The 56,869-nt window shown below is 64.0% G+C and carries 52 protein-coding genes, 1 tRNA gene, 2 pseudogenes and 1 riboswitch (1 of these 56 cut by a window edge); of the genes and pseudogenes, 11 read left to right on the top strand and 44 right to left on the bottom strand.

Annotation, left to right across the window (positions count from 1 at the left end; all coding sequences use genetic code 11):
* The 3 genes from CFR72_RS05055 to CFR72_RS05045 all read right to left on the bottom strand — a co-directional run.
* Nucleotides 1-1,171: the 5' portion of an outer membrane beta-barrel protein gene (locus tag CFR72_RS05055; protein ID WP_390669794.1), read on the bottom strand. The gene continues 89 nt to the left of window position 1, outside the view; only the first 1,171 of its 1,260 coding nucleotides appear in the window; it begins with the start codon at nt 1,169-1,171; the stop codon falls past the left edge of the window.
* Between the two features lie 321 nt (nt 1,172-1,492).
* Nucleotides 1,493-2,812: an ammonium transporter gene (locus CFR72_RS05050; RefSeq protein WP_279629153.1), complete on the bottom strand. Its 1,320-nt coding sequence runs from the start codon at nt 2,810-2,812 to the stop codon at nt 1,493-1,495.
* A 59-nt stretch (nt 2,813-2,871) separates the two neighbouring features.
* A complete protein-coding gene (locus CFR72_RS05045) occupies nt 2,872-3,210 on the bottom strand; it encodes a P-II family nitrogen regulator (RefSeq protein WP_110912936.1) in 339 nt (112 codons plus the stop codon).
* A 343-nt stretch (nt 3,211-3,553) separates the two neighbouring features.
* On the opposite strand from CFR72_RS05045, the gene CFR72_RS05040 reads away from it, so the two are divergent.
* A complete protein-coding gene (locus CFR72_RS05040) occupies nt 3,554-4,921 on the top strand; it encodes a chloride channel protein (RefSeq protein WP_244182180.1) in 1,368 nt (455 codons plus the stop codon).
* Between the two features lie 122 nt (nt 4,922-5,043).
* Here CFR72_RS05040 and CFR72_RS05035 read toward each other — a convergent pair whose 3' ends face one another.
* The 4 genes from CFR72_RS05035 to CFR72_RS05020 form a co-directional block, all read right to left on the bottom strand.
* Nucleotides 5,044-5,508, bottom strand: a complete 465-nt coding sequence (locus CFR72_RS05035; protein ID WP_110912935.1) for a hypothetical protein — start codon at nt 5,506-5,508, stop codon at nt 5,044-5,046.
* A gap of 3 nt (nt 5,509-5,511) precedes the next feature.
* Complete coding sequence (locus CFR72_RS05030) at nt 5,512-7,230, bottom strand: putative bifunctional diguanylate cyclase/phosphodiesterase (protein ID WP_110912934.1); 1,719 nt, start codon at nt 7,228-7,230, stop codon at nt 5,512-5,514.
* A gap of 108 nt (nt 7,231-7,338) precedes the next feature.
* Entirely contained in the window at nt 7,339-9,639 is a 2,301-nt protein-coding gene (locus CFR72_RS05025; RefSeq protein ID WP_110912973.1) for an EAL domain-containing protein, read from the bottom strand.
* Between the two features lie 274 nt (nt 9,640-9,913).
* Nucleotides 9,914-11,023 (bottom strand): lysophospholipid acyltransferase family protein, encoded by a 1,110-nt coding sequence (locus CFR72_RS05020; protein WP_110912933.1) that lies wholly within the window; start codon nt 11,021-11,023, stop codon nt 9,914-9,916.
* Nucleotides 11,024-11,450: 427 nt separating this feature from the next.
* On the opposite strand from CFR72_RS05020, the gene CFR72_RS05015 reads away from it, so the two are divergent.
* Nucleotides 11,451-12,713, top strand: coding sequence for an ABC transporter substrate-binding protein (locus CFR72_RS05015; RefSeq protein WP_110912932.1), 1,263 nt, complete (start codon nt 11,451-11,453; stop codon nt 12,711-12,713).
* Nucleotides 12,714-12,846: 133 nt separating this feature from the next.
* Here CFR72_RS05015 and CFR72_RS05010 read toward each other — a convergent pair whose 3' ends face one another.
* The 7 genes from CFR72_RS05010 to CFR72_RS04980 all read right to left on the bottom strand — a co-directional run bounded on the left by CFR72_RS05010 (nt 12,847) and on the right by CFR72_RS04980 (nt 20,023).
* Nucleotides 12,847-13,566: a CbtA family protein gene (locus CFR72_RS05010; protein ID WP_110912931.1), complete on the bottom strand. Its 720-nt coding sequence runs from the start codon at nt 13,564-13,566 to the stop codon at nt 12,847-12,849.
* Nucleotides 13,567-13,610: 44 nt separating this feature from the next.
* A riboswitch (adenosylcobalamin (AdoCbl) riboswitch) is annotated at nt 13,611-13,764 on the bottom strand.
* Nucleotides 13,765-13,922: 158 nt separating this feature from the next.
* Nucleotides 13,923-14,516: a peroxiredoxin gene (locus tag CFR72_RS05005; protein ID WP_110912930.1), complete on the bottom strand. Its 594-nt coding sequence runs from the start codon at nt 14,514-14,516 to the stop codon at nt 13,923-13,925.
* A 56-nt stretch (nt 14,517-14,572) separates the two neighbouring features.
* Nucleotides 14,573-15,679, bottom strand: a complete 1,107-nt coding sequence (locus CFR72_RS05000; protein ID WP_110912929.1) for a lytic transglycosylase domain-containing protein — start codon at nt 15,677-15,679, stop codon at nt 14,573-14,575.
* 145 nt (nt 15,680-15,824) lie between these two features.
* Complete coding sequence (locus tag CFR72_RS04995; RefSeq protein WP_227744270.1) at nt 15,825-16,871, bottom strand: CorA family divalent cation transporter; 1,047 nt, start codon at nt 16,869-16,871, stop codon at nt 15,825-15,827.
* A gap of 175 nt (nt 16,872-17,046) precedes the next feature.
* The gene (locus CFR72_RS04990) at nt 17,047-17,460 is read right to left on the bottom strand and encodes a DUF3597 domain-containing protein (RefSeq protein WP_110912927.1); all 414 of its coding nucleotides are present in this window, start codon (nt 17,458-17,460) and stop codon (nt 17,047-17,049) included.
* Between the two features lie 79 nt (nt 17,461-17,539).
* Nucleotides 17,540-18,832: an adenosylhomocysteinase gene (gene ahcY, locus CFR72_RS04985; protein WP_110912926.1), complete on the bottom strand. Its 1,293-nt coding sequence runs from the start codon at nt 18,830-18,832 to the stop codon at nt 17,540-17,542.
* 138 nt (nt 18,833-18,970) lie between these two features.
* Nucleotides 18,971-20,023, bottom strand: a complete 1,053-nt coding sequence (locus tag CFR72_RS04980) for a dipeptidase (protein ID WP_110912925.1) — start codon at nt 20,021-20,023, stop codon at nt 18,971-18,973.
* Nucleotides 20,024-20,213: 190 nt separating this feature from the next.
* Between CFR72_RS04980 and CFR72_RS04975 the strand changes: the two genes are divergently transcribed.
* Nucleotides 20,214-21,044: an aldo/keto reductase gene (locus CFR72_RS04975; protein WP_110912924.1), complete on the top strand. Its 831-nt coding sequence runs from the start codon at nt 20,214-20,216 to the stop codon at nt 21,042-21,044.
* Nucleotides 21,045-21,468: 424 nt separating this feature from the next.
* On the opposite strand, the gene CFR72_RS04970 is transcribed toward CFR72_RS04975, so the two are convergent.
* The 5 genes from CFR72_RS04970 to CFR72_RS17485 form a co-directional block, all read right to left on the bottom strand.
* Nucleotides 21,469-22,278, bottom strand: a complete 810-nt coding sequence (locus CFR72_RS04970; protein WP_110912923.1) for an NUDIX hydrolase — start codon at nt 22,276-22,278, stop codon at nt 21,469-21,471.
* A gap of 4 nt (nt 22,279-22,282) precedes the next feature.
* Nucleotides 22,283-24,658 carry a TonB-dependent receptor gene (locus tag CFR72_RS04965; protein ID WP_167400304.1) on the bottom strand — a complete coding sequence of 792 codons (2,376 nt, stop codon included), beginning with the start codon at nt 24,656-24,658 and terminating at the stop codon, nt 22,283-22,285.
* A 324-nt stretch (nt 24,659-24,982) separates the two neighbouring features.
* Nucleotides 24,983-25,513, bottom strand: coding sequence for a hypothetical protein (locus tag CFR72_RS04960; protein ID WP_146220651.1), 531 nt, complete (start codon nt 25,511-25,513; stop codon nt 24,983-24,985).
* Between the two features lie 297 nt (nt 25,514-25,810).
* Nucleotides 25,811-27,220, bottom strand: coding sequence for a siroheme synthase CysG (gene cysG, locus CFR72_RS04950; RefSeq protein WP_110912919.1), 1,410 nt, complete (start codon nt 27,218-27,220; stop codon nt 25,811-25,813).
* Nucleotides 27,221-27,391: 171 nt separating this feature from the next.
* Complete coding sequence (locus CFR72_RS17485; protein ID WP_167400303.1) at nt 27,392-27,541, bottom strand: hypothetical protein; 150 nt, start codon at nt 27,539-27,541, stop codon at nt 27,392-27,394.
* Nucleotides 27,542-27,718: 177 nt separating this feature from the next.
* Between CFR72_RS17485 and panC the strand changes: the two genes are divergently transcribed.
* Nucleotides 27,719-28,579, top strand: coding sequence for a pantoate--beta-alanine ligase (gene panC / locus CFR72_RS04940; RefSeq protein ID WP_244182179.1), 861 nt, complete (start codon nt 27,719-27,721; stop codon nt 28,577-28,579).
* A 301-nt stretch (nt 28,580-28,880) separates the two neighbouring features.
* On the opposite strand, the gene CFR72_RS04935 is transcribed toward panC, so the two are convergent.
* From CFR72_RS04935 to CFR72_RS04925, 3 genes and pseudogenes are all read right to left on the bottom strand, one after another.
* Nucleotides 28,881-29,075 carry a Trm112 family protein gene (locus CFR72_RS04935; RefSeq protein WP_110912917.1) on the bottom strand — a complete coding sequence of 65 codons (195 nt, stop codon included), beginning with the start codon at nt 29,073-29,075 and terminating at the stop codon, nt 28,881-28,883.
* Nucleotides 29,076-29,108: 33 nt separating this feature from the next.
* Nucleotides 29,109-29,876 (bottom strand): LON peptidase substrate-binding domain-containing protein, encoded by a 768-nt coding sequence (locus tag CFR72_RS04930; protein WP_110912916.1) that lies wholly within the window; start codon nt 29,874-29,876, stop codon nt 29,109-29,111.
* Nucleotides 29,873-30,875, bottom strand: a pseudogene (locus CFR72_RS04925) (tetratricopeptide repeat protein). Before CFR72_RS04925 ends, CFR72_RS04930 begins: the two are co-directional and overlap by 4 nt.
* Before the next feature lie 209 nt (nt 30,876-31,084).
* On the opposite strand from CFR72_RS04925, the gene CFR72_RS04920 reads away from it, so the two are divergent.
* Nucleotides 31,085-31,159: transfer RNA gene (locus CFR72_RS04920), tRNA-Gly, on the top strand.
* Between the two features lie 241 nt (nt 31,160-31,400).
* Here the strand turns inward: CFR72_RS04920 and CFR72_RS04915 are convergent.
* Together CFR72_RS04915 and CFR72_RS04910 are read right to left on the bottom strand one after the other, a co-directional pair.
* On the bottom strand, nt 31,401-32,033 hold the full coding sequence (locus tag CFR72_RS04915; protein WP_010516374.1) for a glutathione S-transferase family protein: 633 nt from the start codon (nt 32,031-32,033) through the stop codon (nt 31,401-31,403).
* Complete coding sequence (locus CFR72_RS04910) at nt 32,030-32,599, bottom strand: hypothetical protein (protein ID WP_010516376.1); 570 nt, start codon at nt 32,597-32,599, stop codon at nt 32,030-32,032. The genes CFR72_RS04915 and CFR72_RS04910 overlap by 4 nt, the downstream gene beginning before the upstream one ends.
* 214 nt (nt 32,600-32,813) lie before the next feature.
* Between CFR72_RS04910 and CFR72_RS04905 the strand changes: the two genes are divergently transcribed.
* A complete protein-coding gene (locus CFR72_RS04905) occupies nt 32,814-33,740 on the top strand; it encodes a LysR family transcriptional regulator (protein ID WP_110912915.1) in 927 nt (308 codons plus the stop codon).
* Here CFR72_RS04905 and CFR72_RS04900 read toward each other — a convergent pair.
* From CFR72_RS04900 to CFR72_RS04845, 12 genes are all read right to left on the bottom strand, one after another.
* Nucleotides 33,703-33,963, bottom strand: coding sequence for a DUF2274 domain-containing protein (locus CFR72_RS04900; protein WP_010516380.1), 261 nt, complete (start codon nt 33,961-33,963; stop codon nt 33,703-33,705). The genes CFR72_RS04905 and CFR72_RS04900 overlap by 38 nt on opposite strands.
* Nucleotides 33,960-35,162 carry a TrbI/VirB10 family protein gene (locus CFR72_RS04895; protein WP_010516382.1) on the bottom strand — a complete coding sequence of 401 codons (1,203 nt, stop codon included), beginning with the start codon at nt 35,160-35,162 and terminating at the stop codon, nt 33,960-33,962. Before CFR72_RS04895 ends, CFR72_RS04900 begins: the two co-directional genes overlap by 4 nt.
* Entirely contained in the window at nt 35,159-36,160 is a 1,002-nt protein-coding gene (gene trbG / locus CFR72_RS04890; RefSeq protein WP_029329730.1) for a P-type conjugative transfer protein TrbG, read from the bottom strand. The genes CFR72_RS04895 and trbG overlap by 4 nt, the downstream gene beginning before the upstream one ends.
* Nucleotides 36,157-36,840 carry a conjugal transfer protein TrbF gene (trbF, locus tag CFR72_RS04885; protein WP_010516386.1) on the bottom strand — a complete coding sequence of 228 codons (684 nt, stop codon included), beginning with the start codon at nt 36,838-36,840 and terminating at the stop codon, nt 36,157-36,159. Before trbF ends, trbG begins: the two co-directional genes overlap by 4 nt.
* Nucleotides 36,840-38,264, bottom strand: coding sequence for a P-type conjugative transfer protein TrbL (gene trbL, locus CFR72_RS04880; RefSeq protein ID WP_110912914.1), 1,425 nt, complete (start codon nt 38,262-38,264; stop codon nt 36,840-36,842). The genes trbF and trbL overlap by 1 nt, the downstream gene beginning before the upstream one ends.
* A 3-nt stretch (nt 38,265-38,267) precedes the next feature.
* Nucleotides 38,268-38,975 (bottom strand): P-type conjugative transfer protein TrbJ, encoded by a 708-nt coding sequence (gene trbJ / locus CFR72_RS04875; protein WP_077814490.1) that lies wholly within the window; start codon nt 38,973-38,975, stop codon nt 38,268-38,270.
* A gap of 23 nt (nt 38,976-38,998) precedes the next feature.
* Nucleotides 38,999-41,431: a conjugal transfer protein TrbE gene (gene trbE / locus CFR72_RS04870; protein ID WP_110912913.1), complete on the bottom strand. Its 2,433-nt coding sequence runs from the start codon at nt 41,429-41,431 to the stop codon at nt 38,999-39,001.
* A gap of 12 nt (nt 41,432-41,443) precedes the next feature.
* Nucleotides 41,444-41,719 carry a VirB3 family type IV secretion system protein gene (locus tag CFR72_RS04865; RefSeq protein ID WP_110912912.1) on the bottom strand — a complete coding sequence of 92 codons (276 nt, stop codon included), beginning with the start codon at nt 41,717-41,719 and terminating at the stop codon, nt 41,444-41,446.
* On the bottom strand, nt 41,719-42,051 hold the full coding sequence (locus tag CFR72_RS04860) for a TrbC/VirB2 family protein (RefSeq protein ID WP_035444205.1): 333 nt from the start codon (nt 42,049-42,051) through the stop codon (nt 41,719-41,721). Before CFR72_RS04860 ends, CFR72_RS04865 begins: the two co-directional genes overlap by 1 nt.
* Nucleotides 42,048-42,977 carry a P-type conjugative transfer ATPase TrbB gene (gene trbB / locus CFR72_RS04855; RefSeq protein WP_031241578.1) on the bottom strand — a complete coding sequence of 310 codons (930 nt, stop codon included), beginning with the start codon at nt 42,975-42,977 and terminating at the stop codon, nt 42,048-42,050. The genes CFR72_RS04860 and trbB overlap by 4 nt, the downstream gene beginning before the upstream one ends.
* A gap of 194 nt (nt 42,978-43,171) precedes the next feature.
* Nucleotides 43,172-43,618: a CopG family transcriptional regulator gene (locus CFR72_RS04850; RefSeq protein ID WP_110912911.1), complete on the bottom strand. Its 447-nt coding sequence runs from the start codon at nt 43,616-43,618 to the stop codon at nt 43,172-43,174.
* 7 nt (nt 43,619-43,625) lie between these two features.
* Entirely contained in the window at nt 43,626-45,617 is a 1,992-nt protein-coding gene (locus tag CFR72_RS04845; RefSeq protein ID WP_110912910.1) for a conjugal transfer protein TraG, read from the bottom strand.
* Nucleotides 45,618-46,926: 1,309 nt separating this feature from the next.
* Between CFR72_RS04845 and CFR72_RS04835 the strand changes: the two genes are divergently transcribed.
* Nucleotides 46,927-47,343 (top strand): hypothetical protein, encoded by a 417-nt coding sequence (locus tag CFR72_RS04835; protein WP_062497118.1) that lies wholly within the window; start codon nt 46,927-46,929, stop codon nt 47,341-47,343.
* Between the two features lie 132 nt (nt 47,344-47,475).
* On the opposite strand, the gene CFR72_RS04830 is transcribed toward CFR72_RS04835, so the two are convergent.
* The 6 genes and pseudogenes from CFR72_RS04830 to CFR72_RS04810 form a co-directional block, all read right to left on the bottom strand.
* Nucleotides 47,476-48,555, bottom strand: coding sequence for an ArsO family NAD(P)H-dependent flavin-containing monooxygenase (locus tag CFR72_RS04830; RefSeq protein WP_062497120.1), 1,080 nt, complete (start codon nt 48,553-48,555; stop codon nt 47,476-47,478).
* An 8-nt stretch (nt 48,556-48,563) separates the two neighbouring features.
* Nucleotides 48,564-49,262 (bottom strand): arsenical resistance protein ArsH, encoded by a 699-nt coding sequence (gene arsH, locus CFR72_RS04825; protein WP_110912971.1) that lies wholly within the window; start codon nt 49,260-49,262, stop codon nt 48,564-48,566.
* Between the two features lie 23 nt (nt 49,263-49,285).
* Nucleotides 49,286-50,581 carry an arsenic transporter gene (locus tag CFR72_RS04820; RefSeq protein ID WP_062497122.1) on the bottom strand — a complete coding sequence of 432 codons (1,296 nt, stop codon included), beginning with the start codon at nt 50,579-50,581 and terminating at the stop codon, nt 49,286-49,288.
* Entirely contained in the window at nt 50,581-51,018 is a 438-nt protein-coding gene (arsC, locus tag CFR72_RS17985; protein ID WP_231100611.1) for an arsenate reductase (glutaredoxin), read from the bottom strand. The genes CFR72_RS04820 and arsC overlap by 1 nt, the downstream gene beginning before the upstream one ends.
* A gap of 141 nt (nt 51,019-51,159) precedes the next feature.
* A pseudogene (locus CFR72_RS17980) lies at nt 51,160-51,498 on the bottom strand (arsenate reductase ArsC); the annotation flags it as partial.
* An 8-nt stretch (nt 51,499-51,506) separates the two neighbouring features.
* A complete protein-coding gene (locus CFR72_RS04810) occupies nt 51,507-51,848 on the bottom strand; it encodes an ArsR/SmtB family transcription factor (RefSeq protein WP_062497124.1) in 342 nt (113 codons plus the stop codon).
* Nucleotides 51,849-52,104: 256 nt separating this feature from the next.
* Here CFR72_RS04810 and CFR72_RS04805 point away from each other — a divergent pair, with 256 nt between their 5' ends.
* Nucleotides 52,105-52,287, top strand: a complete 183-nt coding sequence (locus CFR72_RS04805; protein ID WP_062497126.1) for a hypothetical protein — start codon at nt 52,105-52,107, stop codon at nt 52,285-52,287.
* On the opposite strand, the gene CFR72_RS04800 is transcribed toward CFR72_RS04805, so the two are convergent.
* Complete coding sequence (locus CFR72_RS04800) at nt 52,276-52,707, bottom strand: MerR family transcriptional regulator (protein WP_062497128.1); 432 nt, start codon at nt 52,705-52,707, stop codon at nt 52,276-52,278. The two genes, CFR72_RS04805 and CFR72_RS04800, sit on opposite strands and share 12 nt — an antisense overlap.
* 69 nt (nt 52,708-52,776) lie before the next feature.
* On the opposite strand from CFR72_RS04800, the gene CFR72_RS04795 reads away from it, so the two are divergent.
* Together CFR72_RS04795 and CFR72_RS04790 are read left to right on the top strand one after the other, a co-directional pair.
* Nucleotides 52,777-53,139: a mercuric reductase gene (locus CFR72_RS04795; protein ID WP_062497130.1), complete on the top strand. Its 363-nt coding sequence runs from the start codon at nt 52,777-52,779 to the stop codon at nt 53,137-53,139.
* Nucleotides 53,132-53,356 carry a GDCCVxC domain-containing (seleno)protein gene (locus CFR72_RS04790; RefSeq protein ID WP_081107315.1) on the top strand — a complete coding sequence of 75 codons (225 nt, stop codon included), beginning with the start codon at nt 53,132-53,134 and terminating at the stop codon, nt 53,354-53,356. Before CFR72_RS04795 ends, CFR72_RS04790 begins: the two co-directional genes overlap by 8 nt.
* A 465-nt stretch (nt 53,357-53,821) precedes the next feature.
* Here CFR72_RS04790 and CFR72_RS04785 read toward each other — a convergent pair whose 3' ends face one another.
* Nucleotides 53,822-55,561, bottom strand: coding sequence for a relaxase/mobilization nuclease domain-containing protein (locus CFR72_RS04785; protein WP_110912908.1), 1,740 nt, complete (start codon nt 55,559-55,561; stop codon nt 53,822-53,824).
* A gap of 676 nt (nt 55,562-56,237) precedes the next feature.
* Between CFR72_RS04785 and CFR72_RS04775 the strand changes: the two genes are divergently transcribed.
* The coding region (locus CFR72_RS04775) for an IS110 family RNA-guided transposase (RefSeq protein ID WP_208629968.1) at nt 56,238-56,869 on the top strand (632 nt) is incomplete at its 3' end.

Below are 56,869 nucleotides of genomic sequence, written 5' to 3'. Positions count from 1 at the left end.
CAAAGCGGATTTCGGGGCGCAGCATGAACACGCGCACATGGTGGCCGATATCAGGCTTGTACGTCACACCCAGCGTCATTTCGCCATAGGTCGTGCCATGCCCGCTCGGGCCGGGCATCAGCGCGTCGGCCGGGGTGGTGCGGCCGGAGATGCCATCCATGTAGGAATTGTTGCCGATGAAGGTCGCGACCATCAGGTTGTTGTTGTCGCGATAGATTTCCCCGCGATAGTTGAAGGTCAGGACCTTGTTGACCTTGTAGCTGAGGAAACTGACGAAGCTTTCGGCATCGGCGGCCTTGAAATTGCCGTTCGCGCGGATGCCGTTCAGCCCCTGGTCATGGATGTAGTTGAACTCCGCCGTCAGGGTCAGGCGGTCATTGACGGCATAGACGGCGTTGATGTCGTTCCAGAACCGTTCGGCATTATCCGCCTCATGCCGTCCCCCGGCGGAGGAATAGCGCGAGTTTTCCGGCCCCACGCGGCTGAGTTCGACGATATTGAGCTTCCCGTGCGCAAGGTTGTTCAGGTTGAACCCGAAATACCCGGCAGGGGCGTTGTTATTGTCCGACCGGCCAAAGGAGGTCTGGTTGCCGGTATCAATCCCGAACGTCACGTCCAGCATATCGGTGACATGCCAGTTGAACATCGCACCGATATGCTGGAAGGGGACGGAATATTCAGAGGTATAGGCCAGCGTATAGAACGGCCGCGTCGTGGGGTCGAGCGTCTCCACCCCCATCGGGGCCTGCAGGATGCCGGCATGCATGTCCAGCCCCCCCTTCGTCGCCCATGGCAGGTGGACATCGGCATGGGCCTGCGCGGGGATCAACTGGTAGCGCGCATTCCATTCATGCGCGCTGACGCCAAGGATCTGGTAATAGCGCGCATCGGACCCGTACATGCCCTCCAGCGTGAATCCGACCTGGTAGCCGCCACGCGACGGGTCGATGGCCTTCTGCAGGGTGAACTCCGCCTGGTTGAGCTGCACCTGGTTGGCATGGTCGGCAAAGAAGTCGCCAAAGTTGTAGCCGGGCTGTGGCCGCGCGGGGTTGGCCATGATGCCGCCCTCGACCTGCCCGGTCAGGGTGATGCCCGACAGCCAGCGCGCAAAGGCGGAATCGCTTTTTTCCATGCTTTTGAACACGGACACCTGCGCATGGGCCGGGCGCATGTCCACCAGCAGGCCCGCCCCCACCGCGATGATACAGCCAATGCCTGCACGCAACGCCCGCGTGCCCGTCCCGGCCTTTCCCATGAAGCTGCCCCCGCTGCCGACTTAATTATAGATTCCGTATGGATGTTTAGGATTTATCCACATTTCAGAACACTCTTTCATCCGTAACATTCGGCAGGGTATGTGTCAAAATCATCACATACCATATTGCGAATACGCAACATTCCGCGGGCGCAATATGGCCGGGCGCGGGACATGAAAAAAGGCGGGGACATGCCCCGCCTTCCTTCACCCACATCCCACCGGACAGGCCGGGGATCAGGAATTGATGCGCTCCCCATGCAGCGCCATGTCGAGACCTTCCATCTCCTCGTCCGGGGTGACACGCAGGCCGATCGTCAGGTCCACCGCCTTGAGGATCACGAACGTCAGCACCGCGCACCAGACGATGGTGACACCCACCGATTCCGCCTGCGCCAGGAACTGCGCGAATGAACCGCTGACGCCCTCGGGGCTGGCGTCGGTGGCCGACAGCGGGCCATAGGCGAACACCCCCGTCAGCAGCGCGCCGACGATCCCGCCGATGCCATGCACGCCAAACGCGTCGAGGCTGTCGTCATATCCCATCATGTGCTTCAGGCCGGTGGCCCCCCAGAAACACACGACACCGGCCACAAGCCCGATCGCCAGCGCACCGCCCGGCAGGACGAAGCCCGCCGCCGTCGTGATCGCCACCAGGCCACCGACCGCGCCGGAAATGATGCCCAGCACCGTCGGCTTGCCGGTCTTGACCCATTCGGCGCACATCCATGCGACACCGGCGGCAGCGGCGGCGATCTGGGTCGTGGCCATCGCCATGCCCGCGCGCCCGTTCGCCCCGCCGGCGGAACCGGCATTGAACCCGAACCAGCCAACCCACAGCAGGGACGCGCCAATGATGGCGTAGGTCAGGTTGTACGGCGACATGTCATCATGCCCGTACCCCTTGCGCCGCCCGATCACCAGGGCGGCGACCAGGCCCGCAATACCGGCATTGATATGCACGACCGTGCCCCCGGCAAAGTCGATGGCCCCGATCCTTGCCGCGACCCATCCGTCCGGCCCCCAGACCCAGTGCGCGACCGGCACGTACACCAGCAGCGACCACACGATGGTAAAGACACACAGCGCGCTGAACTTCATGCGTTCGGCGAATGCACCGGCAATCAGGGCGGGCGTGATGATGGCGAACGTCATCTGGAACGTCATCCACACGCTTTCGGGGATGGTCATGGTCGTGGCCGCAGGCGTGCCCGCCGCCATGGTGAACGCGACGTCGGACCCCTTGGAAATCCCGGCCCCCATGCCATTGAGCATCACGCGCGACAGGCCGCCGATGAACGCATTGCCCGACGTGAAGGTCAGGCTGTAGCCCACGACCATCCACACCACCGTCATGATGCAGCAGATCGCGAACGACTGCATCAGCGTCGCCAGCACGTTCTTCTTGCGCACCATGCCGGCATAGAACAGGCCAAGACCCGGGATCGTCATCATCAGCACCAGCGCGGTGCTGACCAGCATCCATGCCGTGTCACCGGTATCGATGGCGGGCGGGGTGGACGCGGCATCGGCGGCAAGGGCGGACGCACCCCCCATCGCCACGGCAAAGGCCGCCACCGGGGCACACCCGCGCAGCAGCGCGGCGGTCATCTTGTTCACAGCGCGTTTTCTCCCGTTTCCTGGGTCCTGATCCGCATGGCCTTTTCCAGATCGAGGACAAAAACCTTTCCATCGCCAATCTTGCCGGTATTGGCCGCGGCCTGGATCACTTCCATCACGCGGTCGGCCACGGCGTCGGGAACGGCGATCTCCAGCTTGATCTTCGGCAGGAACTGGATGTTGTATTCCGCCCCGCGATAGATCTCGGTCTGGCCCTTCTGCCGACCATATCCCTTGACCTCGGTCGCGGTCAGGGCATCGACGCCGATCAAGGAAAGCGCCTCCCTGACCTCATCAAGCTTGAACGGCTTGATGACCGCAATGACGAACTTCATGTCTTTTTCCTTCCCCGACCTGCGTACGCAATGGGCCCGTGGCGCTGCTGGCGATACCCGCGCGCGCGCCCCGAAAACCGGATCACCCGTGTCCTGTCCCCGTGTCATGTCCGCGGACCAACACGAACGCCCCATGGTGCCATATTCCCGACATGATGAATCCATGCAAGCAATCATTGCGATTCCGCAAGGCGTGGAGTGTCTTTTCAATCACGCCCCGCAACACGATTGCCACAGTCGGGCGCACTCCTGCCTAAGCCCCGGTAACGCAGGGGTTTTTGCACATGTTTTTTGCATCGGCTTTTGCATCGCGCACGCACATCCTGCATAGAATTGGGCCGCCATGACCCAGCCCCCCGCCCCCACCCGCGCCTCCTCCACCGCCGCATCGCCCGTCCCGCCCGCGGCATCCACCGCGATGCCCGGCGCGCGCATGGTCCTTGCGGTCATTGCAACCGGGATCATGTCCGGACTGGGCGGGATGGCGCTGGCGCTGGCGCTGCATGCGGTCCAGCATGTCGCCTATGGCTATGGGCAGGCGGGCGGGCCGCACAACTTCCTTGCCGGCGTCAGCGCCGCGCCACCATGGCGGCGGGTGGCGGCCCTGTTCACCTGCGGCGTGGTCGCGGGGTTTGGCTGGTGGGGACTGCAACGCGCGGGACGGCCACTGGTCAGCGTCACGGCCGCCGTGGGGCGTGGCGATGCGCCGGGCAAGGCCATGCCCGCGATGTCCACGACCATCCATGTGCTGCTGCAGATCGTGACCGTCGCCCTTGGCTCCCCCCTGGGGCGGGAGGCCGCGCCGCGTGAATTCGGGGCGCTGCTCGCCTCCCGCGGGGGGCGCCTGCTGGGCCTTGCGCCGGGGGATGCGCGCATCATCATCGCCTGTGGCGCGGGGGCGGGACTGGCTGCGGTCTATAACGTGCCGCTGGCGGGCACGCTGTTCATCCTCGAAGTTCTGCTCAAGGCATTTTCGCCCCGTGCGGCGATGGCGGCGCTTGGTGCGTGCGGCATTGCCGCCGTGGTGCCGTGGATCGCCCTTGGCAACGTGCAGCAGTACGACATCGGCCCCATGCCGCTGACGCCCGCCATCATGATGTGGGCCATCTGCGCCGCACCGGTCATCGGCGTGTGCGCCCATGCGATCAAGACCCTCGGCACACTGGCGCAGAACCGCGCGGCGTCGGGGACGGCGCGTATCGCATGGTGCCTTGCGGTCTTTACGGCCATCGGCCTGCTGGCGTGCCTGTTCCCGCAGCTTCCGGGCAACGGGCGCGGTCCGACGCAACTGGCGGTGGCGGGCCGCATCGGCGCGACGCTGGGCGCGGAACTGCTGGTGCTGAAAATCGTCGTCGTCATGGGCGCGCTGCGGGCGGGGGCAGCCGGCGGCCTGCTGACGCCAAGCCTGACGATGGGTGCGCTGCTCTCAAGCGTGCTGGTCGCGGGATGGAACCTCGCCGCCCCTGCCGTGCCCGCCGATGCCGCCGCCCTGATCGGTGGGGTCGCCTTCCTCGGCACGTTCATGGCCATGCCCATGACGGCGCTGGCGCTGGGGATCGAATTCACCCGCGTCGGGCATGACATGTGGTTCCCGATGTGCCTCGCCATGGCGCTGTGCGTGGCCGTGGCACGCGGGTGCGCACGCCTGACCCACCTGCCGGGGCCGCTGACACGGCCTGCCGCGCCGGGGAGTGTGTCGGCGCGGTCATGAGGGCTTTTTTTCCGGGAAGGCGGCATCTTTTGAAGCTTTTTGGAAAAAGCTTCACCAAAAACTTTTAATTGTTGAAGTATTAAAGTCTTTTTGCTTCTTTTTCTCCAGAAAAAGAAGGGACTTCAGGCCAGCGGCGGCAGGTCCAGCGGCGCCAGGTCCTCCGGCATGCCAGCGATCACGCAGGCCACCCCGGTATCGCGATCCACCACAAGGCGCAGGAGAACCTCCCCGCCCGCCGGGTCGAACAGGTCGGAATGCACCGCATATCCCGCCCGAAGCGCCCGGCCCGCACGCGCATCCTCGCCCGCGGCGGCATCCATCAGGCGGCCGATCGCACGATCCAGACCCAGCATCACCCGCGTGGGCGACAGGCGGCCACCCGGCCCGTCCACCGGCCCCTCCCCCGTACAGTACCGCTCCAGCAGGCGCGCCCACCCCGCCGTGGTCACAAAGGCAGGCAGCACCGCGTCATCGCCCTCGTGACGGACATGCATGATGCGCCGCGTATTGGCCCATCCCGCAACGTCCGCGCGCGGGACGGATGCGTCAAGCTGCACCGCGCCCGTGGGGGCATCACCCTGCGTCATCGCTTACGCCGCGATTTCAAAGCGCGACGGCAGCTTCAGCAGCGCCTGCGACGACAGCGCGGGCGAGATGAAGAAGCCCTGCACCCGGTCCGGCTTCATCGCGTGGACGATATCGAACTGCGCGCGCGTCTCCACGCCCTCCACCGTGACTTCCAGCCCGTAAACCTGCCCCAGGCCGATCAGGCTGGCGAGCACATCGCGATCGCCCGGATTGTCCACGATGCCGGTCACAAGCGACTGGTCGATCTTGAGCTGCGTGAACGGCAGGTCCCGCAGGTGACGCAGCATCGTCTCGCCCTTGCCGAAATTGTCCATCGCGATCTGGAAACCCGCGGCGCCAAGTTCGCGGATGTTGTGCATGCTCTGCTCCGCCCGGCGGCCCTGCAGCATCGGTTCCGTCACCTCCAGCACGAAATTGGCGGGCGACAGGCCGAATTCACGCAGCGACTGTTCCAGTTCCTCGCGGTATTCCGCACGGCCAAGGTCCATGCGTGACATGTTGATCGCAAGCTGGCGCGGGGGCTGCCCGGTGCTGTTCCACAATGCGACGTCGCGCTGGAACGACGCGATCATCGACGGCACCATCGCCTGCGTCAGGGTGGAGTCAGTGAAGACGTCGGCGAAATCCTCCGCCGCCAGCAGGCCGCGTTCGGGATGGTGCCAGCGCAGCAGCGCCTCGATCTGGTCAAGCTGGCAGGTGTGGCAGTTCAGGATCGGCTGGTAATAGACCTCGAACTGGCCATTCTTCACGCCGCTGCGCGCCTCGATCAGGATCTGGCTGCGGACCTGCGCGCGATGGTGCAGGGCGGCGGTGAACATCTGCTCCTGCTTGCCGCCCGCGCGCTTGGCCGCATACAGCGCCATGTCGGCGTTCTTCTGCATGTCCTCGACACTTTCGCGCGCATCGAGGAAGACGGCGCCGATGCTGCCCGAAATGCTGACGGTCACGGTCTCGATGTCGATCGGGCGTTCAAGGGCCGCCTGCAGCCGGTCCATGTATTTTTCCAGCGGCACGCTGCGCAGGGTCTTGTTCAGGACGATGGCGAATTCGTCCCCGCCAAGGCGGCTGATGGGATCATCGGGGTCCGTCAGTTCCACAAGGCGCGAGGCGACGACACGCAGGACGATATCGCCCGCATGGTGACCGTGGATGTCATTGATCTGCTTGAACCCGTCAAGGTCGAACATCACCAGCGCGCGCGATTCCGGCGGCTCCTTGCTCGACAGGCCAAGGGCTGCGGACAGGGCAGTGTTGAACCCCCCACGGTTGAGCAGCGCCGTCAGCGTATCGGTTTCCGCCAGTTCCGACAGCCGCTCCTTCGTCTTCATCAGTTCGGTGATCTCGAAGCGGCTGGCGACATAGCCCTCCACCTCCCCCGTCGGCCCGCATTTGGGAATGATGGTCGTCGCAACCCAGTAGATCGTCCCGTCCTTCGCCCGGTTGCAGATATTGCCCCGCCATGGCTGCCCCGACTGGATGGTGCGGTACATGTCCTGGAAAAATGCCGCATCGTGATAGCCGGAGTTGAGGATGCGATGGGTCGATCCCAGCAGTTCCGCCGCGGAGTATTTGCTGACCTTGCAGAACTTGTCGTTGACATAGGTAATCACGCCATCACGGTCCGTAATGGCGACAATCAGGACATCATCAACCAGATCGGCCCAGAAATCCGCATCCTGGTGAGTAAGGGCGCGTAGCCGATCATCGTGTTGCAATGACATTTTTCCCTCAGACCTGAAAACGGGGGATCAAAAAATTCAGACAGTAATCTTCAGTCATAAAGTGTGGGGACCGCCGCGATGGCCGCGCCGGCACGGCGGTCCGTGACATCATTTCGCAGCCTTGCCCCCGACCGGCGCCCCGGCCGTGGCGGCCGGCGCCGCCTTGGCCCTGGCCTCTGCGGCGTCCTTTTCGGCCTTCTGCATCTCCAGCGCGCCCGGACGGTCCGCGACCGGCGGGACGAACGTGCCCCGCGCCTTGCCCGCGCGATACCATTTTTCCAGTTCATGCGCGGGCAGCGGCTTGGCGAACAGGTAGCCCTGCATCACGTCGCACTTCAGCTCCTCCAGCAGGAGGCGCTGCTGCTCGGTCTCCACGCCTTCGGTCACGACGGTCATGCCCAGGCGCGACCCGATGCCGATGACCGCCATGGTCACGGCCTGCGCGTTGGTGTCGTGTTCGAAATCGTTGATGAAGCTGCGGTCGATCTTGATCTCGCTCAGCGGCAGGCGCGTCAGGCGCGACAGGGAGGAATAGCCCGTGCCGAAATCATCCATCGACAGGCCACAGCCCATGTCGCGGATGGCGTGCAGCACGTCGATCGTGTCGCTACTGCTGTCCATCATGACGCTTTCGGTGATTTCCACCGTCAGGCGGTCGGGCGTCAGATTGAACTGCCGCAGCAGGTTGGAGATGTATTCCGGCAGCGCGCGGTTGCGGAAATGCACCGCCGACAGGTTCACGGCCACGGTGGGGACATGCACGTCCGCATCGTCCCAGTGGCGCATCTGGCGGCAGGCCTCATGCAGGGACCAGCGGCCAATGGCCTCGATCTGTCCGGTTTCCTCCGCCACCGCGATGAAGCGCGAGGGGAAGATGTTGCCAAGGTGCGGGTGGTGCCAGCGCGACAGCGCCTCCACCCCGTACAGGCCGCCGCTCGCCGCCTCGACCTGCGGCTGGTAATGCAGGTTGAGCATCCCCTTCGCCAGCGAATCCCGCAGCGCGGAGCCGAGCACAAGCCGGTCCTGCGCCACCTGGTTCTTTTCCTGCCCGGCAAAGCGGTAGACGCCGCGCCCGTCGGCCTTGGCCTGGCGCATGGCGGAATCCGCGTTGCTGAGCAGGGATTCGCTGTCGGGGCCGTTGTCGGGGAAGCTGCTGATGCCGATGCTGCACGAGATGCTGAGCGTGTTTTCACCCACCTGCATCGGCTTGGCGATGGTGGTGAACAGCAGTTCGGCGAACTTGACCGCCTTTTCCTGCGTGCAGTCGGGCACGATGACGATGTATTCATCCCCGCCGGAGCGGCTGATGATATAATCCCCCTGCACCAGGTCACGGATGCGCTGCCCGATTTCCACCAGGAACTGGTCGGCATAGACATGGCCCAGCGCATCGTTGATGTCGCGGAAGCGGTCGATGTCGATCATGAACAGGTAGAAGCGGCTGTCGCCCTCGCGCATGATCAGTTCGTCGATGATCTTGTGCAGCGAGGAGCGGTTGAGCAGCCCCGTCAGGGAATCGAAGTTCGACAGTTGCGAGATGTGCTGGCGCGTCGCGTTCTGTTCCACCGCAAGGGCGCAGAACGGGATGCAGGCATCGACGATCCGCTCCGGCCAGCTTTGCGGCGCATGGGGGTCGCGCGAATACAGCGCGAACAGGCCCGACACCTGATTGTTGTGCGTGCGGATCGGCGCGGAGCGGCAGTGTTCCAGCCCCAGCGACTTCGCGATCGACTGGTAATTGTGCCACAGGATATGGTTGCTGTACGACGGCTCACGCTGCAGGCGGGCGATGTCGGCGGGCTCCAGCTTCAGCCCCTCCAGCGCGTTGAAATAGCGCTTGGGCAGGCCGGGGGCCGAGAGGATCTGCAGCCGGTTGTCGGAATCGATCAGGATCAGGCACGCGACCGAATTGGGCACGAAGCTGTCCACGCGGCGGCACAGCAGGTCGGCCACGTCCTGGATCAGCAGGTCGGCCGCCAGCGCCTGGAGCACGTCGTTCTGGAGGATGAGGATCTTGCGCCTCTGGCTTTCCTCCGTCGCGTCCTTCATCACCGCGATGTAGTAGGTCTTGTCCGTGCCCGGCAACTGCACCTTGGAGATCGAAAGCTCGCCGCACACATATTCGCCGTCCGCGCGGGTGAACTCCACCTCCCGCGAGGTGCCGACGATCTTGTTGATCCCGGTCCTGCGGTTATGGGCGATGAAGCTGTCATGGTCCTTGCGGTAGTCGAGCGGCACGAGGCAACTGACATTGCGGCCCAGCACGTCCTTGCGTGGCAGGCCCCACATGCGCTCCGCCGCGGGATTGAAGAAAATGACGCTGTTGTGCTCATCGATGATGACGATGGGGTCGATCGCCTGTTCCATGGCAGGCAACAGGATCTCGGCGTTAATCTTGGGCTGACTCACCACGCTCTCCAGCTCGCCCGTGTGGGTGCCCCCACACGTTTCAGGTTTCACATCATCTCGCACGGCCGGGCGGGATGTACCCCTGCCCGCACAGCCCTTATGGCTGTTTTTTCCAGACCGACATTTCCGTCATGCAGCAGGCATGAGCGGACCCACATCATGGCACACCATATCCGCTGCGCGGATGACGGCACATGATATGCCTCAATGTTTACGATGTTTACAATATTTAAGGGGTATTATTTTACACTACGGCGACATGCGTCCGCTGCATTCAGGGCCTGCGGAAGTCCTGCGGCAGCAGCCCGCCCAGCGGCCGGCAGGCATATTCGCACGCCTGCGCATCCTGTTCCGCGTTCTGGCGCAGTTCCGCCGCCCCCTGCGACACGGCGCGCCACGCGGCCTGCGCCAGCGCCTTGCGGCTGGGGAAATCATCGGGGTCGAGTGCCGGGTGCAGCATCACGGTCGCGCGCATGGACCGCCATTTCACCAGTTGCCACACATGGGGGCCAAGCTCCATGTCGCCATACCAGGCAAAGACCGGGCGGCGGGCGCGGTTGACCGGCAGCCCCTCCAGCCGGTCATACACGACGGAAACCGGCTGGATCAGCGGCGTCATCCACGGCGGGTGCTGGCGCATGGCCTGGGCCTCCGGCGTGTCCTCCCGCCCGCGCGGGACGCGGGGCAGCTTTGCAATGGCGAAGAAGGCCGACATGAACGGCAGCACGCGCGACCCGTCCGACGACGTGCCCTCGGGGAACAGCACGAGGTTGTCGCCCCCGATCAGGCGGTCCATCATCTCGTCACGTTCGCGCCCGGTGGTGCTGCGCTGGCGGCTGACGAAGATGGTCCGGCCAATGCGTGAGACGAGGCCCATGATGGGCCATTTCTCGATATCGCCCTTGGCGACGAAATTCGATGGCAGCACGGTGCCTAGCACCGGCACGTCCAGCCACGAGGAATGGTTGGAGACATAGATTACCGGCCGTTCGCCGCGTGCGCGCGCCCGCGCGCCGCCAACCGACCCCGCCCTGCGCCCGATGACGCGGATCTTCAGCGACAGCAGGAAGCACAAGCCCCCCCAGACGAAGCGCGTCCAGCGGATCTTCGCCGTGCCGGGCACCAGCAGCAGCACCGCCTCGAACCCGACCGACAGCGGCACCAAGACCGTGATGGCGGCCAGGCGGCCGATCCCCCGCAGGGTACGCGCGCGTTCGCGCCACGGCCCGGACGGATGGATGCGCAGCGCCGCGATATCCGCGATGTCGCGCGATGTCACGGGGGCGATGGCGCGACGTTCGCGCGTGGCGCGCGGCTGTGGCGTGGGTGTGGCGGAAGTATCGCGACGTCGCAGGATGCGGCGCTGAATGAAATCGGCAATCATGCCCTATCCATAGACAGGTGGGACAGACCGCGCCGACAGGCGTCGCGATCGGGGTGGAGCGCTACTGTGGCGGGACCGACCCGCTTGCGGCCTGCACCGCATGCGGGTGCGCGCCGGCCCTGTGTCCGGACGTAGCCGCCACCTTCGGGCGCGTCAAGTACGCCCCGCCCCGCCGGGGGCCGGCAGGGACGGGACGATACTTTGCGTAACGATAAAGGTGGCCATGACACGGTTCCATAAAATATTTTTTTGTCGCATCCTCCCCGCACGGCATTATCAGGTATGAAGGACACGGTTTCGCGATTGCGCATCGCGGCCCCTTACCATCCGTCGGCACGCCCCGACCCTGTCCACGGGACCTCTGTAACGGGGGGCCTGCGTGCTCCCCCTCTTGCCCTGAATCCCCAAGCCCAAGGAGTGCCCCCTGATGTCCGGATGGTCCGGTTACGGCCTGTTATCCGCCGCCACGGCTGTTCTGCTTGCCACGACACCACTTGCCTGCCCCACGGCCCATGCGCGCGACGATGTGCTCAACATCCTGACAAGCTGCGACCACGAGGACCCCGAACTGCTGCGCCCGTTCGAGCAGGAAAACGCCGTGCAGGTGCATTTCCGCGACATCGACACGGTGGATTCCGTCATGTCCATCATCCGGCAGGCCCAGCCTGGTGACTGGGACCTTGTCGCAACCGACGAGACGGAACTGATGCCCATGGCGCGCAACGGCATGCTGATGCCGCTGGACCCGGCGGATTTCCCCACCACCGGCATCCCCGCCGCCGTGGCCGACCCGCAGGCGGGATCGTTCGACGGCCACCTGTATGCCGTGCCGGAGAAGTTCGGGTATTTCGCCCTCGCCTTCGACCAGGCGAAGGTGTCGGCGCAGGCGCTGTCGGACATCAACGAGATCTGGAAGCCGCAGTACCAGGGCCATATCGCGATCTATGATTCATGGCTGCCGGTGCTGTCCTACATCGCTCTGGCGCTGGGCAGGGATCCCGCCAGCCTGTCGGACGAAGACCTGCCGGCGCTGCAGGCGAAGCTTGTGGCGCTGAAGGCGAACGCCGCCATCGTGGGCGACATGGCCACGGTGCAGCAGGCGCTGGCCGACGGGCAGGTGGACATCGTGGTCGGCGGCGGCGCATGGACCACGGCGGGCATCGGCCATGACGGCGCGGTGCAGAAGGGGGAACCCGCCCCGGCCGCAACGCGGGGCACCCCCACGCAGGACGACGCGGATGACAGTGATGGCGACGATGACGACGCCCCGCCCCTGCCGCCCGGCGCGCACCCGGCCGCCGCCCCGGCCCCGGTGGCGGTCGCCACGCCGCCTGCGCCCCCGCCGGTCCTGTCCGCGCATCCGACCCTGACCTACCTGATCCCGCAACAGGGCGCGCTGCGCTGGCAGCAGGCGGTGGCGATCCTCTCCTCCTCGCAGCGCAGGGACATGGCGCTGCGCTTTGCGAAATACCTGCGCACGCCGCAGGCGCAGGCGCACCTGGCGACGTCCTCGTGCTACTGGGTGATGCCGGCCGACATGCGCACGCCGCTGGATCCGCCGATCAAGGCCGCCCTGCACTGGGACGAGCAGCCAGCGCAGATCGCGGCCACCCGCATGCTGCCGCAGCTTTCGCCAGACATGAACCAGAAGCTGCAGGCCATGTGGACCAGCGTGATGCAGGCCCCGTAAGACAACCGATTGAAAAGTAAAAGAAGTTTTTGGTGAAGCTTTTTCCAAAAAGCTTCAAAAGATGTCGCCTTTAAAAAAAGGCGACACCCAGAAACTTTTATTCTTCACCTACCTGTTTCGCGAAAAAACAGACTTACGCCCGCCCCCGCAGTTCGGGCATGCGGTTCACCAGCGCACCGAACACAAGGCCAAGCGCCCCCCACAGCACGACCTGCATGCCCAGCGCCCCCTCGCGGAAGCGCCACAGCAAGGCCGCGGGGAAATCGGCCGGGACCTCGCTGATATCGGGCAGCGTCAGTTGCAGCACCGTCACCAGCACGATGAACAGCGCACCGCCACACAGCCACGCCGACCAGACATCCATGCGCGCCAGCAGCGAACGCCCCGCCAGCACCGACAGGATCATCGCGCACAGCGAGAAGACCACCATCTCGAAATAGGCCGCCGTGCGCATGCCGATCGTCTCCGCATGGCCGACGGCGGGCGGGTTGGCGGGATATTTCAGGTCCGGCACCAGCACGACGGCCACGAACCCCGCCCCCGCCAGCAGCAGGGCCAGCATGCGCGGCGACACCCGCCCCACCCGGCCATGGGCCACGGCAAAGGCCAGCGCGAACACCCCGCCATAGGCCGCGCCATACATCACCGCCGCCGTCAGCAGGCCAAGGGTGGACTGCACCCTGCGGCTGACCAGTTCCTCCTCCGGTGGTTCGCCTGCCGCCGCGTCGTGCGCGGCCTCGATGGCGATGGCGCGATCGACCTGCGGCTCACCCACCACGCGGGCAAAACCGAAGGCAAGGAACGCCGCGAGAATCCCCGCCAGCATCCCGCGCAGCAGCACGCGCCCGGCCATCAGGCCCGCACCCGGGAGGGGGAAAGGAAGACAATGGACATATTATGACTCCTGCGGGGAAATCGCGTCCCCGGTGGATGGACAGAAGGACATCATGCAAAGGGTCTGGCTTGGCGCTGGCATCCAGCGCTTACAGTGGCGCGACCGCACCGGATTTCCACCGGCTTCCTTCGCATGCAACGCCCGGCTTCATCGCAGGGCGCACCGGGCAAGTCAATGCGGGGGGGCTGCGATGCCGGGGGGGGGCCTGAAAATCATCCGGAAGTTTTCGGGTGTCGCCTTTTTTTAGATAAGGCGACGTTCCTGAAGCTTTTTGGAAAAAGCTTCACCAAAAACTTCTGTTCGTTTTCAGTCTGTTATTTGCCGGGCACGGGCTGTCCCGCGCGCCACGCCCTGATGGCGTCGAGCGTGCGGCGGACATGTTCGTCCGGCGACATGGCGCTGTAGGTGAAGATGATCTTGCCATCGGGGGCGATGACATAGGACGTGCGGCTGGCGTAATGGACCACCGGCATGCGCGAATCATACAGCCGCGCGATCGTCCCCGTCGGGTCGGACGCAACGGGGAAGCGGCCATGGCATTCGCTGACCGAAAACCTGTCGAGCGTCTTGATGTCGTCCATCGACACCCCGATCACGCTGGCACCCAGTTCGTGGTAGCTGTCCATTGCCTCGGCAAACTCGTGGGCCTCTATGGTGCAGCCACGGGTGAAGGCGGCGGGATAGAAATACACCACCACCGGCCCGTTGCGCAGCGCATCGGCAAGGTGGAAGCTGAACTCCTTGCCTGCCTGCGCGGCGGGGGCGACGAACATCGGCGCGCTGCTGCCCGCGGGCAGGGCGGCGCGCGCGCTGGACCACGCGACAATCCCGGCAAAGGCCATGACCGCCACCAGCGGCATGATGATGCCCATCCACGACCATCGCGGACGCCTGTAGAAATATTTCATTCACTTCATCCCGTCATGCATCGTGCCACCATGGGCATGCGCCCCCACCTGCGTCCTCAGGACCCGGAAATCGGCCCCATGACCTGACAGGCATGGCTGCCCAGCTTCTGGCATGCCTGCAGTGCGCTGGCATGCGACAGGCCCAGCAGGCGCGCGCGATAGATGCGCCCCCGGCCCGCGGTTACCGAATCGACCTGTTCACGCGCACCCCGCAGCGCGGCACTGGCGCGGGCATGCTGCAGGGCCTGCAACGCCTGGGGACGCGATCCGTATGCCCCGACCTGCACCGCCCAGTTGGCGGCGTCCATCACGATGGTGGGATGCGCGCCCACCGCCGTCATCGGCACCTGCCCCGCCTTTTCACGCGCACTCCATGCCGCGCGGACGGCCGCGCTCTCGGCCGAGGGCGCCTCGGCCACCTGCAATGGCTGGTCCGCGCCGATCACCTGTCGCCCGTGGCGATATGACGACCCGCGCGACTGCGCGCGCGCCTGTGACCGCGCCTCGATCATCAGGTCGGCCTGCGAACGGTTGACCGGCGACACCCCGGCGATGCGCGGGCCGATATAGGCCACATACTCGCGCGTTTCACGCGGGAGGGTGTGGCTGCGGTCGATGAAATCATCCAGCCGCCCCGGCCCGCTGTTATAGGCCGCAAGGAACCCCGGCGAGCCATAGATGTCATACATCTGCCGCAGGTAGGCCGTGCCCGCGATGATGTTGTCATGCGGTTCGTACGCATCCGCCCCAAGGTCGTAGCGCCTGCGCATCTCGTCATAGGTGGGGGGCATCAACTGCATCAGCCCCATCGCCCCGGGCTGTGACGTCACGAACTGCCCGTTATGGAAAAGATGCCCGCCGGATTCGCGCTGCATCACCGCGCGGATCCACAGGTCGGGCACGTCGAAACGCTTCGCCGCCTCGGTGATGTATGGCCCCCACGGATCCTCCGGCGGGCCGGGCGGGGTATAGTTCTGGCGCGCGCGGGCGCGATAGCTGTCGGCCTCCTGCATCATCTGCGCCTCCGACATCCGGGCCTCGTGCGGCTGGCCCGCGCAGGCGGCCAGCGCGACCAGCAGCACCAGCGAAAGCCACCGCCCCGCCCGCGAACATGACCGCGAAAAGGACGAAACAGGGTTTTCCGCAAGAAGCGAAGGGGACATGGGCCGCTGTGATCCTGCTGCGATGGTCCGGGCATGCCGGGGGTGGTCCACCATCGCGATGAAATGGCGGGCCCGCCCTTGTTACACCACCCCATGCGACCGATGCAACGCCGTCCGCCCCGCGCTGCATGGCCGGGTCCGCGCGCTAGAGCAGCTTCATCAGCTTGAGCAGCAGCCACGTGATGACCATGAACAGGAAGCAGATGCACCCCGCCTCGATCGTGCCGGCGCGCCCTTCGGCCAGGAACATGCCGCCGGTATTCATGCCGAAAAAGCCGGTGACGAACGTCGCGGGCAGCATCAGCGTCGTCACGATGGACACGGTATACAGCCGCCGGTTCGTCTCCTCCGCCTGGCCGGAGGCGAGTTCGTCCTGCAACGAACGCGCACGGTCCTGCAGCGCGAGAAGGTCATCGAGGGCCGCATGGATCTGGCGCTGCGAACGGTCGCGCAGGTCGTCCTCCGCCCATTCGGGCAGTTCGAGGTCCTCGCTGCGGAACATGCGGTCCACGGGGGAGATGACGCGCCGCAGTTCGGTCGAACGCCGCCGCACCCGCCCGATCAGGCCGCTGATGCGCCCGAAATCCGTATGCTGGTCCAGCGTCAGCAGAAGGTCCTCCGCCCGGTCGAGGTGATCGTCCAGCAGCGCGATGTTACGCCGCACCGTGTCCGCGAATTCCAGAAGCGTGCGGTCCACCACCTCCGCCGGGGAGGTAAACGGCTCGCCACGCTGCATGTAGCGATAGACCAGCCCAAGGGCGGGCACAGGCTGGCGGCGCGTGGTGATCAGCAGGTCCGGCAGCACCGCGAACCGCCACGCCGACAGGTTCTTGTCATCCTCGGACATGCTGTCGTCGAAACCCGGCAGCGCGCCATAGACGATGTCGCCCTCCACCTCCAGCCGGGTGCCACGGTCGATATTGCCCAGCGCCGCGCGCGCCTCCTCCGGCAGGCAGGGAATCGCCTGCATGCGCGCGCGCGTGGCGGTGTGGACGATATCGTAATGCAGCCACACCCACGTATCGGGGACGGGCGGCGGATCCCCCGCCAGCGCGCGCGCCACCCCCGCGGCGTCCAGCTTCTCCGGCTTGTGGCCGGGACGGCAGGCGATGGCCCACACCAGGCCGTCCGCTTCCGGGAACGGGGCGGAGGCAGGCTCCGGCGTCGGGGCGTTCGGGACGGGGGAAAGCATGTCGGACATGGGCACTGCATCCGGAAGGCCACGGGCGGACGTTGCCCCATCTTGCACGATGGCCACACGGGCGCAACAGACGGCGGCGCGCCTTGCGATGGGGTACGCAAAAAGGGCGGAACCCGCCGGCCCAGCGATGGCCGCCCGGTTCCGCCCCGAAAGTCGGGCGTGAAAATTACTTCATCAGGTCGGGGGAGACCTTGCCGCCATTTTCCGCCAGCTTCTTGAGCACCTGGGCCTGCAGCCAGATGTTCATCGCGGCGGAATCGTTGGTGTCGCCCGTGTAATGCAGTTCCGCCGCCAGTTCCTTGCGCGCGGCAAGGGAACTGTCGAGGCCCAGCAGCTTGAGCAGGTCAACGATGGAGGTCTGCCAGTTCAGCTTTTCGGGGTTCTTCGCGGCCATGGCGCTCAGGACCGCGTTGACGTCAACCGGTGCGGCCGGCGCAGCAGGGGCGGCGGCAGGCGTCGTGGCGGCAGCGGCAGGCGTTGCGGCAGCACCGGTGGCCGGCGCGGCACCAGCGGCGGGGGTTGCGGCCTTGGCTTCGGAAGAACCAAAGATCTTGGAGAGAATCGTGCCAAAAATGCTCATGAAATCGTACCCTTAATTCCGGATGTGCCAGGCAGGGATGCCGGGCCTCTCGGTTTCGTTATAGCAGACGCGAACGGGCTTAGTAACGATACAGATCATTCTTGAACGGCCCGGCGACGGGCACGCCGATATAGTCGGCCTGCTTCTTCGACAGCTTCGACAGGTGCGCGCCGACCTTGGCGAGGTGGAGGAAGGCCACCTTCTCGTCGAGGTGCTTGGGCAGGGTGTAGACCTTGTTTTCGTACTTGCCTTCGGGCGCGGTCCACAGGTCGATCTGCGCCAGCGTCTGGTTGGTGAACGACGCGGACATGACGAAGGACGGGTGGCCCGTGGCGTTGCCAAGGTTCACAAGGCGGCCTTCGGACAGGACGATCAGGCGCTTGCCGTCGGGGAAGATGACCTCGTCCACCTGCGGCTTGATGTTTTCCCACTTGAAGTTGCGCAGTGCGCTGATCTGGATTTCGGAATCGAAATGCCCGATGTTGCACACGATGGCGCGGTTCTTCATCTCGCGCATGTGGTCGATGGTGATGACGTCCTCGTTGCCCGTCGCGGTGACGAAGATGTCGCCGCGCGGCGCGCCTTCTTCCATCGTCACGACCTCATAGCCTTCCATCGCGGCCTGCAGCGCGCAGATGGGATCGACCTCGGTCACCAGCACGCGGCAGCCCGCGTTGCGCAGGGAGGCGGCAGACCCCTTGCCCACGTCGCCATAGCCCGCGACGACCGCGACCTTGCCCGCCATCATGACGTCGGTGCCGCGACGGATCGCGTCCACCAGGCTTTCGCGGCAGCCATACAGGTTGTCGAACTTCGACTTCGTCACGCTGTCGTTGACGTTGATGGCCGGGACCTTCAGCAGGCCCTTCTTGGCCATGTCCCACAGGCGATGCACGCCGGTCGTCGTCTCTTCGGAGACACCGCGCACGTCATTGAGCATCTCCGGATACTTTTCGTGCATCAGCGTCGTCAGGTCCCCGCCATCGTCGAGGATCATGTTCGGCGTCCAGCCATCGGGGCCCTTGATGGTCTGTTCGATGCACCACCAGAATTCGTCCTCGCTCAGGCCCTTCCACGCGAACACGGGCACGCCGGTCGCGGCGATGGCGGCGGCGGCCTGGTCCTGGGTGGAGAAGATGTTGCACGAGGACCAGCGCACCGTGGCGCCAAGCGCCGTCAGCGTCTCGATCAGGACGGCGGTCTGGATGGTCATGTGCAGGCAGCCTGCGATGCGCGCGCCCTTCAGCGGCTTGGACTTGCCATATTCCTCGCGCAGGTCCATCAGGCCGGGCATTTCCCCTTCGGCGATGGCAATTTCCTTGCGTCCCCAATCCGCGAGGGAGATGTCCTTAACCTTGTAATCTGTCGTCATGACCTGTCCTGATTTGATGTTTGACGGATGCGGGTATACCCCCTCCCCCCCCGCAAATCCAGAGCGCGGCGGCAGGCCGGGACATGCCCGCAGGCCCCAACGCCCACGGGGGGGATGTGTTTGGGGCGGGGATGCGTTTTACGCGGGCGTGGCCGCCGCCACTTCCTCCGCCTGGCGCAGGATGCGCACGAAATTGCCCCCCCACAGGGCCGCGACCTGCGCACGGTCGTACCCACGGCGCATCAGTTCGGCCGTCAGGTTGGGGGCCTGCGCCGCGTTGGCCCATCCCTCGATCCCGCCGCCGCCGTCAAAGTCGGAGGAGATGCCGACATGCGCGATGCCGATGCGCTTCACCGCGTAATCGATATGGTCCACGAAGTCGGCCACGCCCACGCGGTGGGTCTGGCGCACGTCGCGCGGGCACAGGAACGCATCCATGGCGGTGATGTGGATCACCCCGCCGCACGCCTTGAGCGCATCCAACTGCCCGTCATCGAGGTTGCGCGGATGGTCGCACAGGGCGCGCACGCATGAATGGCTGGCAAAGACCGGCGCGCGCGACAGTTCGACCGCCTGCATCATCGTCTTGCGCGACGTGTGCGACACATCGACCAGCATGCCAAGGCGGTTCATTTCCGCCACCGCCGCGCGCCCCAGCGCCGACAGCCCACCATGCGGTTCCGCCTCGTCCCCCAGGTGGGCCATCGGCCGCGCGGAATCCGCCAGCGCGTTGTGCCCGTTGTGCGTCAGCGTCATGTAGCGCGTGCCAAGCGCGCGGAACCGCGCCAGCAGGCCGATGTCCTGCCCGATGGTGTAGCCATTTTCCACCGCCGGGATGATCGCGATGTCGCCCGCCGCATGCGCGGCCAGCAGGGCGTCGGCGGTGTCACACACCCGCACGCCGGACAGGTCGCCCGTGCCGTTGATGACCTCGAGCATCGCCAGCGCCTTGGCCGAGGCGGCGGCATGTCCCGCGTCACTGACCGCGCCCTGCCCCACATAGGCGACAAGGCACGCCGCCCCCATGCCGCCCGCGCGCATCTTCGGCAGGTCGGAACAGCGCGCGTCAGACCCCGTGGCGAAATCGCCCCGGTCGGGCCAGGGGATATCGACATGGGTGTCGAGCGTCAGGATCGAACGGTGCAGGGCCTGCACCGCGTCGGGAGTGGGGTCGTTGGGTGTCTGGTTCATGGCAGCTATCCTTTTGGCACAATGAAGCATACGCAGGGCTGTCCTGAAAACCGGGCATTAAACTGATCCACCTTCAGGGCGTTAGTCTGGGGACAGGCTACTCCATCCCTCCGGTCGCTCCACGTGGCGGCGCGCCCTCCCTGGCACGTCCCGCAGGCCGGAACACTTTGCGAGGCGAAGGAACCGACACATGCAGAACATTCCCCTGCTTTCCCTGAATGATGGCTACAAGATCCCCGCGATCGGCTATGGCACCTACCCGCTGGACAACCCGCAGGCCGAGGCCGCCGTGCGCGAGGCGCTGACCTGCGGATACCGCCTGTTCGACACCGCCGCCAACTATGGCAACGAATCGGGCGTGGGCACCGGGCTGCTCAGCTTCGACGTGGGGCGCACCGACATCTTCGTCACCACGAAGCTTCGCGGTCGCGACCAGGGGTATGACAGCACGATGCGCGCCTTCGACGCCAGCCTGCAGCGCCTGAAGATGAGCTATATCGACCTCTACCTGATCCACTGGCCCCTGCCGATGAAGGACCTGTATGTCGAAAGCTGGAAGGCGCTGGTGCAGTTGCAGAAGGACGGGCGCGTGCGCTCCATCGGGGTGTCGAACTTCCTGCCCGAACACCTGACGCGCATCATCGACGCCACCGGCGTCACCCCCGCCGTCAACCAGATCGAGATGCACGCCGATTTCGCGCAGAAAGAAGCGCTGGCTGTGCACAAGAAGCTTGGCATTCTGACCGAGGCATGGAGCCCGCTGGGCCGTGGCAGCGTGCTGGAAAACCCGGTCGTCGGCCGCGTGGCGCAGCGCCACAACCGCACCCCGGCGCAGGTGCTGCTGCGCTGGGTGGTGCAGATGGGCGCCGTCCCCCTGCCCAAGAGCGCACACCCCGCCCGCATGAAGGCGAATATCGAGATCTTTGATTTCGAACTGTCCGATGCCGACATGAGCGACCTCGCCACCATCGACGGCAACCACCGCACCGGTCCCGATCCGGCCACCTGTACCGAAGAGTAAAGCATGACGCCGCAGGGGCGCTGCCCCTGCACCCCGCCAAAGGGCATTGCCCTTTGGAAACCATGACTTTTAAACGGATCAGGGTGCAGGGATCGTGATCCCTGCCGGGTCCGGGCAGAGCCCGGGTGTTGCGTGCGGCATTGTCTTCAGGGGCTTTGCCCCCGAACCCCCACCAAAGGGTATTACCCTTTGGAAACCAGGACTTTTAACGGATCAGGGTGCAGGGATCGCGATCCCTGCCGGGTCCGGGCAGAGCCCGGGTAGTGCGTGCACCGACGTCCTAAGGGGCTTCGCCCTCGAACCCCCACCAAAGGGTATTACCCTTTGGAAACCAGGACTTTTAAACGAATCAGGGTGCAGGGATCGCGATCCCTGCCGGGTCCGGGCAGAGCCCGGATTCTTCATGCACGCGACGCCCACACATTCAGGGCAGGCGGCTTTGCACCAGTTCCGCCTTGTCACGGCTGATGGTCCAGACCGTATCGGGGCGCGTGGCGTCCCAGTCGAAGGCCTGCCCGCCCGTGGGCAGGGTGATCGTGCGGACATGCACCAGACGGCCCCCGGCCTCGGGCAGGCGCAGCACATACATCTCCGGGCGTGTATGGCCCGTGACATACAGCATCCCGTCACGCCCCCACCGCCCGCCGGATGCGCTGAAATCCCCAAAGCGGTCCAGCACGTCACGCGGGAACAGCCACGATTCGCGTTCCACGAAATCCGCTGAATATTTCACCAGGACCGTCGATTGCGTGCCCCGCCCGGCCTCGCCCCCCGTTGCGGTGTAATTGGCAAAGCACGCCCACCAGAACCCGTCATGCCAGTCGATCCATGTCAGCGACCCATGGCCGGGACCAAAGCTGTGGCTGCGGACATGGCGCATCGTCGCGGGGTCGAACCATTCGACCGAACTGTCCATCGGCACGTTCGGGAAGTTCGACATGGCGCAGGCCATCCGCCCCGACACCATTTCGCAACTGTTGATATGGATGAACACCTGCGGGTCGCCCGACCATGCGGCCACCCTTTTGCCGCTGGCGCGGTCATACTTGCCGATCGTGCTGTTGGAAATGGCATAGACATGTTGCGCGTCGTTGGTGACACCCTGATGCGCTTCGCCCGCCTCCATATGCGCAAGGACCGTGGCGGCGGTGGCGGCATCGTCGGCCCACGCCACCTCCGCCATCACCAGCAGGGCGAGGAAAATTGTTGACAGGCGCAGGATGAATGCAAACATCGGTTCAGAATCCTGTTGAAACACTGACCAGGACGGAAAATGGCGACCCGGCCCAGTAACTCGGCGTGGAGGCGCTGACGGCATTGCCTCCCATGCCCTTCATCGCCTTTGCGGTGCCGCCGTAACCGGAAATCGCGGACAGGTAATGGTTGTCGCCCACATTGATGATGTTGAGCTGGACCTGTGGGGAGCGGAAGCGCGAGAAGCTGTGGAAGCGGTAGCCCAGCGTCAGGTTGGCGGTGATGTAGGACGGGATGGAGGCATTGTTCATCAGCGTCGAATACTGCCGGTCCACATACAGGATGTTGGCATTGCCGAAATAATGCCCGTTATCATACTGCAACCCGATGGAGCCGGAGAATTTGGGGGCTGCAATCGCGGTCTTTCCCGCCGTGGGCAGGTAATCCGTGCCCGCGTTGAAATTGTTGTCGGTGGTGGCGTGCAGGAACTGCCCCGATAGGTAGGGACTGAAATGGTGCCACGGCTTCATGCCGAATTCGACCTGCACGCCCCGGATCGTCTCCCCCCCGACATTGAGCGTCACGCTGGTCAGGTAATTGTCACCCGGCAGGTATTCGGACGAACTGACCTGGTGGTTCGTCAGGTTCATGTTGAACAGCGCAAGCGAGACATTGAAAAGTCCCGTGTGCCGGTAACCGACTTCCTCGCTGATGTCATATTCCGGCTTCAGGTTGCCGATCGTCGTCGTGGGATCGGGCGATGTCAGCTTGTAGCTGTCGATATAGGCATTGGCCGACGCGGGCATGCGGTATGACGTGGTGCCGTTGACATAGACCTGGTCATGCGGCGTGATGAAATAGGTCAGTGAGACCTGCGGCAGCGGTTCGAAATAGTTCTTGTTGTTGCTGTACTGCGTGCCGGGGATGTCGTTGGTGACCGACCGCCCGACCATCGACGCCTTGAACGCCGCATTGATGACCAGGCGGTTGCTGAACGCCCTGAACGTGTCGGCGACATACAGCGTATTGACCTGCTGTATGTAATTCATGTCCTCCGTCGCCAGCACCCGTCCCGATGGCAGGCGGACCGGGTTGTATCCCCCGACCACGTCACCCGCATCATTGAGCACGCCATAATCATTGAGGACGCTGTAATCCGTATATTGGTACCAGTCGCCAAACGACAGCGTATTATGCCTTGTGCTCCACGAGATTTCGGAACTCAGCCCGCCGGTATCCTCTTTCCAGTTATTGTATGCAACGGCGGTCGCGCTGCCTGACTGCGTATAGGGCAGGCCGAGATTCCCGTACTGCTGGCTTCCCATGTATCCGCCGCTGTCGGGGACCATGGAACTGCCGATCGTGGGGCCGGTGCGATGGATGTAATAGGGACGCACCTGCAGGCGCAGGCTGTCGGTCAGGCGCAGGTCGGACGGCAGCATGACGTGGATTTCGTTTTCGTCCTCCACATGCAGGTCATACCATTTCGTATTCCCGAAATAATACGCCCTGCTGTAGGCAGGGCTGGTGCCGGTCTGGCGCCATGAATTCCACTGCGCCTGCGTCAGTGTGGGATAGCTGGACTGGTTTTCGCGGGTATAGCCGAAAATCAGCGATGTATTGCCGATCGACCAGTCCTTGGTGAACTTCGAATCCACATGGTAGCGATAGACCCCGCCCGGCCCGTACCAGTTATTGCCCCGTGTATAGGAAAACGACGCCATCCCGCGCAGGCCGGTATTGCCGATGTCGCCGGTTTCGAACCGGGCGAATTCCTTGTTCGACCCGTATGACCCGCCCGATGCCGAAAGGTAGCCGTGCATCTGGTGCGATGGGTCGATCATCGTGGCGTTGACCTCGCCCCCCGCGGCCCAGTACACGGGGGAATCTATACCTGATGATCCCTGTATGACCCTTACGGAGCCGATATTTTCCGCATCGACCAGCATCTGCGTATGGGTGACATAGGTCGTGGGATTGGCTGCCGGGATCCCCTCGAACACATACCCGACTTCCGACCCGTCAAGGCCGCGCATGTTCATATGGTCGCTTTCCAGACCCATCGGGTCCGAGGATTCCATGACCACGCCGGGCACCATTGAAATCAGCGCATTGATGTTCGCCGTGGGCGACTGCTTGGCGATGTAATCGCGCGTCAGCGTCGTCTGGGACCGGGCCTGCGTCTCCACCGACATGCGCCCGCCCCCCGGCGCGCTGAGCGTCACGCCATCGGGCGTCGAACGGGTGGCGTTGACGTGGATGTATTCGTTCTTCTGCGCGGGGGTGGATGCGGGCCTTGCCGTGCCACGGACGGGCGTGGCCTTCTTTTTCGCCGCACCTGTCGTCCCGTCCGTCGTGGCGGGGACCAGGGGGGCCGCATGGGCACCGGTGCTTGCGGCGACAGCCAGCAGAAACAGCACATGCACCCTGCTGGCGCGACGGGGAACATGTCGTAAGAACGCGGCTGATATACTGGCAAACATCAATGTCACCTCACAGCAATTTCCTTGCTGCGCGGGAACATAGTTTTTTTCAAACGTGCTGTTTGTGAACGTTTAATGAAGTTAAGATGACAATGTGACGTTTTACCATGCGCGCACTGGTAATCATCATCCACATGACCTGCATGGCGGCGGCGCCCGGTTCATGAAAACCCTTCCGGACGCCGCCCTTACTTCCAAAAAATACTTCGTGGTGCGAAGGTTTTTTCAGAACCCCCACCAAAAACCTTTTACTTCCCGCCTTCAGGCGTGGCCGGATGCGGACATCACCGCCGACGTGACGTAATGCGGCCCGCAATGCAGCACGGGCCGCGCCACCCGCGCCCCCAGCCAGTATCCCGCCCCCGCAAGGCATGCGCCCAGCAGCGTGATCGCGGGCATCAGGCGCGCCACCACCCCGTCATGGCTGGAGACGTCACGCAGGGCGGTGCGGGCTTCGTCATCATGGCCGGCCTGTGCGGCGGCCGTTGCGGCCAGCAGGCGGCGTTCGGCATCGGTGATGTGCATCACCCCGGCCATCGCGATATCAGGCAGCGGCAGGCGATGACGCGCCATCCATGCCAGCGCATTGTGAAAAGCCTGCGCCACATCGGCGAATTCACGGCGGTTGCACGGCAGGAACAGCCCCAGCGCCGAACGCGTATTGACCGACAGGCCCGCCCCCCCGGCACAGGACGGCATCGGGTGCACAGGCCCGACAAGGCGGCGGACGGTCCATACCGCCAGTCGTTCGCCACAGGGAAGGTCGGACAGGACGGTCGCATAACTGGACATGGCATTTCCGGACACGCGATGTCCGGCTCCCTAGGGGTTCATCATGTTCGTGACCTTAGATGATAATGATTATCATTTTCAACATAAAAATCTCATCCCCCCTCACTTCACCGTGAGAGGACGCGCGAACATACCCTGACGAACGACAGGGGCGCGCCATGGTTGCCACGCCCCCGCCCACGAAACAGATCACCCATCGTCAAAAAGTTTCTGGTGAAGCTTTTTGCAAAAAGCTTCAGAAGAACGTCGCCTTTTTGAAAAAATCCGGCACCCGGAAACTTTTATCTCATTCGTTTTTTATGAAACCGCAGCCGGCGACACCACGCGATGTTCGACCACCTGCCCCACGATGATCAGCGCCGGGCTTTCGACCCCGTTGTCACGTGCAAGGTCCGGCAGGCTGGACAGCGTGCCGGTCAGGACGCGCTGGTCCGGGCGGGTGCCGCGTTCGACAATGGCGGCGGGCCAGTCCGCAGGCAGGCCGTGGCGCGCCAGTTCGGCACACAGCACCGGCAGGGCCGCAACCCCCATATAGATGACGATCGTCTGTCCCGGCCGCGCCATGTTGGCCCATGGCAGGTCCAGCACCCCGTCGGCGCGGGCATGGCCGGTGACGAACATGCACGCCTGCGCACAGTCGCGATGCGTCAGCGGAATCCCGGCATAGGCCGCGCACCCGTTGGCCGCCGTGATCCCCGGCACGACCTGGAAGGGGATGTGCGATTGCAACAGCGCCTCGATCTCCTCCCCTCCGCGGCCGAACACGAACGGGTCGCCCCCCTTCAGGCGCAGCACGCGCTGGCCCGCGCGCGCACGGCGGACCAGTTCGGCGTTGATCTCCTCCTGCGGCATGGTGTGGCGGTTGCGCCGCTTGCCCACGAACACCAGTTCCGCATCGCGCCGCACCCGGTCCAGCAGGTCGGGGGAGAGCAGTTGGTCATACAGCACGCAATCCGCATTCTGCATCATGTGCAGCGCACGCAGCGTCAGCAGGTCCGGATCCCCCGGCCCCGCACCGACCAGCCAGACCTCGCCCCCCGGCGCATCGCCCGACAGCAGCGCATCAAGCACATGGCGCGCACGATCCATGTCGCCGCTGCGGGCGGCCTGCGCGCCGGGACCGTCCAGGAACGCCTCCCACACACGGCGGCGGCGCACGATGTCGGGGCAGGCCGCGCCGACACGCTCACGCTCGGCCTGCATGAAATCCGCCAGCGCGCCGGTGCCGTCGGGAATGGCCGCCTCGATCTGCTCACGCAGGCGGCGCGCCAGCACGGGGGCCGCGCCGCCGGTGGAAATGGCGATGCGCACCAGGCCGCGATGCACCTGCGCCGGCGTGATGAAGGTGGATGGCAGCGGGTCGTCCACGGCGCAGACCGGCACGTTGAGGTCGCGCGCGATGGCGGCGATATGGCGGTTGAGCGTGCGGTCATCGGTCGCGACATAGACCAGGCGGCAGCCGGGAATGGCGTCGCGCACGGCCTCGTCCGACGCCTCCGCCGCGATATGGGTCAGCGCGCCCTCCTCGCACCAGCGGCGCATCTCCGCCACCAACCGCGTCGCGATGACCGAAATGCGCGCCCGGTGCGCCAGCAGCAGGCGCACCTTGTTCACCGCGACCTCGCCCCCGCCCACGACCAGCACCGGCGCGTCGTCAAGCCGCAGCGCCAGCGGAAACCATGCGGGATCAGAAGAAGAAAGGGTCATGCACCATTCACCGGCACATACCGGTGGCTCCAACACTAAGGGCGCGCGCATGGGCCGGGCCATGGGCGCGATGGGAAAACGCAGCAGGCGGGGACGTGGCGACTCCGCATCCGGGGCCGGGACCTGGGCCCTGCGGCCCGCGCGCCCGTGCCCGCCATGACGCGCGGGGAATCAGTAGGGGTTGGCTTTCTTCAGCCCCTCGGCATAGCCCCAGCGCTGCCAGTCGGCACGGTTGTCCACCTTGCCCGGCGTGACGTGGGAACATGCGGCAAGCGCAAGCACGAAGGCAAACAGGCCAAGGATGTGGACAATGCGGGTCAAGTAAGCCTCCTGCTGGACACGGCGGCAACATAACAGAAAAGCGAACCGCCGGTCACGACCCATCATGCAGGTGGTGTTTGCATATTGCGCGCGCTGCACGGATAACCCATCCACGGGGGCCGCGCCATATCCGCGTCGCCCGCCCAACCCACTGCCGGACACAGGACACAGGCCGCCATGACCACCGCGCACATGACCACCGCCCACACCGTCCACGACCTGCGCGCGCAGGTCACGCAATGGAAACGCGACGGATTGCGCGTGGGCATGGTGCCGACCATGGGCGCGCTGCATGACGGGCACCTGTCGCTGGTGCGCGCGGCGCGCGCGGCATGCGACCGCGTGGTGGTCAGTGTTTTCGTCAATCCCATCCAGTTCGACGATGCCGCCGACCTTGCCGCCTATCCCCGCACGCTGGACGCGGATGCCGCCCTGCTGCGCACTGCGGGCGTCGATGTGCTGTATGCCCCCAGCGCCTCCGAGATGTATCCCCCCGGCTTCGCCACTACCATCTGTGTGCGCGGCGTGTCCGAAGGGCTGTGCGGTGGCGCGCGCCCCGGCCATTTCGACGGCGTGGCCACCGTGGTGTGCAAGCTTCTGATGCAGGCGCTGGCGGACCGCGCGTTCTTTGGCGAAAAGGATTTCCAGCAGGTGCATGTCGTGCGCCGCATGGTCGCCGACCTGAACCTGCCGGTGGAAATCGTCACCTGCCCCACCCGGCGCGAGGATGACGGCCTGGCGATGTCATCGCGCAACCGCCGCCTGTCGGCCGAAGGGCGCGCCCGTGCGCGCATCCTGCCGCAGGTGCTGACGAAGTGCGCCGAACGCATTGCCGCGGGCGACGATCTGGCCGCCGCCCTGCAACAGGCCCGTGACGCGCTGCTTGCCGCCGGGTTCACGTCGGTGGATTACCTCGAACTGCGCGACGCCCACGACCTTGCCCCCGTCACCGCCACCCCCACCGCGCCCGCGCGCCTGCTGGCGGCGGCATGGCTGGATTCGGTGCGGCTGATTGATGGGGTGGATGTTGGGGTGTAGGTCGGGGCGCGTTCTCAGGGGCTTTGCCCCTGAAACCCCACCAAAGGGCATTGCCCTTTGGAAACCACGACTTTTAAACGAATCAGGGTGCAGGGATCATGATCCCTGCCGGGTCCGGGCAGCGCCCGGGTATCGCACGCAGCGCTGTCTTCAGGGGCTTTGCCCCTGAAACCCCACCAAAGGGCATTGCCCTTTGGAAACCATGACTTTTAAACGAATCAGGGTGCAGGGATCGTGATCCCTGCCGGGTCCGGGCAGCGCCCGGGTGTCTCATGCCCCGACGGCCACCCCCGGCGAAAGGTCAGTCCGTCAGGCGACGCGCTTCGTCGGGGAGCATGATGGGGATGCCGTCGCGAATCGGGAAGGCGAGGCCCGCGCCCTTGCTGATGAGTTCACCGGCATCGCGGTCATAGATCAGCGGTCCCTTGGTCACCGGGCACACCAGCACCGACAGCAGACGGGGATCGAGCGGGGGGAACGTGGGTTTTTCGGTCATCGGGGGGCGGCCTCCTGCGTAAATCATGATGGATCAGGACGGGGATGCACCCTCGTCCGGCTCATGTCCAGCCATGTCCAGCAACGTGCGCAGCGTATGGGCGCGCTCCGCCAGTGTGGCGGATTCCAGCAGCGCCTGTTTTTCCGCCTTTGCGAACGGGCAGATCATCGGCAGCGTCACCAGAAGCGTCGCGTCATCCATTTCATACAGCGCGTCCCACTGCGTGCTCAGCCCCTGCCGCGCGCAGAAACGGCGCAGCGACTCCAGCAGGCGTTCACGGTCATAGGCCACGTCCTCGTCCGGGTCGGTCACGTCGGCGGCAAAGCCCGACACGTCGATGCGCGCCACGCGATACCCCCGCCGCATCCCCGCCTCCCGCAGCAGGCGGAACCGCGCCAGGCCCGTCAGCGTGATGCCGTACGTGCCATCCGCGCGCTCCGTCATCGACGTGATCCGCCCGACGCAGCCAATGGAATACAGCTCCGGCGCGGCTTCGGCGGCATCGGCCACGTCGCTGCCTGGCAGGCTTTCCACCGGGGCCATGCCGGAGAAGTCGCGCGACTGGATCATGCCGATCATCCGCCCCTCGCGCATCGCATCCTCCACCAGCGCGATGTAGCGCGGTTCGAACACGTTGAGCGGCAGCTTGCCATGCGGCAGCAGCATGACCTCGTCCAGCGGGAACAGCCCGATTTCCGCCGGGAAATCCGCCAGCGTCATGTCCTGGATCAGCGGGATGCGGCGCGGAATGTCGTCATCATGTTCGACGACATAGCCCAGACGGTCGTGGCGTGACGTCATGAAAACAGCAGCGAGGACATGCGCCGGCGCGCCGCCACCGTCGCGGGGTCGTCATGGCCCCATGCCTCGAACAGGCGGATAAGCTGCAGGCGCGCGGCGTCATCGTTCCACGCGCGGTCTTCCTTCATGATCGTCAGCAGTTCGTCCGCGGCCTCCGCCTTCTTGCCGGCCGCGTTCAGGGCGGCGGACAGTTCGAATCGCGCGGCGTAATCCTTCGGGTTGGCGGCAAGGCGCGCGCGCAGGCTTTCGGCTTCCTCCGCCGCCTTGCGCCCCTCGCGCTTGAGGTCGAGGGCCGCGCGTGCCCCCTTGATCTCCGCATGCTCGGCAATGGCGGCGGGCACGTCACGCAGGGCGTCGGCGGCCCCTTCCTCGTCCCCCATGACGATCAGCGCACGCACAAGCCCGCCCCACGCGGTGGGATTTTCCGGCTCGATCTCCAGCACCTGCGAATAGGCGCTGGCGGCGGCCTCGGCCCGGCCTTCGTCAAGTTCCTTGCGCGCAAGCGCGATCAGGTCGGCCGCCGGCAGCGCGCCGCCCGCCGCCTTGAGCACGCCTTCGACAAAGCGCCGGACCTCGCTTTCGGGCTGCGCGCCCTGGAACAGGTCGAGGATCTGCCCCTGCCAGAACGCCGCGACCAGCGGGATCGACTGCAGCGGCAGGCCGATCTTGCCCAACTGCTGCGCCAGCGCCTGGTTGGCGTCCACGTCGATCTTCACCAGGCGCACGCGGCCACCGGCGGACGTCACGACCTTTTCAAGGACGGGGGTTAGCTTCTTCAAGGACGGGGGTTAGCTTCTTGCACGGCCCGCACCATGCGGCCCAGAAATCGACCAGCACCGGCACGCTGCGGCTGGCATCGACCACGTCGCGCATGAAGGTGTTCTGGTTGCCATCCGAAATCACGGCCGCCCCGGCGGACGGCGCCGCACCACCCGGCGCGGCGGCGGGGGCGCCGGGACGCGCGTTGGGGGACGGGGACTGACCAATGATATAGTCCATGGAAACTTGATCCTGCCTTGGCTTGTGTCTTCGCCACCGCGCACCGTGGAAGGCACGGATGGCCGATATCCTCTGGAGTGATAGATTGTCATTCCCACCCGATCGCGCAACCTCCGCAGGGGCAGATGAAAAAAAACATCCCCCACCCGCATTTTCCCCCTTGCGCCCCAGACGCTTATTCCGTAAACACCGCTTCACCGACACGGAACGCGGGCGTAGCTCAGGGGTAGAGCACAACCTTGCCAAGGTTGGGGTCGTGGGTTCGAATCCCATCGCCCGCTCCAGATTTTCCAAGGAAAATCAGGCGGTTAAAGACGTTCCTTCGGGACCGTTTTTTGTTTACAGTGTGCCGTAGCACAGGAATGTAAGCATTTTGTAAGCAGCCCGGAGCAAATCGGGGGTGGCTACGGCGTAGCGTGCCGAATCCCGTGGCACACATCGTCAGGATGTTCGGGCGGGTGATGTTCATAAGTAGAACAGCGCTCTTGAACGAGATGCCGGCTAACAAGAGTATGGCAAAGGCCGTCATGCCTGTGCTCCTGGCCGTTTCGCGATGCTCGTGACCCATGCATGCAGGGCGGAGGCCTCGTCTGGCAATGCCAGCTTCAGTCGGCTACGGGCGAAATCCAGCGTGACGAACGCGGTGATGTCAGCGATCGAGAAGGCATTGCCCGCGACATATGGTACATCGCGCAGCCGGGTGTCCAGATCGGCCATGAAATCGGCCAGCCTCTGACGGCCGCGCGCGGTAAGCTCGGGGATTTGCGCATAGCCGTGTGGTCCGACCAGTGCGCGGCCCGACAGTCCCGGCAGGCTGTTCCGTACGGCTTCCATCGCGGCAAGATAGCCGTCGATCTCCATGCGCCGGTCCCACATGCCGATGATGGCGCGTTGTTCTCGCGTCGCGCCCATCAGAGGGGGATCGGGATGCAACTCCTCCAGATAACGGCAGATGACGGGCACCTCGCTGATCGCGGTGCCGTCGTCCAGTTCCAGGACGGGAACGGTGCAGGAGGGGTTAAGGAGGCGGAACGTGGGCGCGAACTGCTCGTGCTTCGCCAGATCAACTGTAACGATAGGAATCGTCAGCCCTTTCTCGGCGATGAAGAAGCGCACACGCCGTGGATTGGGGGCGGTGGGGTAGTCGTAAAGCTTCATGGCAATGCTGCGCGCGGGTGATGAGAGGGCGGAGACTCCGACTGTTCCCGGATGGTCGCGAGCATGCGGCGGCGGATCAGGCCGCTGACCGGGCGGATCAGATACCAATAGGGCGTGAAGCGACGCCTGGCCCGGTCCATGGCGCAAAACACGCGGGTTTCCGTCACCAGCAACTGGGTACCGTGTGGTCCCGGCTGGATGGAGAAGCCCAGAGCGAGCTTGCAGACGTCATCATGGCAAGGGGTGAGAAAAGCGTCCGTTGTGGGAATGTCGCACAATCCGTAATCCGCCCGCCAGAACGCGCCGACGAGGCCGTAGACCAGGGCGGCATCGCCTCGCCGTTCCAGCAGCGTGAAGTCGGTGAGGTCCAGATTCCGTTGCCGCGCATGGCCTAACAGCCGGGCGGGCATTTCGCGCAGGCGGATGGCGGCACGAACCAGCGGATCGTCCTGATTCCGCCATGCAGCCACCGCGTTCATGATGCGACTGGCCGGGGCGGAGATATCGACACTGTGTCGCTCGCTGAAATCGAAGCGCGGGATGAATTCGTCCAATAGGTTCATCATGCTTCCATTTCTCTTCGGCGAGGTGGTACATTAGCGCACTATGCCACAAGAGCATTTTGCACCGCAGCGCGGATATTGCGATGGCTTCATGGCGAAGGCAGAGAGTAACGTCATAATATATCGTGAACGAATTATTGTTGCAGACTTGAAAGCACAATGACTGGATTTTGGCAGGTCATGCCGAAGGTCTTCAAAAAATCGGGATAGACAGAAAATGTCGGTTCGGCGACCACCTCTCGATCTGCGGGAATTGCTGTTCGTGCGTGTCATCGCGAGGGAGGGAAGTATCCATGGAGCCGCACGGGCGCTGGGAGGCAAACAATCTGCCGTAAGCCGGTCCTTGCGGTTACTGGAAGAGCGACTTGGCGTCTCCCTTTTTCGACGCACGTCGAGCGGTGCCCGGCTCACCCCGGCGGGAGTTGCCTTTCTGCGAGAGGCTGAGAAGTTGCTCGATGGAACAGTCGGACTGTACGAGCGCACGCGGCGTTGGAGCCGGGGCGAGACCGGCGTCATCTCCGTGGGCGTCCAGGGCAGCATCCCACCCGGCCGGATCTCGGCGATACTGGAGTCGTACAGCCTTGCGCAACCCGGTATCTCCTTCACTTATCGGGATAATGCGAAAAAAGAACTGTTCCAGGCCCTGGAACAGGAGGAGATCGACCTCGCGATAATGACGCTGCCCCTGCCCGACAGCATGGTGGCCACCGTCCCGCTCTGGAGCGATCGTGTCGTTGCGATCATGTCGGCCGAACATCCGATCGCACAGGTCGGAACCGCGTCATGGGCTGAGTTGCATGATGGAATCTTTCTGATCGGCAAGGATGATACCGGCGAGGAACTGCTCGCGCTCTTGATGCGCAAGATGCGGCAGGCGGGATTCGTGCCGGTGACACGTCAGGAGGCGGTCAGAAGCCTGCGGGTCGTCGCATTGGCAGCGAATGGCAGCGGCATCGCTCTGTTGCCGGATGCCTGGCTTGGTTTTCTGCCCGCTGCCATCCGGGAGCGGATCGCGGTAGTGGAAGTCATCGACGGGGACGGATTTTCCCACTTCGCCTATGGCGCGGCTTGGCATCGTGAGCGCTGCCCACCGGCCGCGAGGACAGTCATCCGTTTTCTGGAGCAGCAGGCGACTGCGTTTTAACGGGTGCCCGCCGTGGCTCCTGCCGGAGCTTTCGGAACGCGCGGTCGGAGGTGATAAAGCCACGGATCATGTGCGGTACGAGACGGGCCGGATCGACGGACTGGCCGTTCTGGCTGACCAGGGCAGCATAAGCGACGAGATCGCGATGCAGGTCCGCAGGCAGGTCCACGGTGACACGGACCGGCTTCTCGTCGGGAATTTCGGTGATGCGCAGCTTCGTCATGGAGCCGGTTCCTTTGGGTGCCAGGGTTTCAGGACAAGGTCGCGATTCAGGATAAGCGTGAACGGCAGGCCCGGGCGGTCTGTCAGCGTCGGCTGAATATTCAGGCTGCGATCAATCAGCCGGTTGCCGACCATAGAAAACCCGTTGCTCGCGCCGGAGCGGATGGCCTGCATCAGGTTGTTCTCGTTCCATGACGTCCCGGCCTCGGAGCCCACGCTGAGGAGGGTCGTGACGAGGGCCGCCTTGAACAGTTGCCCCCAATGATTGTTCACCTCATCGGACAGGCCAGACTGGCCGATGGCGTCGCCACCGGGCAGCTTTTCCAGGACGAGGCTTTCGCCATTCGGATAGATCAGCCGCGTCCAGATGATCTGGGTGCGCTGCTGCCCGAAGGAAATGCCGCTGTTATAGGCTCCGAACAGGGTGCTACCCTGCGGGACGAGCAAGAACCGGCCTGTCGGACTGTCATAGACGTTCTGGGTCACATGCCCCACGATCTGGCCGGGCAGATCGGAACTGATCTTCGTGTTCAGCGCGCCGGCAATGACGGTCCCGGCCTGGAGCATATAGGGCGAGGCGGGAGATACGATCCGGTCCGGGCTGACCGTCGCGCGATCCGGCTGACCTGCCAGAAAGGCGCGATTGCCGGTCTGCTGGTCGGGGCCGGTCGGTGATGCCTGTGCTCCGGGAGCGGTGGCCATGACCGGAATCGTCTGCGCAGCCTGGCCCTCCCGCGCCTCGATCTGCGCGAAGAGCCTGCTGGTGCGTGCCGCCTCGATCTCCTGATCGCCACGCCGGTCTCCCATGCCGGAAACCGGTCCCGCGCGACCGTTCCGCTGTGCATCGAGGATCGGCTTGCCGAGATCGCCGGGCAAAGGCGGCCCGAGTTTCGGGGTGGCGGTATAGTCATTGGGGAGTGCGGCCAGCCCGTCGGCCGAGGGGCGGGTGTCGGTGTCCTGTGCCCCCTGGAGCGGCCCCTTCTGCGCACCATTTTGCAGCGCGTAGCCCAGCGCAAGACCGATCGCGAGCATCCCCGCACCACCCAGCGTCCAGATGACGGGGCGCGAGAGCCGGACCACCGGCGGACGCTGCGCGCGCAGCCGCAGATCGGGAGAGGGCGGCGGGGATGATGGTCCTGTTCCGCTTCCGCTTGTGGTGGCTCCCGTATTCCCTTCCGGGCGCTCTTCCGCGCCGCTCATGACTTCCTGCCATCCGTGCGCACGATCCGTACCCGCTGCTCGGAATGCCTGTCGCCCAGCCGCAATTCGGCGGCGGCAAACAGGCGATCGACGATCATCCAGTTCTGCCGGACGCGGTAGTTCACCAATTCCGGCCCGCCATCGGCCCCCAACACGAACAGCGGCGGCAGTTCGCCCTGCCCGATACCGGACGGAAACGCGATATAGACCTTGTGGCCATCGTCAAACGCCCGGCTGGGCAGCCAGGGCGGCGTGCCACCTTTCACCGGCTGAATAGCGTAACGGAAATTCAGCGCATTCAGATCCAGCCCCGCATCCACCGGGGCTGCATCATCGGCGTCGCTGTCCTGCCGATGCAGGGCAATCAGGTCGTCCTCGGGATAATCCCAGGACACCGACGCCATATAGGTCGTGGGTGTCGCCCGCAGTTCGGCAAGGTAGCTCCTCCGGTCGGTATTGACGATCAGATTGGTGATGAGATCCGGTCGCGTCGGCTTGACCAGGATATGCACGCGCCTGGTCGTGCCCGCGCCACTGGTGGTATCGCCGACGATCCAGCGCACGGTATCACCCACCGCGACCGGGCCGGTACCCACCAGTTTTTCACCCGGCTGGAGCATAACGTCGGTGATCTCGCCGGGCGAAGCATAGACCTGATAGAGCGCTCCAGCGCTGTAGGGGTAAACCTGCACCGCGTTCACGTAACCGGCCCGCGTCGGCTGGATGCGAGCGGCAAGATTGGCCTGGGTCACGCGCACGGTAGGGTCAGCCGCCTCGGGCACGACATGGGTACGCCGTAAGGGCGGAAGCGGCTTGAGCTGGCCCGGCAGCGGGAGTGGCTGTGGCACCTCCGCCACCCGCACAGGCTTCGGCGGATCAGGCAGGAGCGTGGCCTGGGCCGCGTCGTCATATCGTATGACGGGTGGATGGTACTGTTGCGCGCAACCCGCCAGGGGCAGGGTTAGCAACGGCAAAGCACGAAGAGCGCGACGGATCATTGCCCGAGTTCCTTCGACCAGTTGATGGCAGAGACGTAGATTCCAAGCGGGTTTTTCCGAAGATGATCAGCGTCGCGCGGCGTGCGCAGAACAACCGACACGATGGCGGTCCAGCGTTCGGTGCCGGTGAACGCGCCGTCACGGTAATGGCGCTCGGTCCAGGCGACGCGGAAGCTGGCGGGCGAGGCCCGGATTACCGAAGCGATGTCCAGCTCGACCTGCTCGTGCCCGATCCGCGAAAACGGATCATTCAGGCGGGCATAATCGTTCAGCGCCACGGCACCAGAAACGCTGGTGAAATTATAGGCGCGCAGCCAGTTATGCCGGACCACGACGGCATCGGATGACAGGGAGCGCACGTCGTGGACGAACTGTGCCAGATACCAGGCAATCTGCGGATCAGCGGGCATGTAGCCGGACGTCGCCGGCGCCACGACCTGCGCCTGACCGAGCGTGTCGACCTGCACGACCCACGGCGTGATGGTGCCGCGCGCGGACTGCCAGACCAGCCCGGCCCCGAGACCTGCGGACAGGAACAGGGAACCGAACGCCATCAACCGCCAGTTGCGGGCCTGCACACGGGCCGAGCCGATGCGCTCATCCCAGATCTGTGCGGCTTTCTGGTAGGGCGTGACGGGCTCGGGCGTGGTCCCGTAGCGTGTTGTGGAGCGACGGAACATCATTCTTTCTCCGAGAGATCGATGGACGTGGACCCGCCCCCGCCATCGGCGGAGCGGATGATATGGGCGGCCTCGGCAGCATGGGTGGCGGCGTTGCGGCGCTTCATCTTTCGCGCCCAGCGGGGCGGCTTGCCGTCGGAGCCGTCGCCGCCATCGGGGCCGCCGCCAGGGTTACCGCTACCGGCAGGCCCGGTACCGGGATCACCTCCGCCGCCGGACGGGCCTGAAGATCCACCGTCACCCGATGGCCTATCGCCTTCTCCGCCGGCGCCCATCGCACCGGCGGCCCAGCGTCCGCCAGCAGAGTAGCTTTCCTTCAACGAGGATGTTGCCGCGCCGACCTTGTTCTTCACGGCGTTCATCGCAGCACCACCAGCGGCGCGACCGACATTGCCAGCCGCCGACGCCATGCCCGCCGCGCCGGTCTGTCCGGCTGCTCCCATGGAGTAGGCTGTCGTGGCGGCACCTGCGACGGCAGCCCCGCCGCGCGCTGCCGCGGCCGTCGCACCAAGCGCGGCAGCGCCCCCAGACGCCAGGGCAGCGGGCGCGGCAACAGCCGCAGCACCCATCGCGCCCACCGCCATTGCGGTTCCGGCCGCTGCCCCGGCACCAAGCTGCGGGGCACCGGAGATCAGCCCATTGGCGAGAGAGCCGCCGAAAATGGCGAGACCCACGATGCAGAGCGACGCCAGAACAACGGACAGCGCCTGGCCGATGGTGGGCGCACTATCACCGTAGGACGTCGTGAACTGCCTGAACAGCACGGAGGCGATGGCGGAAATGACCGCCAGCACCATGATCTTCACACCGGACGATACGACATTGCCCAGCGCCTTCTCGGCCAGGAAAGCGGTGCGATTGAACAGGGCGAACGGGATCAGCACGAAACCGGCTAGGCTGGTCAGCTTGAACTCGACGATCGCCACGAAGAGTTGCACCGCGAGAATGAAGAAGGCCGCCAGCACGATGAACCAGCACAGGACCAGGACGAGGATCTGCACGATGCTGGCCAGCGCACCGAACGAAAACGCCAGTTTACTCGCCGCATCCAGAAGCGGTTGCGCGGCATCGAGCCCGGTCGCCGCCAGTCGGCCGGGGTGCATGAAGTCCGCAATTGCCAGCGTGCCGCCGCCGGCCTTGAGACCGAGGGCCGCGAAACTGTTGAAAACGATCCCCGACAGGCCGCTGAAATGGTCGATGATGAAGGCAAAGAAGCCGATATACAGCGTCTTCTTCACGAGACGCTGGACGATGTCCTCGTCGGACGCCCACGCCCAGAACAGCCCCGCCAGCACGATGTCCAGCACCGAGAGCGAACCCGCGAGCGACACCACGCTTCCCCGGACCAGACCGAAACCGCTGTCGATCGTGGTCTCGAAGGTATTCAGGAAGCCGTCGATGATGCCGACATTGTCGCTCGCCATTGCTCAATATCCAGAACTTGGGATGGCGACGGCCTGGGGAACATAGGCGTCATACTGCGAGAAATGCTGATATTGGGCTTCCGCACCGGCCTCGTTCGCCGCCTGTCGCGCCCGTTCGAGGTCCGCGGCCCGGCCATTAGCCGCGAGTTCGGCCTGGATGTCGGAAAGCTGGCGAGACTGAAGCGCGAGAAGCTGGTTTCCCGCCTGTGCGGCCTGTAGCGCCCCGGCCGAACTCTGGCTCGCCGAGACCAGTTGCGTCATGGCCGAGCTGTCGCTCGGGATATTTCCTACCACCCGCGCCTGAAGCTTCAGGGCATCCTCGAACCCACCCACGGAATTCTGCCACCGCGTCTGCGCCTGACTGAACAGGGCGCTGTCTGACATGCCTGACGATAACGATGTGTATGACTGCTGGTACTGCTGCTCAACGGACTGGACGCTGTATGCGATATTCTGCGCCTGCGCGAGCAACGCCGTCGTCTGGGAAATCGTCGATTGCAGCGTCGACAGTGTCGAAAGCGGGAGGCTCGCCAGATTGCGACCCTGATTGACCAGCATCTGCGCCTGATTGGCCAGTGACGTGATCTGGTTGTCGATCTGCTGGAGCGTGCGCGCCGCGATCAGCACGTTCTCGACATGGTTCGCGCCATCATACACCGCCCATTGGGCATGGGCGGATTGAGAAGCAGAAACCGTAAAAGCAACGACCATAACGGCAGGAATCAGACGATATCTCACGGCACCTCCCCTTCCCGCAGAAGATCAGCCGCCCACATGACATCACGCGCCTCGAACCAGGCGGGCAGGAACCCAACCCGCCCGTGCTCCGCCAGCACCCGATCGATCAGCCTGTGGTCGTCCTTGCCGGAGGCCGCGCACAGCGCCAGGGCGACAGGGCCGAGCCCCAGTTCGAACAGCCGGTTCCCCCGCTGGGTCTGGCAGTAATATTCCCGCTTGGATGCCGCGCGGGCGATGATGGCGATCTGCCGGTCATTCAGCCCGAAGTCGCGATAGATGGCCGCGATCTGTGGCTCGATCGCCCGTTCGTTGGGCAGGAAGATCCGGGTCGGGCAGCTTTCCACCACGGCAGGCGCAATGCGGGAATTGGCGATATCGGACAGCGACTGGGTGGCGAAAATCACCGATGCGTTCTTCTTGCGCAGCGTCTTTAGCCACTCTCGGAGCTGGCCGGCAAAGTCCCCGTCATCCAGCACCAGCCAGCCTTCGTCGATGACCAGCAGCGTCGGCCTCCCGTCCAGTCGCCCTTCGATGCGGTGGAACAGGTACGACAGAACGAATGATGCCGCGCTGGAGCCGATCAGCCCTTCGGTCTCGAACACCACGACATCGGCGTCACCCAGACGTTCGGCGTCTGCATCGAGCAGGCGGCCATAAGGACCACCGAGGCAGTATGGGGCCAGAGCCTGCTTCAAAGCGTTGGATTGAAGCAGTGCTACCAGCCCGGACAATGTACGTTCCGGCACAGGCGACGATGCCAGGGAATTCAGCGCCGACCAGAGGTGAGACTTCACCTCGGGGGTCAGCGTTACCCCTTCACCGACAAGGATCTGCCCCAGCCATTCACTGGCCCATTTGCGCTCGTCGGGATCGTCAATCTGTGCCAGCGGCTGAAGGGAAACGGCGGAATGCCCATCGCCCTCGTCCGTCAGCCCGCCTCCAAGATCGTGCCAGTCCCCGTCCATCGCCATCGTCGCCGCACGCATGGACCCGCCGAAATCGAAGGCAAAAATCTGCGATCCCGCATAACGCCGGAACTGGAGCGCCATCAGCGCTAGCAGGACAGATTTGCCAGCTCCTGTCGGTCCTGCGATCAGCGTGTGGCCGACATCGCCGACATGGAGCGAGAAACGAAACGGTGTAGCGCCCGCCGTCCTGCCGTAGAAAAGAGGCGGGGCGTTGAAGTGGGTGTCGCGCTCCGGTCCAGCCCACACCGCTGACAGCGGAATCATATGCGCCAGGTTCAACGTCGAGACGGGTGGCTGGCGCACATTGGCATAGATATGGCCGGGAAGAGAGCCGAGCCATGCCTCCACGGCGTTGAGGCTTTCCGCCATGCAAGTGAAGTCGCGGCCCTGGATGATCTTTTCGACCAAACGGAGTTTTTCTGTAGCGATGGAAGCGGAACCATCCCAGACCGTTACCGTGGCGGTGATGTAGGCCTGCCCGACGTCATCAGCACCGAGGGACTGCAAGGCAAGGTCCGCATCCGCCGCCTTGTTGGCGGCGTCGTTATCCACCAGAACCGACGCCTCGTTGGTCATCACCTCCCGAACAATCGCCGTAATGCTCTTGCGCTTTGCGAACCACTGGCGACGGATTTTTATCAGCACTTTCGTCGCATCCGTCTTGTCCAGCAGGATCGCGCGGGTGGACCAGCGATAGGGCATCGCCAGCCGGTTCAGGTCATCCAGGATTCCGGGAAAGGTCCGCGACGGGAAACCGGTGATCGTCAGCGTTTTCAGGAAGGCATCGCCGAGTTTTGGCTCCAACCCGCCCGAAAGCGGCTGATCGACCAGCAGCGCGTCAAGATGCATAGGGATTTCCGGCACCCGGACACGCTGGTTCCGCGTCGAAATGGTCGAATGTAAATAGGTCAGCGTCTCACCGTCATTGAGCCAGGTGGCCTCGGGCATGAAACCGTCCAGCAACGCCAGCATCCGGTCGGAGCGATCCACGAACGCATGGAGCATGCCGTGTGGGTCCGGCCCTTCGCGCTCCCTGCCCTCGAACAGGAACCGGGCAGCGCGATCAGATGATTCCGCCGGTGGCAGCCAGACAAGGGTCAGAAAATACCGGCTCACGAAATGTGCGCCCTCATCCTCGAACTGCTCACGCCGTTCCAGATCGACCATGTGCGAGGCGGCATCCGGAAAATCGCTCTCGGGATAGAGTGTGGCCGGGACGCGCTGCGCCTCGACGAACACCGCCCATCCGGAGCCCAGACGGCGGAGATTACTGTTGAGCCGTGCGGTGACACCGACCAGTTCGGCGGGCGTGGCGCTGTCCATATCGGGGCCACGGATGCGCGCCGTGCGCTGGAAACTGCCGTCCTTGTTCAGGACCACACCCTTTTCGACCAGCGCGGCCCAGGGCAGGAAATCAGATAGAAGGGCACTGCGATTACGGTACTCGCCAAGGGACATCATGGCCGATCTCCCCTATGCCCGCAGCCAGGCGGGATAGCGGAGATGCCGCCGCCCGACCTCGATGAACAGCGGATCGCGTTTCGCGCCCCAGAGCGCCAGCCCGTGGCCGACGATCCAGAAGGCGGCCCCGATCAGCCAGAGACGCAGGCCGAGTGTTATGGCCGCCGCCAGCGTGCCATTGGCGATGGCCACGGCACGGGGAGCGCCACCCAACAGGATCGGGTCGGTCAGGGAGCGATGCACCGGGACATGAAAGCCCGGCACCGCGTCATCGTCGTATCCCGCCATCAGATCAGCGCCCCGCCCGAGAAGGAGAAGAACGACAGGAAGAAGCTGGACGCCGCAAAAGCGATCGACAGGCCGAAGACGATCTGGATCAGGCGGCGGAACCCACCCGATGTTTCCCCGAACGCCAGGGTCAGACCCGTGACCGTGATGATGATCACCGAGATAATCTTGGCGACCGGTCCCTGCACGGATTGCAGGATCTCGTTCAGGGGCGTTTCCCACGGCATGTCCGACCCGGACGCCAGGGCCGAGGAACACCATGCGACCGAAAGCAGCAACATGGCGGAAATGGCGGGCGCGTGCCGACGCACGCGGATTATGGCATGGGTCATTGGGAATCTCCCGAATTCTGGAAGGGATGAATGCGATAGGCGCCGGTGGCGGGATCGAGCCCGTCCACGGTGGCGAGTTCGGAGAGCCGGCGGGCATTGCCTCGCCCGGACAGGACAGCGATCACGTCGATGGTGTCCGCGATCATGGCGCGTGGCACCGTTACCACCGCTTCCTGGATCAGTTGTTCGAGACGGTAGAGAGCGGCGAGCACTGATCCCGCATGCAGCGTACCGATGCCGCCCGGATGGCCGGTGCCCCATGCCTTGACCAGATCAAGGGCTTCGGCACCACGCACCTCACCGATGGGAATACGGTCGGGACGCAGGCGCAGACCGGACCGGACGAGATCCGACAGCGTGATGACCCCTTCGCGGGTCCGCAGGGCAATGAGATTGGGCGCCATGCATTGCAACTCGCGCGTGTCCTCGATCAGGACGACGCGATCGCCGGTTTTCGCGACCTCGGCCAGCAGGGCGTTGACCAGCGTGGTCTTGCCCGTGGATGTGCCGCCTGCGACCAGGATGTTCTTCCGTTCCGAAACAGCGCGGCGCAGAGACACCGCCAGCCCTTCTGTCATGATCCCGGCGGCGACATAGTCATCGAGGGTGAACACCGCGACGGCGGGCTTGCGGATCGCGAAACTGGGGGCCGTCACCACGGGCGGCAGCAATCCCTCGAACCGTTCGCCGGTTGGCAACTCGGCCGAGACACGGGGCGCACCCTCATGCACCTCAGCCCCGACGTGGTGTGCAACCAGACGCACGATGCGCTCGGCGTCGGCAGGTGTGATGGTTTCGCCCGTGTTGGCCATGCCCTCTGACAGCCGATCGATCCACAGCCGCCCATCGGGATTAAGCATGACCTCGACCACAGAGGGATCGGCAAGGTGCCGGGCAATCGCCGGCCCCATCGCTGTGCGCAGCATGGACACGCCGCGCACTCTGGCCCCTTCATGGATGACGGAAACCGACATGACCTTCCCCCGTATGGGCCGCACGCGACGGACGAACAGCGACGGGGATCATTAAGAAAGGCTGGAAACAGCGCGTTTCAACAAGAATTCAGAGGTCGTAGAACGGCGGCGAAACACAGGGCAAAAATACTTGCGGGGTGCGGATTTTACGCCTCCGGTTCATCCCGTGCGCCGGGGTCCAAAACATCCTCCGGGATTTCCTGCTGGAGTCTTGGCCCCTGGGCCAGCCTACGGCCGAGGGCGGCGACAAAATTATCGTAGCGCACCCCGGCCTGCGCGCGCGCCGCCTTCGCGGCCGGTTCGGGCAGCGGCGGGGTCGTGGTCAGCCAGAAACGGATGAACAGCGCTAGTGTCTCCACCGTGATGCCGATATCGCGCTCCAGCCGCGCGAGACGTCGGTCCTGCCGGTCGAGGCGCTTCGATGTAGCAGCCTCGCGGCGCTCTTCCACGTCGGGCGAGAGGAAGGAAGCAACGGCGGCCTCGACGATCAGCGACATCGGCTGCGCGCGTCGCGCGGCATAGGCAGACAGGGTCTTCATCACATCGGGATCGAGATAGACGGAGATCTGGGCCTTCTTTTTCGGTATCGCCATGTCTGCCTCACAGTCCAAGCTCATCGCCACGGTCGAGCGACGCCTGCCGGGCGATGCCGCGCCTGAGATCGTTCATCCGGTTGTTGCGGGGCGCGATGTCGTCGAACTCATCGACCGGATCGGGCGTGAACTCGTTCTCCAACGGCTCCTTTTTCTCGACAGTGCCTTCGTCCAGTTCGGGCTGATGGCGTCGGGCGGACTGCTTCGGGTCTTCTTCCTCATCGTCCCCTGTCCGCGTTTCGGCCGCCGCATCGGGTGCCGGCGGCCTGGGCGGCAGGGGACGGCTACTCCAGTCGTCCGGGCACCCATCCTTCGGGGGCGTAGGCTTTGGCGGCGGCAGAATGCGTTCCTGGAAGCGCGCATCCTCGAAGTAACGGGCCTTCTTCGCACGGATCGGATAGAGGCCGGAGGTCATGACGATCTCATCCGCTGGCGGGAGCTGCATGACTTCTCCCGCCGTCAGCAGCGGGCGTGCCGTCTCCGAGCGCGAAACCATCAGATGGCCCAGCCAGGGCGAAAGACGGTGGCCCGCGTAGTTCTTCATCGCCTTCATCTCGGTGGCGGTCCCGAGCGCGTCGGAGACACGTTTTGCCGTCCGTTCGTCGTTGGTGGCGAAGCTCACCCGGACATGACAGTTGTCGAGGATCGAATTGTTCGGCCCGTAGGCCCGCTCGATCTGGTTGAGGGACTGGGCGATCAGGAAGCTCTTGATCCGGTAGCCCGCCATGAAGGCCAGCGCCGATTCAAAGAAATCCAGCCGCCCGAGGGCCGGGAATTCGTCGAGCATCAGCAGCACACGTCGCCGCCGCGCCGCGGCATCAAGGTCTTCCGTCAGGCGCCGGCCGATCTGGTTCAGCACCAGACGGATCAGTGGCTTGGTGCGTCTGATGTCCGACGGCGGCACGGTCAGGTAGAGCGTCACCGGGCGATCGGCGCCGACAATGTCGGCGATGCGCCATTCGCAGCGCCGCGTCACTTCCGCGACCACTGGATCGCGATAGAGGCCGAGGAAGGACATGGCGGTGGACAGCACACCCGAGCGCTCGTTGGGGGATTTGTTCAGCAACTCGCGCGCGGCCGAGGCCACGACGGGATGCGGACCGGCGTCACCGAGATGCTTCGTCCGCATCATCGCTGACAGCGTGGTGGCGATGGGGCGCTTCGGGTCCGACAGGAAATTGGCGACACCGGCCAGGGTCTTGTCGGGCTCGGCGTAGAGGACGTGCAGGATGGCGCCGACCAGCATGGAGTGCGAAGTCTTCTCCCAATGGTTGCGCTTCTCCAGGCTGCCCTCCGGGTCGACGAGGATATCGGCGACGTTCTGGGCATCACGGACTTCCCACTCCCCACGCCGGATCTCCAGCAACGGGTTGTAGGCCGCGGAGGCTGCATTGGTTGGATCGAACAGCACGACGTGGCCGAAACGGGCGCGGAATCCCGCCGTCAGTTCCCAGTTCTCACCCTTGATGTCGTGGACGATGGCCGAACCGGGCCAGGTCAGGAGCGTGGGGATGACCATGCCGACACCCTTGCCGCTGCGCGTTGGTGCAAAGGTCAGGACGTGCTCTGGCCCGTCATGCCGCAGGTAATCTCGACGATAGCGGCCTAGTACCACGCCGTCGGGGTCAAGCAAACCGGCCTGGGCGATCTCCTTGGCGTCAGCCCAACGGGCCGAGCCATATGTCTCGATCCGCTTCGCCTCGCGCGCCCGCCAGACCGAGAGGCCGATCGCAGTAAGCGCAGCCAGGATGCCGCCCGACGCGGCGATATAGGCACCCCGTGCGAAGACCTCCGGCGCATAGGCGTCATACGCATACCACCACCAGAAGAACGCGGGCGGCAAGTAGAATGGAAACCGCAGGATTATGAACCAGGGTCGCCCGAGTTCGGCCTGGAAGGCCAGCTTCCAAGCGATCCATTCGGTCGCAGCCCACATGGTCAGCAGGATGATCGCCAAGACGACGATGATCTGCCCCCAAAGAATCTTGGTGCCCGACATCGGGAGCCCTCCCTTTTAGAGGAGGAAGGAACGGCGGATTCCTGCGTTCAAGTGCTTTTAAGCGTTGTTCGCAGCCGGGCAAACCAGAGCGAAAAAATACTTGCGCTGTGCGGACAAGGTCCGCCCAGCCGATCCTGGGACACACCGGTAGCAGGCGATTCGGACATAGGGCTGAGCTTCAAAAGCACGGTGACGGCAATGACAATGAGGAATGGACGATCGGCAGCGCAGCCTGCCTTCGGATGGAAAATATGTGAAAAATCATAGTATTATTGCACAAAGAGACTTTTCATTTCTCTGGGAAAGAATAACAGAGTGCTGTGCCTTGTGAAGGCCGTGTTGGCCGGCGCCTGAAATGCTGCGACTTCATTAACCAATACTCTGTTGGTTTCCAAAATTCTTGTTGAATTGACGGATATACATCGCGAAGGTGCTGTGCGCACGTGTGCTTACGGAGGGTGACACGGGGATATCCCATGTGTTATTCTGAAATCGGCGTGTCGAAACGCTTTTTGCAACTGGGCGGCCTCCTATGTCGGGTGGCCTGCCGAATAGAACACCCGGACCTATGGTCCTGCGGTGAACAGCCTTGGCTGTTCTCAGCAGGGGAATAGGCAGGAGGTGGCTACGCCCAGTGCAAAACACCTTTCGACCCGCCCGACGCCAGGCGGGTAACGGGGAGTCACGCCCTCAATTCGCTTCCGTCGTCGTCATGTCGTGCGAGGCGGAGAGCGGATTGGCGATAGAAAAAGATGACGAAATTTCCAATGCGTGTTGTGCGTCAGACATGGCAGACGCCTTGATCCGTTCCTTCGGATGGAGTGGAGCGTGGAACAAAGCTCATGCGCATGTGTTGCGATGTGTTGAGGCGGGTCATAGAGACAGCGCGCAATTCTGGATGAATGTACGAAATATCGTGGATCACCTCACGACGTTGGGGCCGCAGGACCGTGACTTAATTCACTGAACGGTCATAGAAAGTATTCGGAGATGGACATCGATTCTGAGGATCAGATAGTCAAATTCTGGATAAAACAGCATCTTCGCGCGCGGTTTGGCAGCATTATCAATGAGGCCGTTCCTGATGCACTTCTATGTCTTCTTCATGGATCGAACGCGTGTACAGATTTTGAAATTACTGATGATCGGCCGGATCCTGACGGACCGACATCTACCGCACAGGAAGGTTAGTGTGGGATTCAAACGCCATGGTTGGCGACAACGGTGAAATGACATAGACAGAAGAGAACATCGGACATCATGCAGGTGAGGTCTTCGGCCTCTGTCTCTCCATGGGAAAGGACTGAAAATGCGCATCAGCGGCATATCTTCGATTATCGGCAATGCGACACAATCCTCATCAGGAGCCGCAACAGAAAAGACAGGAATTCTGCAATCTTCGTCCCTTGACTTCAGCAACATTTCCGCATCGAACCTGCAAGACGTGAATGCAGAACTTTATGATCAGGGGAAAATTACTCTCCGTCAAAGCGGTGAACTCTCACTACTGGACGGATGGGCACTCCAAGGCGTCAATGGCGGCCAGCTTCGCCAGTCATCCACCGGCAATCTCAATGCCTATTCCTTGCTTGATACAATGATCAACTATCAGGAAACGAACGGCATCGGCGATGTGAAAGATACGGTTGCGTCCCTCAAGGCATTGCGCAGCACTCTCGCAGAGTACGATACGAACAATCAGAATAAAACGACAGTCGTCGCGTGAGATTTCTTTATCCGCAGGGATATCGGATCGTGTGAAGTGCCTAAAGTTCGTGGTTGATAGCAAGTTCTATGCTGGCCGCTGCGCGCGGCAAACGGACGGTCGTAGTCGCGCCCCGGCAGCCGGAATATCCATTCAGTTCTTCGTTAATCGGACATCCTGTGTCGGCGACGCAAGCCAGGCCGCCAGTTGCCTGACCATAGATCGTGCGACGCGGCCTGCCCCCAGCAGGGTGGCGCATGCGGGGCCGCACCAGGATCCATAACCCAGCAGCCAGAGACGTGGCTCCCTGACGGCCTGCTGTCCGTTAACGCGAATCAGCCCGTCCGGCTCGATCACGTCGAGCGGCGCAAATGCGGAGAGCGCGGGTCGGAAGCCGGTACACCAGATGATCGCGTCGATGGCTTCTTCCCGCCCGTCGGGCCAGACGACGCCCGTTGCGGTCATACGTACAAACGGGCGCACCGCGTGGAGCACGCCTCGCTCCATGGCGGCGCGCACAGGTGGTACCATGACGATATCGCCAAAACCGCCGGCAGGCATGGCCGACGGGCCGCCGAGAACGCGAGCGGTCGCCCGCTCGAACAGAACCCGTCCATCCACGTCATCGGGCAAGAAGACGGGGTCATGCAGCGTGACCCATGTTGCCTGGGCGACAAGCGACATCTCCGCCAGGATCTGCGCCCCGGAATTGCCGCCTCCCACCACAAGCACACGCCGGCCAGCAAAGGGCGCGGCATTCCGGTAATGGCTGGAATGGAGTTGCGTCCCGCCAAAGAGGTCATGCCCAGCGACATCGGGAATGAAAGGGGCTGACCACGTACCGGTCGCCCCGATAACCGCACGGCTGAGGAAATCACCTGTGTTCGTCCGGACATTCAGGAGTTTTCCTTCCGCGCGCTCCACGCGATCGACCGATACGGGGCGGTGGATCGGCGGCGCATAGCGCGCCTCATACCGGTACAGATAGTCCAGCACCTCGTCGCGGGTGGGGTAGCTGCCATCGGGCGTGTCGGGCATCGGCCAGCCGGGCAGTGAACTGTAGGACGCGGGTGAAAACAGATGCAGGGAGTCCCAGCCGTGGACCCATGCCCCTCCCGCCTGCGTCCCGTTGTCCAGAATGACGTAGGTCAGCCCGGTCCGGCGCAGGAAATAGGACGCGGCGAGCGCTGCCTGACCGCCGCCCACGATCACGACATCGAACGGTTCCGCCATTGCCCGGCTCACAGACTTTCCGGGAGACGAAATTCCGCCTTGCGTTCACTGTAGCGATCCACGAGGTGGTCGGCCCGGTCGCGCAAAAGCCATGTGAACTTCACCAACTCTTCCATGACATCCACCATCCGGTCATAGAGGGGGGACGGCTTCATCCGGTCATCGTCACCGAACTGCGTATAGGCCATTGGCACGCTGGACTGGTTGGGGATGGTAAACATCCGCATCCACCGGCCCAGCACCCGCAGGGCATTGACGGAATTGAAGCTCTGCGATCCGCCCGAGACCTGCATGACCGCCAGCGTGCGGCCCTGCGTCGGGCGGATCGAGCCTTCGGTGAGGGGCAACCAGTCGATCTGGTTTTTGAATACTGCCGTCATGTTGCCGTGCCGTTCAGGGCTGCACCAGACCTGGCCTTCCGACCAGATTGAGAGGTCCCGCAGTTCCTGCACTTTCGGATGGGTCGCAGGCACGGAATCCGCTACCGGCAGGCCGGTCGGGTCGAACACCCGTGTCTCGGCCCCCAGCACCTTCAGGATGCGTTCTGCCTCAAGCACCAGCAACCGGCTGAAGGATCGGGGACGCAAAGAGCCGAAGAGCAGAAGGATACGCGGCGGATGGTCCACACGCGGTTGCGGTTCCAGCCGCGCGAGATCGACCCGTTCAAGATATTCGGGGTGGAGGGCCGGCAAGTCAGGTTCAGTCATTGTGATATCGGTCCATTCGTGCATTACAGGTGGCTGATCCAGGGCAGCCACAGGGCCAACGCCGCGAGCGTGACCAGCAGGACAGGCGGGGTGATCGCCAGTCCGACTTTCATATACTGCCCCCATGTGACCCGATGCTTCTTGGATGCCAGCACATGCAGCCATAGCAACGTGGCGAGACTGCCGATCGGGGTGAATTTGGGGCCGAGGTCACAGCCGATGACATTGGCATAGACCATCAGGTCGCGAGTCAGCGGTGTGATGTCGTGAGCCTGCTGGATCGCCAGCGCCCCCACCAGCACGCTCGGCATGTTGTTCATGACCGACGAGAGAAGGGCCGCCAGAAAGCCGGTGCCGATCGTGGCCGTGAATGTTCCCTGATGGCCGAGCCAGACCAGCGCGGTCGCGAGATAGTCAGTCAGCCCGGCATTGCGCAGGCCATACACCACCAGATACATGCCCAGCGAGAAGATCACGATCTGCCACGGCGCGCCGCGCAGCACTGTACGGACCGGAATGACGTGTCCCCGCCCGGCGACGATCAGGAGAGCCCCAGCCGCAAGACCTGCCACGATGCAGACTGGGATATGGAACGGGGCGGTCAGGAAATACGCGGCCAGGACCAGCGCCAGCAATGGGAACGCGGCGCGGAACACGGCATGATCCCGGATCGCCGTGGCCGGGGCGGGGAGTTCGGCCACGGGATAAGTCGCCGGTACCTGCCGCCGGTACCGCAGCCAAAGCACCGCCAGCGTCGCGCCCAGCGCCACCAGATCGACAGGGACCATGATCGCGGCATAGCGATCGAACGCAATGCCAAAGAAATTGGCGCTGACGATGTTCACCAGGTTGGAGATGACAAGCGGCAGGCTGGTGGTATCCGCGACGAAGCCAGTGGCGATAATAAAGGCCAGCGCCGCAGCAGGACTGAGGCGAAGCTGCGTGAGGATGGCGATGACAATGGGCGTGAGCAGCAAGGCCGCGCCGTCATTGGCGAACACAGCCGCAATGGCCGCTCCCAGCACCACGATCAGCGGGAATAGCGTCCGGCCTCGCCCCTTGCCCCAGCGCACGACGTGCAGGGCGGCCCAATGGAAGAACCCGGCCTCATCCAGCAACAGCGAGATGACGATCAGCGCGATAAAGGTGAAGGTCGCGTCCCAGACAATGTGCCAGACGACAGGAATGTCGTGCCAGTGGATCACGCCAGCCGCCAGGGCCACGGCGGCACCTGTCATGGCGCTCCAGCCGATGCCCAGCCCCCGAGGCTGCCAGATGACAAAAACCAGCGTGGCAACGAAAAGCAGAAGAGCCAGCATCAGGAGATCCGCTTTCCGGATTCATCGACGATCTTCTCGCCGTCCTCTTTGACGAAAGCGCCTCGCTGCGGGTTGGGCAGGATGTCCAGTACCGCCTCGGACGGACGGCAGAGCGCAACACCGAGCGGGGTGACGACGATCGGCCGGTTCATCAGGATTGGATGCGCCATCATGGCGTCGATCAGGTCGTCATCGGTCAGGGATGGATTGTCGAGGCCAAGCGCATCATAGGGCGTGCCCTTGCGCCGCAGGAGATCGCGAACCGAGATTCCCATGCGCGTGATGAGACTGACCAGTTCGGCGCGCGATGGCGGAGTTTTGAGGTATTCGATGATGGTCGGCTCGATCCCCGCATTGCGGATCAGGGCAAGTGTATTGCGCGATGTACCGCAATCCGGGTTGTGATAGATCGTAACGCCGGTTGTCTCGGTGCCAATGTCGCGCAATTTCGTCACCAGACTGGCAGTCTCAAGCTTGGCGATCGGCAACGCGACAAGCAGGGAAATACGATTCTTCAGACCCTTGAACGCCGAGACGAACGCGCGTTCCCGGTCGGCATCGGTTCCCGAAACACTACTCGGATCGGGAATGCCCCAATGGGCCGTGATGGGTTTTCCTGGCCATACCTGACAGACTTCTCCTGCGGCGTCATCGCAGACGGTAAAAACGAAATCCATAACGGGAGCGTTCGCAACAGCGAACTCATCCCAGGGCTTGGAACGCAGCCCCTCGGTCGGGTAGTCGAAGCTCGTCAGTACTTTCAAGGCGAGAGGATTGACCTGCCCCTTGGGATGGCTTCCGGCGGAGAAGACTCTGAAATGGCCGGCACCATCCTTGCGCAGGATGCTCTCGGCCAAGATTGAACGTGCGGAATTACCCGTACACAGAAACAAGACATTGAAGACGCGATCGGTCATTGGGGGGCTCACTCGGATGGGCAGCAGGAGGACAGTTCTGCAACCAGTGGCTCACAGAGTTCGGGGCTTCGCCCGCAGCAGTCCTTGACGAGAAACAGCATCAGTTCCCGCAGGCGCGGCAGGCAGGCACGATAGACAATCACACGGCTATGGCGCTGCGAGGTCAGCAGGCCAGCCCGCGTCAGGGTGGCGAGATGGGCCGAGATCGTGTTCTGCGGGACATTGAGATGCCGCGCGACGTCTCCGGCCGGCAGCCCGTCCGGTTCGTGGCGCACCAGCAGGCGGAAGATTTCCAGTCGCGTGGATTGCGACAGTGCGCTCAGGGCTGATAGGCTCGATTCGGTATCCATATATCCTTACTCACGGATATATGGAATATTGTCAAACCCCTTTCGCCCGATGGACCGTTCCTGTCGCCGGATTGCTCAGCGTCATTGCCGATTTCCGACTGGCTGCTTTCCCGACATCGGCCATTCATCATTCTCTATTCCACTGATGGCGGGCCGGCGGGACCGCGCATCACACGGACGCTCGACGATGCCGCCGTCAAGCTTGGGCCTTTGCCTGCCATGATCGCCGATCGGGTGCGTCGCTGCACCCGCCGCGTTGATCGGTGCGTCCAACGTTTTCGGGCTGGCCGTCGCTGCCGCGATCAGCCTGTTCGGCCTGGGCTCGGGCGCTGCGCTCGCGATCGTCGTGGGTGTGCTCGTCGAGGTCCCGGTTATGCTTTCGGTCGTTGGACTCGTGAAGCGCACGCGACTCTGGTATGAGGTGCGTTCAGCCGTCTGAGGGTGCGGCTGACGGGGTCACCTCGGCGAGGGTTTCGAGCAGCGGGCAGCCGCTATTGTCGCCGCGTTCGCAGGCCTGCACCGCCCTCGTCAGCACGCTCGCCATCCGTTCGAGGTCGGCAAGCTTCGAGCGCACTTCTGCCAGATGGTCCTTTGCCAGATCGTGCGCTTGCTGGCACGACTGCGCGCCACCCTCAGCCAGCGTCAAAAACGTCCGGATCGCCTCGATCGAGAAGCCGAGTTCACGGGCTCGGCGAACGAAGCTCAGACGGCGCACGTCGCCTGCACCGTAATGGCGATAACGCCCGCGTCGGATCGGGACAGGAAGCACGCCGATCCGCTCATAATAGCGGATCGTCTCGATGTTGCAGCCCGTTTGGCGTGAGAGTTCGCCGATCGGTATCGTTTCTGAAGCCGGCATGAAGATTCCGCTTGAGTCTGTAGTTGCTACAGATGGTATCGCTCGGTTCGGTCACGCACAAGGATTCGTATGTCGCAACCTCTTCAACCCCGCCCCAAGGGTATCGGTGCCGCCTCCCTCACACTCGGCGGGATTGCGGCGGCATTCGCCGTCGCCTCGTGTTGCGCGCTCCCGATCCTGCTCACGTCAGCCGGACTCGGCGTCGCCTGGCTTTCCGGCATCGCGGTCGCAACTGCGCCCTTCCGCACGCCGCTTCTGATCGTCGGCGCGCTGTTCCTCCTGTTCGGTGCGGTCTTGCTCGGGCGGCAGCAGGTTGCGGCATCGCGTTGCGGACCGGACGGTGTCTGCACGCCGCCGGCGGTCCGGATATTCACCTTTGCTGGCCTGCTGGTCGGCGTCGTGCTGCTCTATCTTGGCTACCGTTATGCCTGACGCCGCGATCGAACTGCGCTCCACGCTCACCTGTCCACATTGTGGGCATCAGGCGACCGAGACCATGCCGACCAATGCGTGCCAGTTCTTCTACGACTGCAAGGGTTGCGGTATGGTGCTCAAGCCCAAGCCGGGCGATTGCTGCGTATTTTGTTCCTATGGAACCGTGTCGTGTCCGCCGGTCCAGGCCGACGGCAAGGATAGCTGCTGCCGTTGATTGGCAAGCCACCGCAAATCAGCGGCGTAGCACCTCAACCGCAATCAGCTTGATCCTGGGCCACAACAACGTCAGCCAGCACCATCATCGCGGTCGCGATGCCCAAGCGGAGTTATTATCGCTGGATCGAGCGTGGCGTGCTCGACGGTTGTCTGGCGACCCTGATCGGGGAAGTGGCCCGCCACAGCGCGCTGCAAGCCCGGCTTCGTCACGCTGCTCCATTCCATTTCGCCCCTGCGGGTGCAGCCCGCCGCTTCTGCGGGCCTCTCGGCTCGCTCTCGTCGCCCACCCCCGCCTCGCGGGAGGTTCATGGGGCTTTTTGGGCAGGGCCGGTGGCAGCGATGATTTTTTCTTCCGACCGCCGTTTGGGACTGGACTGTCAGGATATGTCGCCAGCAACTTCCTGTCCCTCGGCGCGTCTATCTTCAATCCAGGGGAATTTAACTGTCCTTATCGCTACGACGACTACAGTCCGAGCCCCCGGTTCCGGGTGAAGCTCCAGTCGATCCCGCCATCGTCGCGTGCGACGCCGTAGACGTGCTGGCCCCGCTGCTTCTCCAGCGACGGAGTCCATGGTACAAGCTGGAACTGGAGCCCATCATCGATCATCGCATAGCGGCCGGAGGCCAACGTCATGCGTTGACGATACGTGCCGGTGACATACTCACCCGAGGCCGACTGGCTGAACGCCCGGCCTGTCTCGCCGGCGAGCTGCTCTCCGACTTCCCGGACCTCGCGGTCCCTGAGTTTCCCGATCAGGTTGCGCGCAAGGACCACCCCCTGCGTCCGACGTTCGGCAAGACCCTGCTCAATCAGTTGCTCGGTCCGCCGCTCCATCGCCTCGCGCACTTCGGCACCGAAGCCACTCTGGCCTAGCGCCGCGGGATCGCGCGCCACTGCTTGCCGGTCGAGCCAGGTGGCCCCTCGCGCCGTCACCTGATCCTCAATCGACAGGTCAGAACGAACAGCCAGAGCAACGCGACGCTGCCCTTTCCTGTCATCGAAGGCGCGAAGCTCCACAACCGATCCCATGCTGCCATCACCGGTCGCATCGAGATCGGGAAAGCGGATATGATGCGTGCGGCCATCCACCCCGTCGATGACGGCGTAGGCAGTGCCTTTCAGTTCATCGTCCAGCCCGCGATCGACCAGCCTGCCGATGACGGGAACATCAAGGCTTTCACCCCCAAGCACATAGCTCGACGCGCTCCGCTCGATGCCGCGCTCGGTCAGGGAGCGGTGGATACGCTTGATGATGTCGCCGCGCTCCCCGAGTTCGCGGAGCGTCACCTCGGCGGATTCATCCAGCATCCATTGTCCCTGACCGACCTGATGGGCGAGGCCAAGCCCTTCCAGGCTGCGCAGGCGCCCGACCTTCAGGGCCTCGAACGGATCAGGCTGCCGATCCGGCGCTGGCGCCATGTCGATGATGCCGTTGCGGCCCGCGTCGCGGGCAAGTTGCCGGTCAAGCTGGGTCCAGTGCTCGGCATCGACCTGGCGTTCGAGTGCGCGGTGAATTTCGACGTCATTGCGCGGCCCGAGTTCCTGCGTCACCAGATCCTGGGCGCGGGCGCGCAGGCCCTCGCGGATGTAATCGCGGGAGATCACGAGATCGCTGCCATCTTCGGCCACGCCGCGCACGAGGATATGGACATGGGGGTGCTGGGTGTTCCAGTGGTCCACCCCCACCCAGTCCAGTTTTGTGCCGAGGTCTTTCTCCATCTGCCCGACCAGCTCGCGGGCATAGCCCTTGAGGTCGGCCATGTCGGGCGCGTCCTCGGGTGAGACGATGAAACGGAAATGGTGACGGTCGTCCTCGCAGCGCTCGGCGAACGCCTTCGGGTCAGCATCGTCGATGCCAGGACCGAAGAGCCGCGCCTTTTCGCCGTCCTTCGTGACCCATTCCCGGCGCAGGTAACGCAGATGGGCGGCGAGTGGCGCCTTGCGCCCGCTGTGGCGCACGACACGGGCCTTGACGGTCACGCGGCGGGCACGGCTGGTCAGCAGACGATTGGCCCTGGCTGCTGCGACGCGGCCACGCCCGAAGGACGAGCGGGAACCGCCGCCGCTGCGGCCCGATCGGAACCCACCGCCTCCGGCACGCTGGGCCGAGGCGAGGGCCTGGGCGACGAAGGGCTTGAGCCGCTGGGCGCGCGGCGAGCGGATGCGGCCCAGACGGGGCTGGAAATCATTCTCGCGGGCCATTGGCGCCCCGAATGTGCGAAAAAGGCCGGTGCAACAAGGAAAAGTAGGGTCGGAAAACATTGGAGGAGAGAGAGAAACATTGTGTAGGAAAGGTAAAAACGCTGGAAAACCAACACCCCAACCGAGGCGCAATGTGCGCCCTTTTATCTCGCCTCTTCTTTGCCCAGACCCAGTGCGCCCCCTGATCCCTGCTACGATCCCTCATGAGAAACGCTGGACCACGCCAGACCACGATGATGCGCTGACCTGCGACCGGCTGCGAATGGGCGGTAAGCAGAGGCGGATTCGGCATGGTCATGGTGCCGGCTCCCTGTCAGAAACCGTCACGAACAGGCCAGCGGAGTGCGGTGCAATAGGCGACAGATCGCGTGCGGTGATGTTGGCAGACGCATCGTTCGCGAGTGCGATAAAGATCGGCGCGCGCCTCCATGCCAGGGGATCGGGATGCACCGCCAGAAGCGGTATTGTGTCACCGTTCTGGCCGAGAAGAGGCAGAAGACCGGCGACATAGGCGAGTGTTTCGGGCGGCAACGGGCGATGCCGATCGCGGAAGTCCTCGTAGCGTCCCGGTCCGGCATTATAGGCTGCGAGATGGGGTGGTTGCCGTCCTCCCCGCACGGCATCGCAATGTGCCAGAATGGTCGTTGGAAGAAACGACTGCGCGAAAGGACGGCAGATGAAGGATACAGTGATAGGCGTTGATCTGGCAAAGAACATTTTCCAGGTTCATGGAGCTTCGCGTGCGGGCGAGGTGATGTTTCGCAAAAAGCTGCGTCGTCAGCAGTTTATGCAGTTCATGGCCACGCAGCCGCCTGCTCTGGTCGTTCTTGAAGCGTGCGGGAGCGCGCATTACTGGGCTCGCGAACTGGCAGGAGCTGGTCACGAGGTCAGACTGATCGCTCCGCAGTATGTGAAGCCTTTCGTGAAGCGCCAGAAGAACGATGCTGCTGATGCGGAAGCGATCGTCATTGCGGCCCGTCAGCCGGAAATGCGCTTTGTCGAACCACGCACTGAAGCGCAGCAGGCGCGTGGCGTTCTTTTCCGGGCCCGGCAGCGTCTGGTGCACCAGCGCACGGAACTGGTGAATGCCCTGCGTGCCGTTCTGTATGAATTCGGTCTCGTCGTGCCACAGGGGATTGCGCATATCAGACACATTGAAGCCATGCTGGATGAGGCGGTTCTGCCAGAGGCTGTGAAGCAGGAATGCCTTGATCTGCTGCGACAGATTTCGGAGCAGAGTGTGCGGATTGATGTCAGAACAAAGAAGATCAGGATGCTTGCCCAGGAAAGTGAAAACACCTGCAGATT

This window comes from Gluconacetobacter entanii (genome assembly GCF_003206495.1).
Lineage (GTDB): Bacteria > Pseudomonadota > Alphaproteobacteria > Acetobacterales > Acetobacteraceae > Novacetimonas > Novacetimonas entanii.
This window is presented reverse-complemented; position numbering and strand designations above follow the sequence as displayed.

Bases quoted from the DNA above. Each gene is read 5' to 3' on its own strand.
- CFR72_RS05000 (WP_110912929.1), bottom strand. From the start codon at position 15,679: ATGTCCCCTTCGCTTCTTGCGGAAAACCCTGTTTCGTCCTTTTCGCGG.
- ahcY (WP_110912926.1), bottom strand. From the start codon at position 18,832: ATGACGACAGATTACAAGGTTAAGGACATCTCCCTCGCGGATTGGGGA.
- CFR72_RS04820 (WP_062497122.1), bottom strand. From the start codon at position 50,581: ATGCTGGCTCTTCTGCTTTTCGTTGCCACGCTGGTTTTTGTCATCTGG.
- CFR72_RS04835 (WP_062497118.1), top strand. From the start codon at position 46,927: ATGCGCATCAGCGGCATATCTTCGATTATCGGCAATGCGACACAATCC.
- CFR72_RS04845 (WP_110912910.1), bottom strand. From the start codon at position 45,617: ATGTCGGGCACCAAGATTCTTTGGGGGCAGATCATCGTCGTCTTGGCG.
- trbJ (WP_077814490.1), bottom strand. From the start codon at position 38,975: ATGGTCGTTGCTTTTACGGTTTCTGCTTCTCAATCCGCCCATGCCCAA.
- trbG (WP_029329730.1), bottom strand. From the start codon at position 36,160: ATGATCCGTCGCGCTCTTCGTGCTTTGCCGTTGCTAACCCTGCCCCTG.
- trbL (WP_110912914.1), bottom strand. From the start codon at position 38,264: ATGGCGAGCGACAATGTCGGCATCATCGACGGCTTCCTGAATACCTTC.
- CFR72_RS05045 (WP_110912936.1), bottom strand. From the start codon at position 3,210: ATGAAGTTCGTCATTGCGGTCATCAAGCCGTTCAAGCTTGATGAGGTC.
- CFR72_RS04935 (WP_110912917.1), bottom strand. From the start codon at position 29,075: ATGACCGAAAAACCCACGTTCCCCCCGCTCGATCCCCGTCTGCTGTCG.
- CFR72_RS04785 (WP_110912908.1), bottom strand. From the start codon at position 55,561: ATGGCCCGCGAGAATGATTTCCAGCCCCGTCTGGGCCGCATCCGCTCG.
- CFR72_RS04910 (WP_010516376.1), bottom strand. From the start codon at position 32,599: ATGATGAACCTATTGGACGAATTCATCCCGCGCTTCGATTTCAGCGAG.
- CFR72_RS04800 (WP_062497128.1), bottom strand. From the start codon at position 52,707: ATGCCGGCTTCAGAAACGATACCGATCGGCGAACTCTCACGCCAAACG.
- CFR72_RS04895 (WP_010516382.1), bottom strand. From the start codon at position 35,162: ATGAGCGGCGCGGAAGAGCGCCCGGAAGGGAATACGGGAGCCACCACA.
- CFR72_RS04830 (WP_062497120.1), bottom strand. From the start codon at position 48,555: ATGGCGGAACCGTTCGATGTCGTGATCGTGGGCGGCGGTCAGGCAGCG.
- CFR72_RS05010 (WP_110912931.1), bottom strand. From the start codon at position 13,566: ATGGCCGGGCGCGTGCTGCTGCGCGGGATGCTGGCGGGGATTCTCGCG.
- CFR72_RS04930 (WP_110912916.1), bottom strand. From the start codon at position 29,876: ATGACGTCACGCCACGACCGTCTGGGCTATGTCGTCGAACATGATGAC.
- CFR72_RS05035 (WP_110912935.1), bottom strand. From the start codon at position 5,508: ATGACGCAGGGTGATGCCCCCACGGGCGCGGTGCAGCTTGACGCATCC.
- CFR72_RS04960 (WP_146220651.1), bottom strand. From the start codon at position 25,513: ATGTCCAGTTATGCGACCGTCCTGTCCGACCTTCCCTGTGGCGAACGA.
- CFR72_RS04790 (WP_081107315.1), top strand. From the start codon at position 53,132: ATGCCTGACGCCGCGATCGAACTGCGCTCCACGCTCACCTGTCCACAT.
- CFR72_RS04915 (WP_010516374.1), bottom strand. From the start codon at position 32,033: ATGAAGCTTTACGACTACCCCACCGCCCCCAATCCACGGCGTGTGCGC.
- CFR72_RS04905 (WP_110912915.1), top strand. From the start codon at position 32,814: ATGTCGGTTCGGCGACCACCTCTCGATCTGCGGGAATTGCTGTTCGTG.
- CFR72_RS04900 (WP_010516380.1), bottom strand. From the start codon at position 33,963: ATGACGAAGCTGCGCATCACCGAAATTCCCGACGAGAAGCCGGTCCGT.
- CFR72_RS04860 (WP_035444205.1), bottom strand. From the start codon at position 42,051: ATGACCCATGCCATAATCCGCGTGCGTCGGCACGCGCCCGCCATTTCC.
- arsH (WP_110912971.1), bottom strand. From the start codon at position 49,262: ATGACTGAACCTGACTTGCCGGCCCTCCACCCCGAATATCTTGAACGG.
- CFR72_RS04995 (WP_227744270.1), bottom strand. From the start codon at position 16,871: ATGCTTTCCCCCGTCCCGAACGCCCCGACGCCGGAGCCTGCCTCCGCC.
- CFR72_RS05050 (WP_279629153.1), bottom strand. From the start codon at position 2,812: ATGGGGGGTGCGTCCGCCCTTGCCGCCGATGCCGCGTCCACCCCGCCC.
- CFR72_RS04990 (WP_110912927.1), bottom strand. From the start codon at position 17,460: ATGAGCATTTTTGGCACGATTCTCTCCAAGATCTTTGGTTCTTCCGAA.
- cysG (WP_110912919.1), bottom strand. From the start codon at position 27,220: ATGACCCTTTCTTCTTCTGATCCCGCATGGTTTCCGCTGGCGCTGCGG.
- CFR72_RS05020 (WP_110912933.1), bottom strand. From the start codon at position 11,023: ATGATTGCCGATTTCATTCAGCGCCGCATCCTGCGACGTCGCGATACT.
- CFR72_RS05015 (WP_110912932.1), top strand. From the start codon at position 11,451: ATGTCCGGATGGTCCGGTTACGGCCTGTTATCCGCCGCCACGGCTGTT.
- CFR72_RS05040 (WP_244182180.1), top strand. From the start codon at position 3,554: ATGACCCAGCCCCCCGCCCCCACCCGCGCCTCCTCCACCGCCGCATCG.
- CFR72_RS04795 (WP_062497130.1), top strand. From the start codon at position 52,777: ATGTCGCAACCTCTTCAACCCCGCCCCAAGGGTATCGGTGCCGCCTCC.
- CFR72_RS04850 (WP_110912911.1), bottom strand. From the start codon at position 43,618: ATGGCGATACCGAAAAAGAAGGCCCAGATCTCCGTCTATCTCGATCCC.
- CFR72_RS04980 (WP_110912925.1), bottom strand. From the start codon at position 20,023: ATGAACCAGACACCCAACGACCCCACTCCCGACGCGGTGCAGGCCCTG.
- CFR72_RS04810 (WP_062497124.1), bottom strand. From the start codon at position 51,848: ATGGATACCGAATCGAGCCTATCAGCCCTGAGCGCACTGTCGCAATCC.
- CFR72_RS04975 (WP_110912924.1), top strand. From the start codon at position 20,214: ATGCAGAACATTCCCCTGCTTTCCCTGAATGATGGCTACAAGATCCCC.
- CFR72_RS05005 (WP_110912930.1), bottom strand. From the start codon at position 14,516: ATGAAATATTTCTACAGGCGTCCGCGATGGTCGTGGATGGGCATCATC.
- trbE (WP_110912913.1), bottom strand. From the start codon at position 41,431: ATGATGTCCCTTGGCGAGTACCGTAATCGCAGTGCCCTTCTATCTGAT.
- panC (WP_244182179.1), top strand. From the start codon at position 27,719: ATGACCACCGCGCACATGACCACCGCCCACACCGTCCACGACCTGCGC.
- CFR72_RS04970 (WP_110912923.1), bottom strand. From the start codon at position 22,278: ATGTTTGCATTCATCCTGCGCCTGTCAACAATTTTCCTCGCCCTGCTG.
- trbF (WP_010516386.1), bottom strand. From the start codon at position 36,840: ATGTTCCGTCGCTCCACAACACGCTACGGGACCACGCCCGAGCCCGTC.
- CFR72_RS04865 (WP_110912912.1), bottom strand. From the start codon at position 41,719: ATGGCGGGATACGACGATGACGCGGTGCCGGGCTTTCATGTCCCGGTG.
- trbB (WP_031241578.1), bottom strand. From the start codon at position 42,977: ATGCTGCGCACAGCGATGGGGCCGGCGATTGCCCGGCACCTTGCCGAT.
- CFR72_RS05030 (WP_110912934.1), bottom strand. From the start codon at position 7,230: ATGTCATTGCAACACGATGATCGGCTACGCGCCCTTACTCACCAGGAT.